The following is a 47,755-nucleotide window of genomic DNA, read 5'->3' as shown; positions in this document are numbered from 1 at the left end:
GGGTCGGGGAGGGCTCAGTTCGGGTTGAGGTCGGCGAGGAGGGTGGCTTGTTATTGAAACGCGGGTGCGCAGATGGGATACCGGAGGCGTGGAGGGGTTCACTCGCACCCGTTGCGCCTTCCTCGAGGTAGGCGTCGGACCTACGATGATCCCGACGGTCGGAGGATCCCCGTCCGGTTCAGGGCACTTGCTCGATTCGCCTTTCGGGGTCTGCCGGCCGGCGGAGGTCGACAAGGGGGACGATGCCATATCGGCTGGGGTGGTGTTTCACGTGGACAAGGCGCGTGTTAAGGGCCGGTCCCGCACGCAACCCTCAACTCGCGCTCATCCACGAACCCGGAAAACTTTGAAGGGTGGCGGCCCAAACAAAAAGGGGGGGGCCGGGCCCACAAGCCCCTGGGTACGCCGCCCCAACAGGGATAATCACTGCCAACCGCATCCGAACTTGTGTGTCACGTTGCTGTCACAAACTATTTGGCCCTGTCACAAGGTTTGTATGAGGATTTTCAGGCGCCGCATACAAGCGCAAATACACGACTCACTTCTGGATAATTGGGGATCCTCTCGTGAAAATAGCGCGTATACCTTCGGCGGAAAAGGCCAACGCTGGCTCCGCGTGTTTGCACCATGCCGACTCGGAACGGGTCAGCAATTGACTTTTCAAGCAAATAGGCCAGAGTCATCCCGACACAGGGCCGGCATTCTGGCGTCCGTAGCGAGCCTCTCGCTCCTTCAAATCGGTAACGCCGTCGCGGTCGGGTTGATTAGCTCGATGGGCGCCGCGAGTGCGACGGTTTTGCGAATCGGGATTGCCGCGATCCTGACTCTTCCAGTGATTTTCATGATGAAATCATCGAGTCGAGCGCCGGTCCGATTCATCCTCAAGTACGGGTTGGTGCTGGGGCTGATGCAGGTCACCTTCTACCGGGCGATATCCACCATTGATCTATCCCTGGCCGTCTCCATAGAGTTCACACTGCCTCTCGTTATCGGATGCATCCGGTCCCGCAACACCACGGCCCGGGTTGCTGCGGGGCTGGCGGTTGCCGGGCTCTTCATGATTCCGACCTATGGCGCGACGACTGCACTCGAAGGTCTGTTCTTTGCTGCGGCAACGGGACTGCTACTGACCGCATACATCCATGTCGGGACTTCCATTCCGCAGGCCAACCACCCGATGCTCACTCTTAGTAAGGGGCTATGGGTTGCCCTCCCCATTGCGCTGGCTGCCTTCATGGTGAACGCTCCGCCCGCTGTTCTATTCACTCCTGAATTGGCGCTCCATGCGCTCATTGTTTCCATATTGACCTTGCTGGCTCCGTTTGCGCTGGAGCTATTTGCAATGAAACGCCTTCGAGCTTTGGTATTCGCGCTCGTCGCTGCCCTTGACCCTGCGTTGGCTTCCACCGTAGGTGCCGTGGTTCTACATCAAAGCCTGGACTTTCGGCAGATGGCAGGTATCGCGATTCTCACGGTCTGCGCCGGCGTTGCCGTTTTTGCTGAATCATCAACTTCACAAGAGAAGGTCAGTGTGCAATGAAGACAGCACCCGCCATGGATATTGATCGACTTCTGGACGGCTTGGATTTGTCGGTTGAGGTTACCGGCGACACGCAAGCCCTGATCTCATGCGGATATTTCGATGCACCAACCGGGATCGATGATTTTTCGCGGAGTTCGATGATGGCAGGGCTCAGCCTTGGCACAGTCTTGGACGGCGCCAACACCGCGAACCTCACGGAATCGAAAAGGCCCGCCGCAGCATCTCTAGAGTGCTGAATTGCCGCCCGGGTGAGCTCTTCTTCACCTCCGGGGCGACGGAGTCCAACAACTGGGTAATCGCAACTGCAGCTGGGTCCAGCAGCAACCACATCATTACCTCTGTCATCGAGCACAAATCCGTCCTGGATGCCTGCCTCGCCTTTCAAAAGCGGGGCGGTGAAGTCACCTTTCTGCCCGTGGACGCACAAGGGATCGTCTCACCCAATGACATTGCCGACGCGATCAGGCCCAACACCAGCCTCGTGTCGATAATGCTGGCTAATAACGAGATCGGCACCATACAACCGGTCACGGACATCGCCGCCATCACTCGTGAGGCAGGGGTTCGGTTTCACTGCGACGCCACGCAAGCCATCGGCTATCTCGCTCCGGACTTCAAATCCCTGGGCCCAAACCTGATCAGCTTCTCAGGGCACAAAATTTACGGGCCCAAAGGCATCGGAGCCCTCTACATCGACAAGGAAACCCAGACGCTGCATGGGGGGTTCGAAAACATGTTGTTCGGCGGCGGCCAAGAGGGAGGGCGCCGGCCTGGGACGCAAAACATCACCGGCATCGTCGGATTCGCGGAAGCAATAAAAATTTCCAACGAGATCTCCGCCAGCGAAAAGCAAAGAGTTCTCGACCTGAGAAGCAGATTCTGGAACCAGTTGTCCAAGCGCATCCAAACGGTCACCGCCAACTCGCCGCTCGATGACGCTCTTCCGAATTGCCTGAATTTCAGGATTCCGGACATCGATTCGGTGGACCTGCTATCAGCCCTACCGAAAATAGCCATGTCGACTGGGTCCGCCTGCAACAGCAGCGACCAGAATCCCTCACATGTTCTCATGGCCATTGGCCTTGACGGCGCCATGGCCAGGTCCAGTATTCGCGTAGGATTCGGGCGCTTCACTACCACGGAGGAAATCGACGAGGCAGCAGGCATGATTGCGAAGGCTGTTCAGCGGCTCCAAAGTTCGTAGGCGCGAGCGTACTCAAGGCCGACACCGTCAAGATCTAGGAAGACGAGGCCGCGGACCGGGAACCTACCTCAGAGATCTGACAGTGGATATTAGCAGGCCGCACGCTAGGTCTGCCGGGTATTGCATGGGATACCGGGCAACCCGGCGCTGGGGCGTTGCTATGGCGACACACTAATGGCCTGCCGACGCGCTTCCTACCTCGCGACGCGGAAAATACCCTGCGACGCTGGAATACCCGTATCGCAGGGTATTTTCCGCGTCGCAGGGCAGCCGGGATCGGGGAGGGCTTAGCTCGGGTTGAGGTCGGCGAGAGCCGTCAGCGCACGCTCGGGATGTTCCGCGATGCGATTCAGGACGTACAACCACCATTCGCCACCGAAGATGACGTACTCACGGGTCCTGTACCCGTCCCTGTGGAGCCGATCGAGAAGTTCGGTCCCGAGTCCGAGGAGCATCTCGAATTCGATCGCGTCTGTCTTCAGTGCCTCGCCGTGCCTGGAGATGAGCGTGTTGACGAGCTCGTCGTCGTGGGTTGCGAGGGACAGGGAGTGGCCCGAGCGGATGAGCTGGCTCGCGAGGTCGAGGTAGGCAGCCGTCAGTTCGGCGCTGTTGCGAGGGTAGGCGACGGACTCGGGCTCGAGGAACGCGCCTTTGACCAAGCGAACGGTACCCGGGTGGAGAAGGACCCGCTCGAGGTCTCCGGGGGTGCGGTGCAGGCGGGCTTGGAGCGTGATGCCGACGCGGGGGATCTCTGCTGCGAGCTCGTCGTACAGGTCGAGGACCAAATCGGTCCGGTCGGAGCCTTCGGCCGAGATCATCAGTCCCGTTCCGTACGGTTCAGTTATCGCGGCGAGCTGGCGTACATGGTTGAGGGCCAGATCGCGGTCCACGAGTGCGCCGAGGTGGGAGAGGTCGAAAGAGATGGCGCCCGGCAGGCCGGACTTCCCGAGGGCAGCGCCCAGCTCAAGGAAGACCCCGGCTTCCGAGCGTGCGAGCTCGGCGTTGCGCACGCTCTCGCCGGCATACTCGATGCTGGCGGCATGCCCGCGCGCCACCGCCGCTGCGGCTACCTCGATGGCATCGGCGGTGGTGTCCCCGGCCGAGTATCGCGTTGCCACGCGCGAAGCCATTGTTGCCAAGGCTGGCGTGGACATGACGCGTTGCTTCAGGTCTTCATCCAAAGCCCACGCCCGGAGGGTATCGGCAGCACGCTCGAGATCAATCTTGGTAGTCACCCGACAAACTGTACCGGCGGAGTTTGTGGACGCCGGCGTCGGGTTCATGATGTGAAATCCGGATCGGCCCTCCGCCCTCGCTACTCCTCCGGGAAACACCACACGGAGATGCGTGCGCCGTCCGGATCCGCGGTGACGCGGAGCCGGAGTTCGCGGCCCATCAGGGCTTCATGCGCGTCCTCGCTTGCCAGCTGGTCCGCGAGTTTGCTGATGGCAACGGCCATCGCCCGGCCACAGTGCTGGGGCTCCCGGCTCGTGGCCACCGCCTCGGCGCTGGGCTGGCCGGGAACGGACACCCCTGCGGAATCCATCTCCCTCATGTCTATGGCGCTCATCCCGCCACCACCTTCCAGTTGTCGGCCGGTCTAGTCCCGGTCCTTGGCGTCGGCGCTCCGGGTGTGCGCCAGGATTTCCGCCAGCTCGGCAAGCCGATGTGCACGTGCCGATTCCGCCGGCGTGAACGGCTCGTCCGGTCGGGAGAACAGGAGCGGCCCGTGCCATGCGGTCGGAATCTTGAGGAGGGTTGTGGAGGGCCCGACGGCGGCGCCTGCCTCGGCGGCCGGCCCTTCGGGTTCAGGGGTGACGATTTTCGCCGACAGCAGTTCTGCTACCGCCAGCGGTAATTCGTCCGGGTTGTCGGCGATCCGGGCAGCCAGGCTCAGGGCCTTTGTCTGGCCGTCCGCCATGGCGAGTGCAGTGGTAGGCCACACGTGCGAATCCCGGCCACCGCCGTCGTCGAGCGCTGTCAGTAGCTCATGCTCGCCGAGGTGGCCCGGGGCAGACACCACGAATTCGTCCATGACGGCTCCATCCATGGGGTGGACATGGATGCTGAGGATGTTGATGTTCGTCCGGGCGAGCGAGTGGGTCATGCGTTGGAGGGAGCCTGGCTGGTCGCGGAGCACAGTCCTCGCCCGCCAAAGCGCCGGGGCCGAATGGAGCTTCCTGCGGTGGCGGAGGGCAGGTGCGTGGATCCAGCGCCGCAGGATCCTGGCCGCGGAGGGCTCGGCAACCCAAATCACCAGGACCGTTGCGGTCACGGTCAGGAGGAGCACCTTGGCCAGGTAAGGCAGTTGCGTTTCAACCACAATGGCGTGGACAAGAAGTTCGATGGGAAGCATCACCGCGATTTGGGCCACGGTGACCCTTGCCTTCGGAGCCTCGGGCATCTGCCCGCACACTTCGCAGGAGAGCTCAGCGGTAACGGAAGACCTCTTCTTCGGCTTCATGGCACTATCGTGCCCGAGCCCTGTTTCAGGCGGATTGCGCCTGCGTCACGATCTGGGGCGGTATTCATGGGGCCAGTTCGGCGCCGACCGGACGCGCCGAACTGGCCGTGATTCACGAAACCTAGCGGGCGTTCTCGTTGCTCTTGTTGGCAGCGGCGAGCTCGGTCAGGAGGTCGCGGATTTCAACAAGCAGGGCGGTATCAGCCGGCAGTGGCTCGTCCTCGGGCTCTTCGATGGAGGCGCGGCGCTTGGTCAGTTCGTTGATCTTGTTCATGGGCGCAACGAAGATGAAGTACACCACGGCGGCCGTGATCAGGAAAGTTACGAACGCGGTGATGACGGCGCCGAAGTTGACGAAGGTCTTCGCGTTGTCGGGCCAAATCGCGAAGCCGAGCCCCTGGGCGTTGACTCCGCCGGCGGCGGCGATGACCGGGTTGATGATGTTGGTGGTGAACGCTGCGACCAGGGCTGTGAACGCGGTGCCGATGACGACGGCGATGGACAACTCGATGATGTTGCCGCGAAGAACGAAGTCCTTGAAACCTTTGAGCATGGATTGACCTCCGGTGAATGGGTACAGGTGATGTGGCCGGAATAGCCCCGGCCCGGCTGGTAACAACCGACATGAGACTATCAATCGAAGACGTGCCGCCGTCTTACTTCGCTTCACGATCTACCATTCAACGGAAGGCGGTCCGGCTGCCTGGAGCCTCCCGGCGTAAGCTCTTAGCGGATGCCAGCGCCGCCGTCGTGGGCCCACGCCGCCAGGGTTCCCTGGCCGAGCTTGCGAGGCGAGGGTGGCGGTGGGGATTAGTTGAGCAGTTCGGCGCTCAAGAGAAGCAAAGAGGCAGGCAAGCCATTGAACGCCCTGGCAGAGATGTTCAGGATCGGTCCCGGCAACAAGGACCATCACCCGGCTGTGCGCTGCGCGGTGGGCGTCTTCCTGCCGTTGATCACCCTCGTGTTGTTCGGACGGCTGGACCTTGTGGTCTTCGCCAGCTTTGCGGCGTTCACGAATATCTACGGCCGTAACGAGCCCCACAGCCACCGTTTTCGAAGCCAGCTCCGTGCCGGTTCGTTGCTCCTCGGCATCATCCTGCTTGCCACCCTGACCGCCCGGGTTGGCCAGGGCTCGGACGCGTACCTGTGGATCCTCACGCTAGGCACCACATTGGTTGCCGCATTTTGCTCCGTGGTGACCGCGCTGTGGAGGCTTCGCCCGGCAGGTTCGCTCTTCCATATTTTCGCTTTCGCCGCGATCGCCTCCGTTCCCCAGCAGCCCCCGCTCTGGGAAGGGATGTTGGCGGCGGTTTTGACTGCCGTGTTGGCGTTGCTGATCGGAATGTCGGCGCGGGTAGTCCCGAGCCACCGGACACCATGGAAGCGACCGGCTGCGGACCGGTTGCTGCCCCAGGAAATCCGGGCAGCTTGGCTGGAAGGCCTGGGCTACTTCGTGGCTGCCGGGCTAGCCGGAACGCTTGCTACTTTGGTTGGGCAGTGGCTCGGATTCGGACACGGCTATTGGGCCATGGTGGCGGCAGTAGTTCCCCTGGTTGGGCGCAGTACCCGGCATCGGGTGCAACGGGGAATCCAGAGGATCGTGGGGACATTGCTCGGTTTGCTGGTGTTGGCCGGAATCCTCTGGCTCGGCCCGGCGCCATGGCAGATGGTGTTGGTGATTGCCGCATGCCAGTTCGGAGCAGAGCTCTTCATTACGCGCCAATATCTCGTGGCGCAGATATTCGTCACACCGCTCGCGCTCATTTCCACTTTGCTGGTTGCCAACGTTCCGCCCGCGCTCCTGCTGCGGGACCGCATTGTGGAGACCGTGATCGGGGCCGCCGTCGGCGTCGCGGTGGTATTGGCGCCTGCGGCATGGTCCCGGGTCAGGGAACTCACTTCCGGCTAGGCGTTTCCCAATTGGCGACCGTGTGGGACCTTATGTAAAGGGACTTATTGTTTCCACATGCCCCAATCAGCATATTCACCGGGAGAACGCGCCATGCTTCCTGCAGATAACACTTTGACCACCATCGACCGAATCCAGAACCTGATCCTGGAGAGTGCCGACTTCGAGGAATTCCTCAACGAGCTGGCGCGGTTTTCTGCCCACCAGATGGCGGGCGACGGCGATGACGCGCTCTGTGGGATCACGCTGCTGCGCGAGCGGAAGGCACTCACGATTGGTTGGAGCAGTGATGCGGCCCGCGAAGTGGACGAGATCCAGTATTCCTTGGCCCAGGGGCCATGTTTGACGGCTGCCGAAGAGGAAAGGGAAGTCCACGTCCCGGATCTTCTTGAAGAGAACCGCTGGGGTCCCGACTATGCGAGTGCCGTTGCGTCGCACGGACTGAGGTCGGTGTTGTCGTTGCCCTTCAATCTGGAGGGAGAGGCCAAAGCAGCGCTCAACCTGTACTCCGAGGCCCCGTACAAGTTCGACGAACGGGCTGCTGATCGGGCCCGCGGATATACCCGTGAGGTGTCGCAGGCCTTGCGTCTCGCTATCAGGTTCGCCCTCCATGCAGACAGCGCAAAGAATCTCCGGGCGGCCATGGAGTCCCGCACAGTGATCGATATCGCCGTTGGAATTGTCATGGCACAGAGCCGCTGCAGCCAGGAGGACGCTGTCCGGATCCTCACGGAGGCCTCGAGCAATCGCAACGTGAAATTGCGCGATATCGCCACGTCCTTGGTGGACTCCGTTGACGCAGCGGGCACCCTGACCCACTTCGAAGAGCCCGCCCAGGAGCCGGGCCGCAGCCGGGCCGGGTGAGGCGGGCCCGCTCGTCGGTCGACTCGCGGGGTGTACAACGAGGGTTCCGGAGGATAGGCTTCTTGAGGTTGAGCCGTCGGCCATAGACGCCTCTTTTGGAGTACCTATGGACCGTAGATTGCACGCCCTTGTAAAATTTGATGTTTCCACCGACGCTGTCGAGATCGACGTGCGGGGGAGCCTGAATCAGGACTCCCGCTCCGCGCTGGTTCACATTGTTCGCCGGATTCGCCGAATGGGCATCACCTCCCACATCAGAGTCGGCTTTTCGCACGCCGCGATTGTCGAATCGCAGGCACTAGCGGGACTCCGCAACGACCTCAATGCGATCGACGGCGGAGCCACCGAAGTTGGCCTGCCCACCGGATCCGGCGTTTCCCTGGAATTCACGGACAAGCCTGCCAGTCCCGGTTTCGGGGCCGCGGCGGGAACGAAATCGATTGAAATCACCGGCGAATTCGCAGCCTCAATCGACGCGGCGGGACTCCAACCGCTGGACAAATGCTCCGATGAAGAACTTCTTGCTGCCAGCGATTTCGCGTTTGGCCTGCTGGACCAGCCCGGTACATCCGCCTCGCCGGTAGTGCTGGCGCACTACGACGCGATCGGCTTGGAGATTTCGCGCCGGGAAACCAAGCATGCCCCTGCGGATCCCGCTGAACCGCAGTAAACTTGAGCCCACCATTGAATGGAATCCGTGGGAAATGGGGAAAGCGCAGTGGCCAACTCGGCATCCGGTGATTCCGTCGTGGACCGCATCGTCCGGATCATCGAAGCATTCCCCGAAGGATCCACGTCACTGCGTCTTTCCGAACTCGCGGAGACTGCCGGCTTGCCGCTCACGAGTGCCCATCGCCTGGTCCGGCAGCTCGCCGACCACGGTCTCCTGGATCTGGCTGCCGGCGGAGATGTCCGCCTGGGCCTGCGGTTATGGGAACTCGTCAACCGGAATTCACCCACCTTGGCCCTCCGGCAAGCGGCCCTGCCGTTCATGGAGGATATCCAGCAGGTCCTGAACCAGAACGTGAACCTTGCCGTGCTCGATGGTTGGGAAGCGTTGTTCGTGGAGCGGCTGTCCCGCCGGGGATCCGTGGCCAACCGCGCCCGCGTTGCCGGCCGGATGCCCGTTCACATTTCTTCGGCCGGGCTGGCGTTAATGGCCAGCCAGCCGCGGGAAAAGCAGGCCGAGTACCTCAAACAGTTCAGCGACCCGGCCGGAAAGGTGACGGCCGACGTCGTCCGTCACCTTTTGGCTGAAACCGCCCAGCAGGGGTACGCGCAGCTCGCGGGCGTCGTGGATCCGGACACTTGGGGAATCGCGGTGCCGGTCGCGGACGGCAAGCGGCGCACGGTGGCGGCGCTCGGCGTCGTGGTTCCCCTCGCCGAAATGCGCGTGCAGGCGTTGGTGCCGGTGCTGCAGACGGCGGCCCGCGGAATCAGGCGCCAGCTCGGGGAGCAGCGGAACACTTAAGGGCTTTCCGTTGAACGGAATTCGTCTAACGCCGACGATGCGGCGGGGGTCACACTGATCAGCAGAACCACCGCGGCCCTTAGGCGCGGTTCCGCAATGAAGCGAGGAACACCATGGCACGCAAGATCATTACCACCCAGGTGGCCATCATGGGCGCCGGCCCGGCCGGCCTCATGCTTTCCCACCTGCTGGCAAAATCGGGGATCGAGTCCACCGTCATCGAGGTCCGCAGCCATCAGGAGATCGCCGAAACGGTCCGTGCGGGCATCCTGGAACACGGCTCCGTGAACCTGCTCGTGGACAGCGGGGTTTCGGACCGCGTGCTGCGCGACGGCGACAGGCACGACGGGATCGAACTGCGCTTCAACGGCGAAAGCCACCGGATCGACTTCAAGGGGCTCGTGGGGGAATCAGTCTGGCTGTACCCGCAGACGGACGTTTTCCTCGACCTTGCAGCACGGCGCAAGGACGACGGCGGCGACGTCCGGTACAGCGTCACGGACACCACCGTCCATGACCTCGAAGGCAGGCCGAAAGTCTGGTTCACCGACGCCGAGGGCCAGGAATTCGAGATCCAGGCGGACTTCCTGGTGGGTGCCGATGGTTCCCGAAGCCACTGCCGCTTCCAGATCCCGGAGGCGAACCGCAAGTGGTACTTCCACGAATACCCCTTCGCCTGGTTCGGCATCCTCGCCCAGGCCCCGCGCAGCTCGGACGAACTGATCTACGCCAACTCCGCGAACGGCTTCGCCCTGATCAGCCAGCGCACCGAGAACGTGCAGCGCATGTACTTCCAGTGCGACCCCAAAGAAAACGTGGCCGACTGGGACGACGAGCGCATCTGGTCCGAATTCCGCAAACGCGTCAACGGGAACGGCTTTGAGCTCAAGGAGGGCCCGGTCCTGGAGAAGATGGTCCTGCCGTTCCGCAGCTTCGTCCACACTCCGATGCGCCACGGGAACCTGTTCCTGGCCGGCGACGCCGCCCACACCGTCCCCCCGACCGGTGCCAAGGGCCTCAATTTGGCACTGCACGACGTCAAAGTGCTCTTCGAAGGCCTGGAGTCCTTCTACTCGAACGGTTCCAACGGCCTGCTCGAGTCCTACAGCGACCGCGCCCTGGAACGCGTCTGGAAAGCCCAGCACTTCTCCTACTGGATGACGTCCATGTTGCACACCGTTCCCGGTTCGGACGATTTCGGCCGGGCCCGCCAGCTCGGCGAGCTCCACTCCGTGGTCTCGTCCCGGCACGCCCGTGCCTACCTTGCGGAGTCGTACACGGGGTGGCCGACGGGGAAGTAGCCGGCGACGCGCGGCTGGCTACTCGCGCGTCGTCACGTACCGGATGCCCCAGCTGGGCTCCCAGGCCTCCCCGGGTTCCAGCCAGCGCAGGCCTTCGCCACTGTTGAAGGCATCGGCGGGCGCAGTCATCGGTTCAACCGCGACGGCGGTCACCATACCGCCGTCGGTGGCGAAGTCCGTGGTGGTGAAGGCCTGGACGTAGCCGAAGGAGGCATCCATGAACATTTGGACTTGGCTGCCGTCGGGCGCTTCGAGGTAGTGCACCGAGCTTCCGTCGTCCTCGCGGTGGACATCGCTCCAGGCGTCGTCGAGGTCAACTGAACCAACCAGCTGGCCTGTGCGGAAGTCGTTCGTGGTTCCGGCGACGTCCGTGGTGATTCCGCTGGGGTTCAGGCGTTCGTCCACCTCGATGTGGGTAGCGGCGTTGATATAGAGCGTGAGTTCGTCCGTCGGCACGCTGCCCAGCCGGAGGAAAGGATGGGCGCCGAGCGCGACGGGCGCGGACCGGTGGCCCGTGTTTTCCAGGCGGTGGGTGACAAGCAGCCCGTCCTCCACGAGTTGATAACGGACCGACGTCGACAGCTCGAAGGGGTACCCAGCTTGCGGCGAGATGCCGGCGTCGAGCGTAATGCTGTCAGCGGTCCGGGCACTGACCCCGTATGGAGTGTGCGTCAGCAATCCATGCAAAGCATTGCCGTTGTCCGGCTCGGTGATGTCGAGTTGTTGGGTGACGCCGTCGTCGCTCCATGTGCCGCCAGCCACCCGGTTGGGCCACGGGACCAGGACCCAGCCCGCGCACCACGGCGGTTGGGCATCGGCGGGATAGTCCTGGACCAGGGCCACGCCGTCGACGGCGAGCTCCCGCAGGCTGGCGGCGATTTCCGTGACGACGGCGCGCTGGATGCGGCCGCCGATGCTGGCCGTGAGTTCGAAATGTTCGCCCATGGGCGAATTGTCAGTAGACATAGTCGACCTTACTAAGAGGAAGCGCAGCTAAGGCGCCGGCCGGATCCGCGAGGAACTGTGCGAAGGCCAGTTCCGCGGCTCCGATCATCATGAGATCCGAGCCGAGGGCGGCCCGGTAGATCTTTACCTGGCCAGCCGGTCCGTCCATCGCCTGGGATCGCAGCGAGCTGTCCAATGTCCCGGGAGACAGGGCGTGCAAGACGCCGAGAAAGCCATCCAGGACGATCGCTTCAGGGTTGAAAATGTTCACCGCATTCCGCAAGGCGATGCCAAGATACTCAAGCTGGCGTGCCACTTCGGCGCCCACCGCTTCGCTGCTGTTCCGGCGAAGCGCTTGCTCGAGTTCACCCGCATCCCCACCGCCGATCCCGGCCAGTTCAAAAAGCGAGGACTGCGAGACTTCGGTCTCGAGGCAGCCTGCGGCCCCGCAATGGCAAGGTTTGCCGGTCGAGCGGACAAAGGTATGTCCAAGTTCCCCGGCGTAGCCGGATGTCCCGCGAAGCAATTCCCCGTCAGCGATGATTCCGCCGCCGATGCCGCTGGCGCCACCGTTGAGGAAGATCAGGTTCCTTTGGCCCGCGCCGGCGCCGAAAAGGAGTTCACCCTCGGCGCCGAGCGATGCGTCGTTGGCCGCGTGGCAGGGGTATCCGGTAGCTTCGCCGAGCATTCGGGCTATGGGTTCATCGCGCCAGCCCAGATGCGGGGCGTGCCGGACCACGCCGTCGCCCCGGTTGACGAGCCCGGGCACTGCGATGCCCACGCCCATGACCTGGTACGACGTGTCGAGCTCCGACCGCATTCCCTCGATGACGGCCGCCGCGATGTTCACGGCTTCTTTGGCCGTCGGGATCCGCTCGGTGTCGAAACGGATCTTCTTCTGGACCTTCCCCCCGAGGCCCACAAGACCGATGGTGACAGCATCGATCTCCGGGTTGACCGCAAGGGCAGCTATGGACGGCCGGGGATGGACGATCGGGCTGGGCCTGCCCACCTGCGCTTCGCCGGAGGGCGCCGTCTCATACACCACTTCCAAGTTCACGAGTTGCCCTATCAACGCCCCTACCGTGGACCGGTTCAGGCCTGTCCGCTTGGTCAGCTGGGCACGACTGAGTACACCGTTGTGGTGGACAAGGGAGGTCAGCAGCGCCAGGTTGTTTCGCCGTGACGGATCGGGCTCGCTGGCGGTGACGGGATTTCGGGTGGGGGAGGGCATCATCGCGACAATATCAGCTCCCAAACACCGTTCGGTCCAGGAAGTCGTTGCGGAACTTTCCGGACGGATCGAGGCGTTCAGCCAGGGCGATGAAGTCGTTGAAGCGAGGGTACAAGGGCGCGACGGCGGCAGCACCGGCGTCGAACAGCTTGCCCCAGTGCGGCCTCGCCGCGAACGGAGCCAGTTCCGCCTCAAGCAGCGGCAGGATGGCTTCGACGGCCGGCTGGTCCTGGCGCCACGTGAAGTGCAAGCCGATGCCGTCGCGGCCGTAGTTGGCGCTCAGCCAGAGCTGGTCGGCGGCCACCGTGCGGATTTCGCCAACCAGCAGCAGGGGAGTCACGACGTCGGAGAGCCGGCGCATGGTGCGGAGGGCGTCCACGGCGTGTTCACGGGGGATGAGGTACTCGCTCTGCAACTCGTCGCCTTGGCTCGGTGTGAATTCCATCCTGAAATGGGCCAGCCGATCGGACCACGGCCCGGCCATGCCGAGCTGCTGCGTGCAGTTGCTGCCTGACACGCCGGGAAGTGGGTGCCGGGCTTCTGTTGCCGGGGTGCCGCCGAAGAAATCCGACGTTTCCGGGTCCGCATCGCAGCTGCGCCTCTTGAGCCACGCCTGGCCCACCGTCTCTCCGCTCCAATCGGTGAACAGGCTGACGCTATACGCGGAGGAGGTTATCTGGTCGAAGTTTTCCAGGACGAGGTCCCAGTTGAGGTTTTCGAACACGCGCTGGGCGACGTCAAAGGTTGGCTGGATGTCCAGGGTCAATTTGGTGACGATGCCGAGTGCGCCGAGTCCCACCACCATTCCGTCGAAATCCTCGTCGCCGCGGCCCACGCTGAGAATGCTGCCGTCCGCCGTGACCAGCTCAAGGCCCGCGACGGCGCTGGCAAGGTTGCCGTTGGCATCACCGGAGCCGTGCGTGGCGGTGGAGACAGCTCCTGCCACCGAAATGTGGGGGAGCGAGGCGAGGTTGTGAAGGGCGAAGCCTTGGCGCTGGAGTTCTGCCGCCAGGGTCCCGTACCGCGTGCCACCGCTCACGGTGACGGTCATGTTCGCCGCATCCACGCTGATGCCCGGATCCAGCTGGTCCAGCACCACGAGGGTACCGGCCGTGTCCGCAATGGAGTTGAAGGAATGCCTGGAGCCAAGCGCACGGACCTTCTGCCCGCCTGCCACGAGACCTTGCAGTTCCTCCACGCTGGCGGGATGCGCGAGTTGCGGTGCCTGGTAGCTGTAGTTTCCTGCCCAGTTGCGTTCCGCCACCAGCTGATCAGTCACGGTTGAATCCTTCGTTCGAGGGCTCGACGGCCTTATTTGATGTCCACAACAACATAACGGCTGGATGGCCCATGCGCCAGATATTTTCCGGACTTTTCCTTGAGGTGCTGAAAAAACTTTGTTGGCTTCACGTGGTTGACATCACAGGAATTCATAATATGTTGGATAGCGAAACAAACCCCTTTCGACTACCCGGAGCACTCAATGACGATTCAGCCCACCCGTGAAGACAAGTTCTCGTTCGGTCTTTGGACCGTCGGTTGGGAGGCGCAGGACCAGTTCGGTTCGGCCACCCGCCCTCCCCTGGACACCGTGGAAGCCGTCAACCGACTCAGCGATCTTGGCGCCTACGGCATCACTTTCCACGACAATGACCTGTTCCCCTTCGGCTGCTCGGCTGCCGATCGCCAGCGCGAAATCGACCGCTTGCAGGGTGCGCTCAAAGCCACGGGGATGATCGTTCCCATGGTCACCACCAACCTGTTCAGCCACCCCGTCTTCAAGGACGGCGGTTTCACGAGCAACGATCGCGGCGTCCGCCGCTTCGCCCTGCGCAAGGTGCTGGACAACATCGATCTCGCCGCAGAACTCGGCGCCGAAACGTTCGTCATGTGGGGCGGCCGCGAAGGCAGCGAATACGACGCCGCCAAGGACATCCGCGGCGCGCTGGAACGCTATCGCGAGGCCGTGAACCTGTTGGGCGACTACGTCACGGACAAGGGGTACAACATCCGCTTCGCGATTGAACCGAAGCCGAACGAACCCCGCGGCGACATCCTGCTCCCCACCCTGGGCCACGCCCTAGCCTTCATCGAAACCCTGGAACGCCCGGAGCTCGTGGGCATCAACCCCGAGACCGGCCACGAGCAGATGGCGGGCCTGAACTTCACGCACGGCATCGCCCAGGCCCTGTACCAGGGCAAGCTCTTCCACATCGACCTCAACGGCCAGCGCAGCATCAAGTTCGACCAGGACCTGGTGTTCGGCCACGGTGACCTGCAGAACGCTTTCTCCTTGGTTGACTTGCTCGAAAACGGCGGTCCCGACGGCGGCCCCGCCTACGACGGTCCGCGCCACTTCGACTACAAGCCCAGCCGCACCGAGGACATCGACGGCGTGTGGGACTCTGCGGCCGCGAACATGCAGACCTACCTGCTGCTCAAGGAGCGGGCCAAGGCATTCCGCGCCGACCCCGAGGTCCAGGAAGCCCTCCAGGCGTCCCGCGTGGCACAAATCAACGAACCCACCCTGAACCCGGGCGAAGGTTACGAGCAGTTGCGTGCGGACAAGTCCGCTTACGAGGACTTCGACGCCGATGCCTACTTCGGCGGCAAGGGCTTTGGGTTCGTGAAGCTCCAGCAGCTCTTCATCGAGCACCTCCTCGGAGCGCGCTGACCTCATGACACTGGTTGCCGGGGTTGATTCCTCTACCCAAAGCTGCAAAGTGGTGGTCTTGGACGCGGAAAGCGGTGCGCTCGTGCGTGCGGGCCGCGCGAGCCACCCGGATGGAGCGGAAGTCCATCCGGACGAGTGGTGGCGGGCGCTGTCCGAAGCGTTCGGCGACGCCGGCGGCCTGGCCGATGTCAGCGCACTGTCCGTAGGGGGCCAGCAGCACGGGATGGTGCTGCTGGACCTCGAGGGCAATGTGGTGCGGCCGGCGCTGCTGTGGAATGACACTCGCTCGGCCGGCTCGGCGGAAGATCTCACCGCCGAAGTGGGGGCGGAGGACTTCGCCCGGCGGACCGGCCTGGTTCCGGTGGCTTCGTTCACGATCACGAAAATCCGCTGGATTAGGGACCACGAACCCGAAAGCATGGCTCGGGTGGCCGCCGTCGCGCTCCCCCACGACTGGCTCACGTGGCGTCTCCGCGGTTACGGTCCGGCGGGCTCCAGCCCGCTGGGGCCGGACCTGGACGAACTCACCACTGACCGTTCGGACGCCAGCGGCACCGGCTATTGGAGCCCGCTGACCGGACGCTACGATCTGGACTTGTTCAAACTGGCGTTCGGCCAGGACGCCCGGGAAGCCTCGGGCGGGACGACGACGGCGGCGCCCGGCGTCGTCGTTCTTCCCCGGGTGCTAGGTCCGGGCGAAACCGCGGGCCGCGTGCACCCGGCGTGTTTCGGGGGCCCTGGCGCAAGCGAAGCGTTGGGCGGCGGGATCCTGCTCGGCGTCGGGGCGGGGGACAATGCCGCCGCCGCGCTTGGGCTCGGAGCCAAACCCGGCGACGTCGTCGTGTCCGTGGGCACCAGCGGCACCGTGTTCGCCGTCGACTCTTCACCCGGACATGATGCGAGCGGGACCGTGGCGGGCTTCGCCGATGCGAGCGGCGAGTATTTGCCCATCGCAGTGACCTTGAACGCCGCCCGCGTGCTCAGCTCGGTAGCCGCGGTGCTCGACGTCGACTTCGACGGGCTGTCCAGGCTCGCCCTTGAAGCCGAGCCTGGCTCAGGAGGCGTGGTGCTGGTGCCGTATTTCGAAGGGGAACGGACTCCCAACCTGCCGTACGCGAAGGCCAGCTTCCACGGCCTCAGCATTGCCTCCACCACCCGGCCGAATATCGCCCGGGCGGCCATCGAAGGCATGCTGTGCGGACTCGCCGGAGGGCTGGATGCGTTGCGTGACCAGGGTGTCCGTGCGGAACGGTTGCAGTTGATCGGGGGCGCGGTACAGAATCCTGCCGTGCAACGGATAGCGGCTCAGGTATTCGACCTGCCTGTCGTGATTCCGAGCCCGGGCGAATACGTTGCCCGCGGTGCAGCCGTGCAGGCGGCGTGGGCGCTCGCAGGCTACCGCCCGGATTGGCCCGTGGCCCTCGACGCCACACCCGAGCCGGACTTCCGGGATTCGATCGGGCAGAACTACAGGAAGGTCAGTGCCCGCGTTGACGCCGGCAACTGAATCGCTGCTCATCAGGACACCGCTTCTTGATTCCCTGAACCAGGATCCGGTGCCCGCATCGGGCAGTCCCGTCCGGTGGGGAGTCATTTCCACCGGACGGATCGCCTCCACGGTCGTCAGCGACCTCGCGCTCCTTCCCGACGCCGTTTTGCAGTCCGTCAGTTCCCGGACCCAGGAAAACGCGGACGCGTTTGCTTCCGAGCACGGCTTCCAGAGCGCCTACGGCGACGACGGCGGGCTTCCGGGGTACCAGCGGCTCCTCCAGGATCCCGCGGTGGACGTCGTGTATGTGGCAACCCCTCACACGAGTCATTTCTCGGCGGCGAAGGCGGCCCTCGAAGCGGGGAAGCACGTGTTGTGCGAGAAGCCGCTGACCATCAACGCCCGTGAAGCAGAGGTCCTGGTTCGGCTGGCCCGGGAGAAAAGCCTGTTCCTGATGGAAGCAGTGTGGACCCGGTTCCTGCCCAGCGTGCAACGGGCGGCGGAAATCATCGCATCCGGCGAACTCGGTGAGATCCGGTGGCTGCAAGCTGACCTCGGGTTTCCGGCGCCGTACAATCCAGAATCCCGGCTGTGGAGGCGCGACGACGGGGGAGGCGCCCTGATGGACGTTGGTGTCTATCCCCTGACATGGGCGCTGATCAGCCTAGGACGCCCGGAATCGTTGACGGCCACGGCGCATCTGACTGACGGCGGAGTGGATTCCGAGACCGCACTGACACTGTCCTATCCTTCCGGGGCGCAGGTCCAGGCCATGACCTCCTTGACCTCGGCCACCCCCCAAACGGCCACCGTATGCGGCACGAAGGGGATGCTCCGATCCAACGCACCGCTGTTCAATCCGACGGAGTTGACCATCATCTCCAGCTCCGGCGAGCAACGGCAGGAGAAATTCACCCCGGTCGGCCATGGCTACACCTACCAGTTGCGCGAAGTGATTCGTTGCCTGCAACTGGGCCTGCTTGAGAGCCCCACGATGCCGTTGGCGGATACCCTGACCACCATGTCCCTGCTGGATGAAGCACGCAGGCAAGCGGGAATCAGCTACCCGGGGGACTAGGGGCAGGGCAGCACCTCGGCAAGTGACCAGCGCAGCACGGCCCGGTCCATCTTTCGGGCGGTCTTGTCGAAGTCTGCAGAGGTGTTCAGGCTCCACTGGCTCAAATGCCAAGCTCTTTCCTCAGCTCACCGGCCGGGCGTGAGGGCCGACCGGCCTCAATCCAGGCCGTGACTGCGGCGATGTCCTGAGCCGTCTCGTACGCCTCCAGCGCCTCTGCATCGCCAACGCTGATCACGACGGCGGCCAAGCGGCCATTGCGGGTCACGCCGATGCGCTCTCCGCCGTAGCTCACCCGCCCCACCACGTCAGCCAGGTGGTTTCGGAGCTCCCGGGTGCTTACTTCACTGGTCACGGTTTCCATAGAAACCATGACACTCCCCGCAGTGTACCTAGTTACCATTGTGTACACATGTGGATCCCGCGCACACCAGAAGCCGTTGGATAACGGTTGTGCCGTTCCTTTGGGTCTCGAGGGTGCGTCCGGAGAACCTTGGTGTAGGCAAGGTAGCCGGAAGCGGAATCCTACTCCTCGGTGCCCGTCACTTCTGTCGACACGCGACCGCAGAGGCAAGTGCCACGAACCCCGCGGCGCGGCTTGGCCCGCTTAGGCTTCCAGCGGCAGCCTGCCGTCTTCTTCCGGAAGGTGGTTTGCGCCATGTCCCAGGGTGCTCTCGCGGAGGAGGAGGCGGGGCTTGAGCGTCAGGATGCGGTGTTCGTGGTCGGGATTCCGGATCTCGTCGAGGAGGAGATTTATTGCTTCCGCGCCCATCCTGTGCCCGTCCTGGGCGACCGTGGACATGGAGATCGCGACTTCGGTGGCGAAATGGTTGTTGTCGTAGCCGATGACGGCCACGTCTTCGGGCACGCGCAGGCCTCTTGCCATGAGCTCGTGGATGATCCCCGCAGCGATGCGGTCTGAGGGCGAAAGGATTCCGTCCGGCACGCGATCCGCGGGCCGACCCGTCACTTCTGCCGCGATCTTGCGCCCTTCATCGCTTTTGAGGCGACGGGAGGGGATGATCTCCAGGGTGACATTGCCTGCCTCCGCTACAGCCCGAAGGGCGCCGTTGCGTCGCTCCTTGACGGCGTGGAACTCCTCGGGACCGCCGGCGAACAACAGGCGGCGCCGGCCGAGTTCAATGAGGTGCCGCGCGGCCATATAGCCGCCGTGTTCCTCGTCCGAGAGGACCGCACAGCAGTCCTGGCGGCCGCCGGCGTAGTTGACCAGGACGATCCTGCGCCCGTGCCGGCGGACCCGGTCGACACCTTCGAGGCTTGCGTTCAGGGGCGTGAACAGGATGCCCGCCACCCGTGCCTCATCGAAGATGTCCAGGTACGACTCCTGGCGCTTGAAGTCGACGTCGCTGTTGGCCAGCAGGAGGGCATGGCCCGAGGCGCGGGCCTCGTCTTCGGCGCCTCTGGCAATGTCGACGAAGAGTGAGTTGTCGATATCGGTGAGGACTAGGCCGACCGTACTGCTACTGCCGGCCGCGAGCGAGCGGGCTGCACTGTTCGGGACGAAGCCCAACTGCTCCACTGCGGCGAGGACTTTCTGGAGCGAACGCGCCGACACCTTCTCCGGCTTATTCAACGCATGCGAGACGGTCCCAAGCGATACTCCGGCTAGGCGCGCAACGTCCTGCATGCTGGGGGCCCGGCCCCCGTCTGCGGTCTGGCTAGTCACGCGGTTCGTTCCTCGATCCTAAAGCGCTTCATTCGCGGCTTCAAGCAAGAATAGAAGGCCGCACGCACAGGGTCAAGCCGACAGTCCCCGGCGGAGCAGGGATTAAATCGTTTCAAAAGCTATTGACGCACATCACATCCACCCCCTAATCTGATTCCAGATGAAGCGCTTCAATTTTGGCAAAGTTTCTACTCGATGGAGAGATTCCCGTGATTCGATGGATCAGCACTCCGGTGCCGGCATTGCTTGGAGGGACGCGATGAGCCCGGCAGAGAGCCAATCGCTGGCCGTGGCCGAGGCTGCCTCGCCGGTTCCGCCCGTCAGCCGCCGTCCCCGGAAGTTCACCGCCCGGCGCATCGGTACGGTGCCGTGGTGGTTTGTGGTTCCCGCCCTCGCCTTCTTCCTGTTCATTGTCCTGTGGCCGAGCGTGCAAGGCGCCGCCTTCGCGTTCACCAACTGGGACGGGCTCTCGGCTACCAAGGACTTCGTGGGCCTGGCCCAGTTCGAGCGCCTTTTCAAAGACCCGGGCGGCGTTGGCGCCGTAGTCCACACGCTCCTGATCGCAGTGGCGATCACCGTGGTGCAGAACCTCATCGGCCTCTTGCTGGCCCTGGGCGTGCACACCAAGATCAAGAGCCGCAACATCCTCCGCGTGGCCCTTTTTACGCCGGCAGTGATTACCCCTGTGGCCACCGGCTACCTGTGGAAGTACCTCATGACCCCCGACGGGGCGATCAATCAGCTCCTGGGTTTCTTCGGTCTCGGCGCCCTGCAGCACGACTGGCTGGGGGATGCCGACATCGCCCTATGGTCCATCGTCGCGACCGTGGTCTGGCAATTTGCCGGCTACTCCATGGTGATTTTCCTGGCAGGCCTGCAGGGAGTCCCCGAGGATGTCCTTGAGGCATCAAGGATCGACGGAGCAGGCCCGTTCCGCCGGTTCTGGTACGTGGTCCGCCCCGAGCTGGCTCCGGCGATCACGATCAACCTGATGCTCTCAATCATCGGTGGCCTGAAACTGTTCGACCAGGTCTGGGTCATGACTTCCGGCGGCCCCGGAACCTCGACCGACACAATGTCCACCTTGATCTACAAGAACGCGTTCCAGTTCGGCGACTTCAGCTACGGCATCGCCATGGCCCTGGTCCTGACCGCCTTCGTCGCGATCCTCTCCACCGCTCAATACAAGCTCCTCGGCAAGCAGGGAGGCACCAAGTGAACCGCTACACCTGGCGGACGTTCATTCTCGAGGCCGTCATGGTCCTGGTCGGCGTCCTCTTCTTCCTCCCCGTCTACATCCTGGTCAACCTGGCCCTGAAGACGCCGGACGACCAGTCCTCCCCTTTGGCGCCGGTCACCAACATCACGTTCCAGAACTTCTCCGACGCGTGGAGCCAGGCCAACCTGGGCCAGGCCCTGCTGACCAGCGCCTTCGTCACCGTATTCAGCGTGCTGATCATCGTGGCCATCTCGGCACTGGCCGCCTACCCCCTGGCCCGCGTGACGAAGAGATGGTCGAAATGGCTGTTCTTCGTCTTCATGCTGGGGCTGCTCCTGCCCTTCCAGCTTGCCCTCATCCCGCTCTACACGACCATCCGGGACTTGGGCCTGCTCGGCAACCCGATATCGCTGGTCCTGTACTACGCCGGTTTGCAGGTCCCGTTCTCGGTCTTCCTCTACACCGGCTTCATCCGGGCGGTTCCCCTCGACTATGAGGAGGCCGCCGCGATCGACGGGGCCGGCCCGCTGCGGAGCTTCTTCTCGGTGATCTTCCCGTTAGTGCGTCCCATCACCGGCACGGTCATCATCCTGAACGTCCTCCACGTCTGGAACGACTTCCTGACCCCCTTGCTGTACCTAAGTGGCAGCAACCAGCAGACCGTGCCGGTCGCCCTGTTCTCGTTCGTCAGTCAGTACGTCTCGCAGTGGAACCTGGTCTTCGCCGGCCTGGTCATCACCATTGCACCGATCCTCATCGCCTACTTCGCGATGCAGAACACCATCATCAAGGGCTTCGCCAGCGGTCTCAAAGGCTAGGCCCCGCACGCGAGCTGCGTGGCGCCGTCGACCTCCATGCCCCTACTAACTTCCACACCAGTACCAACTTTCACGCCCGTAATAAGCAGCGCCCTGGCTGCAGTTCAAAGGAGAGCAACACAATGCACAAGAAGAGCCTTCTGGCCCTCTCGGTCGCCGTCGCCGCGGCCCTCGGCCTCACCGCCTGCAGCGGAGGCAGTTCCAGCGCCGGTGCCGGCGCAGGGGACGGAAAGACCCTGACCCTCGCAGCCACGACCAACGAAAAGCCCGCCCTCGACGCCGTCGTGGCGAAGTTCAAGGAGCAGAACCCGGGCGTGGACGTGAAGTACACGACGTCGGCGCTGGACCAGTACCAGACCACCACCCGCACCCAGCTCTCCTCGGGAACCGCCCCGGATGTCGTCTTCGTCTGGCCGGGGGACGGCAACCCGATGGCCACCCGCGTGGTCGGCAAAGCCGGTTTCCTGGAAGACCTCTCCAGCCAGTCCTGGGCGAACAGCTTCCCCGCCGGGATCAAGCCGGTGACCCAATACAACGGCAAGACCTACAGCGCCTCTGTCACGTTCTCGGGCATCGGCGCGGTCTACAACATGACCGCCATGACCCAGGCGGGCCTGACTCCGCCGACCACCTGGAGCGGACTGCTGCAGTTCTGCTCCGCCGCGAAGGCAAAGGGTAAGACGGCTTTCGAACTGGGTGCGCAGACCAACTGGGTCACCCAGCTCATCCCGTACGCCCTGACCCCCACCCTCGTCTACGGTCCGAACCCGAACTTCCCCCAGGACATGACCGATAAGAAGGCCACTTTCAGCGACTCGAAGTGGACCGACGCGCTCAACAAGTACGTCGAGATGCAGAAGGCCGGCTGCTTCCAGGCCAATCCCCTCGGCACTGACTACAACGCCAGCCTTGCCGCGGTCGCCAAGGGCGACGCGCTCAGCGTGGTCCAGGTGAACTCGGCTGTGGCCGCGATCAGCACCCAGGCGCCAAAGGGGACCGAGTTGAACATGCTTCCGGTGCCTGCCAGCGACAATGCTGCCGATACGCGCATGGCCGGCGCCGCAGGATCGACCTACGGGGTGAACGCGCACGCGAAAAACAAGGATCTCGCGATCAAGTTCGTCAACTTCCTCGAGAGCCCCGAGGGCATGAACCTCTACGCGCAGACCAACAAGGCCCTGCCGGCGGTCCCGAACGATGCGTTCACGGTTGACCCGGCCCTGAGCACGCTGCAGCAATACCAGAAGGGCGGCAAGACGGACGCGTTCATGGACCAGAACTGGCCCAACGCCCGAGTCCAGCAGACCCTCTTCCAGGTAGTGCAGGATCTCCTCGCTGGAAAGACGGACGCTCATGGGGCCCTTAAGCAAATGGACACGGCTTACACCTCTGGCTCCTAGCCGCTCCCGGCCCACCACGCGGGCCATAACCCGATCACCTTGCAGTGGCGGTCCTTAGGGCCGCCACTGCACCCACACGCGAGAACACTTGGGAAGAACCACATGACACTCCCGGCAACAGCCACAGCGACAAAAGAGACCACTGCTACCACCGCTCGTGTGGTCCGTCTGCAGGCCGAACACCGGACGGTTGCCCGCGGCATCGGCGAAGCACGCCCCCGCCTTTCATGGCAGACTCAAGCCCCGGCCGGATGGGAACAGCGCAAGTACGAGATCGCCGTCGAACGGGCCGGGAAGGCGCGAGTGACGGCCGAAGTCGTGTCTCCGGAGTCCGTCCTGGTCGAGTGGCCGTTCCCGGCGTTGGATTCCCGTGAGCGCGTCGAGGTGCGGGTACGGGTCTGGGGCAAGGATGAAACCCCGTCGCTGTGGAGCGAACCCTTCTCCATCGAGGCGGGCCTTCTCGTCCCCGGGGACTGGACGGCCCTGGCCATCACTCCGGACCTGAAGCACGACCGCGAGGAAGATAACCCGCCTGCCCTGCTCAGGCGATCCTTCACAACAGGTGCAAACATTGCTTCGGCCCGGCTCTACGTCACCGGGCAGGGCGTGTACGAGGTGGAAATCAACGGCCGGCGGGTCGGTGACGAAGTCCTTGCTCCGGGCTGGACGAGCTACGACCACCGCCTGCTCTACTCAACGTTCGACGTTACCGGCTTCCTCGTCGACGGCGAGAACGCGATCGGTGCCTGGCTGGCCGACGGCTGGTTCCGGGGACGCATCGGATTCCAGGGAGGCACCCGCAACACCTACGGGGACCGGACCTCCCTGCTCGCGCAGCTCGAAATCACCTACCACGACGGCCGGCGGGACGTCATCACCACCGACGACGGATGGCGAGCCTCCCACAGTCCCATCACCTTCGCTAGCTTCTACGACGGAGAACGCCACGACGCCCGTCTCGAGCAACCCGGCTGGTCGCAGCCCGGCTTTGATGACAGTGCGTGGTCCGGCGTGCTGACAGTCAGTCTGGCCAAGTCCACCCTTGAGGCCCCCGCAGGACCGCCCGTCCGCTGCACCGAGGAGCTCGCCCCGCAACGCGTCTGGACATCGCCCTCAGGCAAGACCCTGATCGACTTCGGCCAAAACCTCGTCGGCCGGCTCCGGCTGACAGTCCAGGGCGAGCCCGGGGACACCGTGACCATCCGCCACGCCGAAGTCCTCCAGGACGGCGAGCTCTACACGAGGCCGCTGCGCCTGGCCGCCTCCATCGACGAATACACGCTCGCGGACGATTCCGAGCATAACTGGGAGCCTCGGTTCGCCATGCACGGCTTCCGCTACGCCGAGATCACCGGAGCCGTCCACGCCGTCAAGCTCGACGCCCTTACTGCCCGGGTCCACCACACCGACATGGAACGCACCGGCTGGTTCGAATGCTCTGACCCGCTCATCAACCGCCTGCACGAGAACGTCCGGTGGAGCATGCGCGGGAACTTCGTCAGCATTCCCACGGACTGCCCCCAGCGTGACGAACGCCTCGGATGGACCGGAGACATCCAGGTCTTCGCCCCCACGGCGTCCTTCCTCTACGACTGCTCGGGGATGCTCAGCGGATGGCTCAAAGATGTCGCCGACGAGCAGCTTCCGGACGGGACAGTCCCTTGGTATGTCCCTTGGGTCCAGGCCGGCTCGTGGGACGAGACGATCCCCGGCGCCGTGTGGGGTGATGTCTCCGTGCTCACCCCCTGGACCCTGTACGAGCGCTTCGGAGACAAGGGCGTGCTCGCAGACCAGTATGCCAGCGCCAAAGCTTGGGTCGACCTCATGTCCGAACGGGCCGGCGAAACCCACCTCTGGGACGACGGCTTCCAGCTCGGCGACTGGCTTGACCCCGCAGCACCCCCGCACGACCCCGCCGACGCCCGCACCGACCGCTACCTCGTCGCCACCGCCTACTTCGGCTGGTCCGCACGCCACCTCTCCCGGATCGCCAGCGTCCTCGGCAATAGCGACGACGGGGCCCGGTACGCGGAAATGGCCGAAAAGGTCAAGCAGGCATTCGCCCAGCGCTACGTCCACGAGGACGGAACCATGACCAGCGACGCGCAGACCGCCTACGCACTCGCGCTCGCGTTCGACCTCCTGCCCACCGAAGGTCAGAAGAGCCGCGCGGCTGCGCGCCTCGCAGAGCTCGTCGCCGAATCCGGGAACCGCATCGCCACCGGATTCGCCGGCACCCCGGTCATCAGCGACGCCCTCACCCTCGGCGGCCACGTCGGGACGGCCTACGACCTGCTCAAGGAAGAAGAATGCCCCTCGTGGCTTTACGCCGTGAAACAGGGTGGAACCACCATCTGGGAACGGTGGGACTCGATGTTGCCCGACGGCACCATCAACCCAGGCGAGATGACTTCGTTCAACCACTACGCCCTCGGCGCCGTGGCTGACTGGATGCACCGCGTCATCGGCGGCCTTTCACCCCTCGAACCGGGCTACCGGAAGATCGGCATCCGGCCGCTGCCTGGCGGGGGGATCACCCACGCGACTTCTCGCCACCTGACCCCCTACGGGATGGCCGAAGTCGCATGGCGGCTCGAGAACGGGACCATGCACCTCGACGCCACCATACCGACAGGAACGACGGCGACAGTCGAGCTTCCCGGGGGCCTACCCAGCGAGCTGGGCCCGGGAAAGCATCGGCTGACGGCTCCGGTTAAGTGAGCACTCCCGCGCCGGGACCCCCGCTGTTCCGGAGCAGGACTGTTGACCGGCCGCACGGCCCGGTCCAAATAGCCAGCAACCTCCGATCCCTGAATGATGATGTAAGTCACGCAGTCAAAACAAGATCCTGGAGGAAACATGCCCGCCACGCCGTCGCCGGGAAGAGTGGGCGATGTCCGCAGGCAGAACCTTGCGCTCGTCCTCGCAGGCATCCAGGCGAACAGCGGGGCCACGCGTGCCCAGCTTGCCGCGGAAAGCGGTCTCACGAAAGCATCCCTTTCGAGCATCGTCACCGACTTGCTTGAATCAGGCCTAGTGCGGGAAACAAGTATCACCCGCGACGGCGAACGCGGACGGCCCGGAACCGGCCTTGTCCTCAATCCGGCCCGCGGTGCCTTGGCAGTGGAAATCAATGTGGATTACCTCGCGGTGGGAGTCCTTGATTTCACCGGGGAACTGACCTTCTACGAAACGGTCGAAAGGCATAACCGCGGAAGCCTGCCCTCCGACATCCTGCCGCTCCTCGTCGCCATGGCGCAGCGGGCGGCAACACAGGCGGCCGGCGACGGCGTCGAACTTCTTGGTGGGGAATTGACCGTGCCCGGCTTGGTGGATACGGAACGCAACGTGGTGCTGGCCGCGCCGAACCTGGGCTGGGCCGACGTCGGACTCTCCGAAGAGCTGCCCAGGCTCCTGCCCGCAGCCCCCTTCGGAGTGACCCTCTCCAACGAGGCCAATGGCGCCGCGCTCGCGGAACTCTGGTTTGGCCACGGCGACCGCTTCCCTGACTTCCTCTACATTTCCGGCGAAGTGGGCGTCGGTGGAGGGCTGGTCATAGATTCCCGGCTTTTCGCCGGCCCGCACGGCCATGCCGGTGAGATCGGGCATGTGGTGGTGCATCCCGACGGCCCGTTGTGCGCCTGCGGCGGTCACGGTTGCCTTGAGACGTTCGCGGGCCAAGACGCCATATATTCTGCAGCCGGAATACATCAGGATGTGGCTACAAAGCACATGGAATACCTGCTGAGCCGCCTTGCCGACGGAGATTGGAGCGCGGTTTCAGCGGTGGAACAGGCCGGGCACTACCTAGGAATCGCGATAGCCTCGACGGCGCGGGTGGCGAACATTTCCGCCGTCGTGCTCGGCGGTCATTTCGCCGTACTCGAGGAGTGGATCGCTCCTGCGCTGCGCCGGAGCTTGAACCACCACGCACCGGGACTGATCCCGGAAGGAAACCTGGCGTTCTCCGGACTGGGGCAGACGGGGGCCCTCAGGGGCGCCGCAGCAACCGCAGTCCGGAGAATATTGAGCCAGGCCTACGAACTGATTCCCTGAACTTCCGCGAGCGGGGCCGCCAAGGCGGTCAGTTCCACGAGGGCCGGCCGCGCAACCGTGCTTTCGATCGAGACCGCTGAGCCACTGTGGGCAGATGCCAGCACAGATTCCATGACCTCAAGCGCATGGAACGCCAGTTGGCCGCCAGCACGCGGTTCGACCCCGGCCGGGGTTGTGGCGAGGTCGGCGATGCCGAAGCCCCTGCCCGAATCGATGTAGCCGGCCGAGATCGGAAGGGTCTGCCAGGAGTCGGCGCCAAGCGTAAAGAGCTGGACGTCGCCGTCGAAGTGGTTCGGATCAGGAACAACAAGAGATCCCGCCGAACCGTGGATCTCGATGTTGGCCGACTTGGTCTTCACCGCGTCAAAGCTCATCACCAGCGTGGACAATGCTCCCGAGGCGTGGACCAGGACCCCGGTCACGTGCGAATCGATGGTCACCGGGATCACTTCGCCCTCGCGCGGTCCTGAACCGATGGTGCGCGTGTCCCGCGTGTGGCTTGCGGCTCCAATGACCGAGACCACCGGGCCCAGCAGCGTGACCAGCGCGCTCACGTAATAGGGGCCCATGTCCAGCAGGGGTCCGCCGCCGGGCTGGTAGTAGAAATCCGGGTTGGGATGCCAGCGCTCGTGTCCCGGGGTGACCATGGTCGCCGTGGCCGAGATCGGCGCGCCGATCAGTCCGTCGTCGATTGCCTTGCGGGCGGTCTGGATACCGGTGCCGAGCACCGTATCCGGCGCGCAGCCGACAACGACGCCGGCCTCCCGCGCCGCGTCGAGCACTTGCCGTGCCTCGGCGGTTGTCGCAGCGAGCGGCTTCTCACCATAGACACTCTTGCCGGCGGCGATGGCCCTCAATGCGATCGGCGCATGCGCGGCCGGAATGGTGAGGTTGAGTACGAGCTCGACGTCGTCCGCCGCCAGGAGCTCGTCGACGGTCACCGCGCGGACGCCGTCGTAAGAATCGGCGACTGCTTGCGCGCGTGCGGGATCGAGGTCCGCGACGGCCACCAGGTCAATGTCGTCCAGCCGGCGGAAGTTCTTGAGGTACTGGGCGATGATGGCGCCGCAGCCGATGATGCCTACTCTTAGCGGCTTGCCCACAGCATGCCCCTTTCGATGATGGTGCGGACGTTGCTGTCCTGGAGGATTTCCACGCGGTGGCCCGGGGTGCAGACGAAGATCCGTCCTTCGGCCCACTGCCGGGTCCAGATCGCAGGGGAGGTGACCTCCCGGTTCCATTGGTCCCATTCGCGGACCTTCTGGGTGGTGGTGGCGAGGACGTCGATGTAGTCGTCGGACAGGACCCAGTACTGCTCGGTGACCAGCTCGAAGTCGCCGATTCCCTGGGTGATGGGGTGGCTCGCGGCAGCCGGGAGCATGTTGACGCTGTACGGCACGTAGTTGTCCGACTGTTCGCCGATGCGTTCGTCGGGATGTTTGCCGGGGTGGCAGGCGAACTGGCCGCCGATCATGTGCAGGTAGTCCGAGTTGTTCCGGTAGGAATCGGCGATGCCGCCGTGCCAGCCGGCAAGTCCCGTGCCGTTTTCGACGGCGGTACGGAGCCCCTCGAATTCGTCCTTCTCGATGGTGGACATGGTCATGCATTGCACGATCAGGTCCACGCCGGACATATATGCCGAATCGGCATATACCTTCGGGGATTCCTCCACCCGGACGTCGTAGCCGTTCTCCTTGAGGAAGGGGATAAAGAGTTCTGTGGCTTCGAATGGCTGGTGGCCATCCCAGCCGCCACGGACCACCAGGGCAGTCTTCTTGTCAGTCATGGTTTCCTTTGCTGAGAAATACGGCCGGAGAGCCGAAAATGAAATGGTTAGCGGCTTGAGAAAGCCGCGTCGAAAGCGGCGACTGGCGGGGCGATGGCGGCGAGTTCCCGGACCATGGCCAAGGATTGCGGTGCTCCCACGAGTCGGTCCATGCCCGCGTCTTCCCACTCGACGCTGGTTGGCCCCTCGTAGCCGATGGCATTGAGGGCGCGGAAGATCGGCTCCCATTTCACGTCGCCATGGCCTGCGGTGACGAAGTCCCAGCCCCGGCGCGGATCCGCCCATGGCAAGTGGGAGCCGAGCCGGCCGTTGCGTCCGTTGAGCTGGCGGATGGATTCCTTAACGTGCACGTGGAAGATCTTCGGCGCGAAATCCTGGAGGAACATCACCGGATCCAGGTCCTGCCAGATGAAGTGGGATGGATCGAAGTTCAGCCCGAAGCTCTCGCGATGCCCCACGGCTTCCAGGGCACGTTTCGCGGTCCAGTAGTCGTAGGCGATCTCGGAGGGGTGGACTTCCAGGGCGAAGCGGACCCCGACTTCGTCGAACACGTCGAGGATCGGGTTCCAGCGGTCCGCGAAATCCTGGTAGCCACGCTCGATCATCGCCTCCGAGGCGGGCGGGAACATGGCCACTGCCTTCCAGATGGAGGAGCCCGTGAATCCCGTGACGGTCTTGACGCCGAGGCGTGCCGCGGCCCGTGCCGTGTCCTTCATGGCCTCGGCAGCGCGTTGGCGGACTCCTTCAGGATCGCCATTGCCCCAAACCTCGTCGGAGAGGATGTCCCGGTGGCGCTCATCGATGGGGTCGTCGCACACGGCTTGGCCGGTGAGATGGTTGGCGATCGCAAAGACCTTGAGGCCGTTCTTCTCAAGGATGTCGAGGCGTTCCTGGACATAGCTGTCGTCCACGGAGGCCCGGTGGGGGTCCAGGTGGTCGCCCCAGCAGGCGATTTCGAGCCCGTCGAAGCCCCATTCGCCCGCGAGCCGGGCGACCTCTTCGAAGGGCAGATCGGCCCATTGGCCGGTGAACAGTGTGATGGGTCTTGTCATCGGGATTCCCTCCTAGACTTCCTGCCAGCGGCTGGACTCTGCGGCGCTGCCTTCCACGGCAGCCAGCACCTTTTGCACCTGCAGGGCATCAGCGAACGACGGCGAGGGCTGCTCGCCTGCGCCGATCGCGGTCACGAGGTCCACCACTTGGTGCGTGAAGCCGTGCTCGTATCCGAGGCCATGCCCGGTGGGCCACCAGTTGCCGACGTAGGGGTGTTCGGGCTCCGTCACGAAGATCCGGCGGAATCCGGCGTCGGGGGATTCCGCGGCGTCGTAGAAGGACAGGACGTTCATCTCTTCGAAGTCGAACGCGAGGGAGGCCTTGGTCCCGTTGACTTCCAGTCGCATGGCGTTCTTGCGTCCCAGCGCGAACCGCGTGGCCTCGAAGACCCCGACGGCGCCCGCGGAAGTAGCGCCGCCGTCGAGCCCGTCGCCAGAAAAGCGGGCGGTGAAAATGGCGGCGTCGTCGACCGTGACCGCGCCGCGCGGCGCATCCGCGCCGACGTCGCCATGGCCGCCCAACCCGACGAGGTCACCGGCCAGCGGACGTTCGTGGACGAAGGTTTCCAGGAGTGCGGAAACGCCCGTGATCTGCTGCCCGGTGACCCACTGCGCAGCGTCGATGCTGTGCGCTCCGATGTCGCCCAAGGAGCCCGATCCGGACTTGGACTTGTCCAGCCGCCAGGTCATGGGCGCGTTTTCGTCGCTAAGCCAGTCCTGCAGGTACTGCGCCCGCACGTGCCGGATGGTTCCCAAACGGCCCTCTTCGACCATCCGCTTGGCCAGCGCCAAAGCAGGGGTGCGGCGGTAGCTGAAGCCGCACATCGAGAACACTCCGCGTTCTGCCGCGGCCTGGGCGGCTTCGGTCATGCGCTCCGCCTCCGCCACGGAATTGGCGAGGGGTTTCTCGCAGAGCACGTGCTTACCCGCTTCGAGGGCTGCGATCGCGATCTCGGCGTGCGTATTGCCCGGGGTGCAGATGTCGATCAGGTCGATGTCGTCCCGCTCGAGGAGCCGGCGCCAATCAGTCTCCACCGATCCCCAGCCGAGCTTGCCCGCGGCGGCGCGGACGCCGTCGTCGTTCCGGCCGCACAGTGCGGTGAGCTGGGGGTCAAGCGGGAGATCGAAGAACCGCGGCGCTGTCCGCCAAGCGTGGGAGTGGGCGGCGCCCATGAATGCGTAGCCGACCATGCCGACCCGCAAGGGCTTTGCGGTAGTCATTGTGTTTCCTTTCGTGCTTTCAAAGAGCGTTGGCTATTTGCTGAATCCTGCGGTCAACCCGCTGAGCAGCTGGCGGCGGGCCACCACATAGATGACCAGCAGCGGCAAGGTGGCGAGCACCACGGAAGCCAACACGGCGGGAATGTTCACGCTGAATTCGCCCTGGAACGTCCACAAGGACAGCGGAAGCACACGGGTGGACGGGCTCTGGGTCAGGATCAGCGGGAACAGGAAGCCGTTCCAGACGCCGAGCGCGTTGTAGATGCCCACGGTCACGACGGCGGGGCGCGTCATGGGCAGCGCGAGCCGCCACATCATGGCCCAGTCCGAGCAACCATCGAGCCGCATGGACTCGAACAACTCGTTGGGTACATCGCGCATGAAGTTGCTCAGGATGAGGACGGAAATGGGAATCGCGAACGCAATGGAGGGCAAGATCAGCGCCAACAAGGTGTCATAGAGATGCGCTTTGGTGATCATCCAATAGATGGGAATGATCGTGGCGTGCAAGGGAATCGCCAGGCCCAGGAGGAACGTGTTGTTCGTCCACGTCAGGAACCGGCCCTTCCCCCGGACGATCGCGTAGGCGGCCATGAACGAGACCAGGAGTGCAGGTACGACACTGCCCACTGTGACGATCAGGCTGTTGAAGAAGTACATGGCGAAGTCGTTGTCCAGGACCAGCTTGTAGTTGTCCAGGGTCGGCTCGGTGGGCGGCATCATCGGGTTCGAGGTGAAGAACCCGGCCTGGTTCTTCAGGCTGGTCACCACCACGTAGTAGATGGGAACGATGATGATCGCCAGCCAAAGCCAGCCGCCCAGGCCGCCCAGGTAGTTGGGGCGGAGCCGGCCGGGGCCCTTGGCGCCTTTTGCTCGCTGGCCATGTTTGTGGCCTTGCTTGTTGCTTGGCGCGTTGGGCCTTGCCGGCGGTGCGGGAATCTGGGTTGTGGAAGCCATCAGGCACCTTCCAATTGGCTTGCGTTGCGGTTCTTGCCACCGAGTCTTTGCAGGAGCAGGGCCAGTGCAAGGCCGATCACCACGAGGATGACGCCGAGGGCGCTCGCCGCTCCCATGTCGTTGGCCTTGAAGCCGGTCAGGTACATGTGCAGCGGTAGCAGCCGCGTGGAATAGCCGGGGCCTCCGCCGGTGAGGACGAAGACGAGATCGAAGTAGGCCAGTGAGCCGACCACCATAAGGGTCGAGGACGTGATGATGGTGTATTTCAACTGGGGCAAGGTAATGGCGAAGAACTGCTGGACGCGCCCCGCGCCGTCGATTTGGGCCGCTTCATACAGCGACGCCGGGATCTGGCGCACGCCGCCTTGGTAGATGAGTGTGTGGAACGGGACAAACTGCCAGGCGATGACGAAGACGACGACGAACAGCACCAGATCTGAGTTGCCGAGCCAGTCCTGGGCGAGGAATGGAAGGCCCAAGCCCGGACCGAGTCCGAAGTTCGGGTCCAAGAGGGCCTTGTATGCGATCGCGACGGCCGCGGAGGACAGCAGCAGCGGCACGAAGTAGAGGACTGCGAGGGCCGCGCGGTATTTCTGGGACGCGGACGTGAAAACTCCGAGGAGCAAGCTGATGGGGGCTTGCACGATGAACGAGAAAAACATGATCTTGGCCGTGACCCACAGCGCATTGCCGGTGACGGGATCGGTCAGGACCGTGGTCCAGCTCGACAAGCCGTCCAGTTTGATTTCGCCCAGCCCGTCCCATTTGGTGAAGCTGAGGAAGAGCACGCCGAAGAGAGGGATGATGGCGAAGAGGAGGAAGAAGACAAGGGCTGGTGCGGCCAGCCACCCCGACGGGCCCTTTTCAAGGACCCGCCGGGAAGAACCGGTTGAGGTAGACACTGGTTACTTTCCGATCGTGGCGTTCATGGTTGAGACGAACTGATCGGGGCTGATCTTCTTCAGGAAGATCTGGTCCAGGTTCGCCAACATGGCGTCTCCCTGGGCGGGGCTGAGGGCCTGGTCCCAGGAGAGGGTGAAGCTCGGTGCGTTCTTGGCCATGCCGTACACGTAGCTCAGGAAATCCTTGTCCGGTGATGCGGCCAGCTTGCTTTCGATGCCCGTGGTCACGGGAACCGCTCCGGAGTCGATCAAGGACTGGGTGTCGGCGTCGGTGAACATTCCGCTCTTGACGTAGTCGAGCGCCGCCTTCTTCTGGCTGTCAGTGGCCTTGGAAGAGATCGACCAGAAGTTGGAAGGGTTGCCCACGACGTTGGCAGGATCGCCCTTGCCACCGGACACGGTGGGGAAGGTGACGTAGCCCAGCTTGCCGTTCTTGACGAAGTCCGCGGCGTCCTTCTTCATGCTCTGGTAGATCCAGCCACCCTGCAGGATCATGGCGGCCTTGCCGGTGTAAAGGAGGGCCTGGTCCGCGTTGCTGTCGGCGGCAATGGAGGAGAATCCGTTGGCGAATCCGCCGGCGTCCACCAGGTCCTGGATCTTGCTGAGGGCTGCCTTGACGGCGGGGTCGGACCAGGCGCCGGGCTTGTTGGCAGCGATGTTAGCGAAGACCTCGGGTCCGCCGATGCGCTCCACCAGGTATTCGAGCCACATCAGGTCAGGCCACTTGGACTGGCCGCCCAGGGAGAAGGGAGCGATGCCTGCAGCCTTGAACTTCGGCACCAGGGCCATGAGTTCATCCCAGGTCTTGGGGGCCTGGGCGCCGATCTTATCGAAGACTTCCTTGTTGTAGTACAGGACGACGGGCTGCACGTTGTTGTTGGGCAGGGCATACGTCTTGCCGTCGATCACGCCGTTCTTGAGCACGGACGGCAGGTAGCGGCTCTTGACATCCGGGTTTGACGATACGAAGTCCGACAGGTCGGCCACCTGGCCGGCGTCGACATAGGACTTCAGCACGCCACCGCCCCAACCGTAAATGAAGGTGGGTCCTTGGCCGGCGCCGACGGCGGTGCGCACTTTGGTCTTGTACGCGTCGTTCGCGAAGAAGTCGAGCTTGACGGCCTCGTCCGGGTGGGCTTTGTTCCATGCATCGATGGACTTCTGGAGTACGGGCTGGTTACCGCCCGTGAGGCCCCACATGGTGGCCGAATCGGCGTTTCCTGCCGAACTTGCCGGTCCACTTGATCCGCAGGCTGCGAGGGAGATCGATACGGCCGCGGCAGTGACGGCGATCGCTGCCGTGCGCAACGTGAGTTTTACCATTTGCAATTCCATTCGTCCTCCGGGCTCGACGCTGATTGCCCGGTTATTGGTTTCGGGAGTCCGGCCTTCGGGGAGGGAGGCTGCACTGCCGCTGAATATGCTTGATCCGAATCTTCGAAATATTTCGACAATCTTTTCGGTCCGTTAGGCAAATTTAGCTGTGGTCTGGGTCACCGTCAAGGCGATTCGGGCATAAAGTTCAACTCTTTTACGAAATGGCGATTGACTCTGCTTGCCTCGCCGCCCACACTTGTGTCAGCGAAATATTTCGAAAGAGTTGAGGATCCATGGCCAGCAGTGAAAGTTCCGCCAAGGTGACATTGGCCGCCATTGCCCGGGAAGCGGGCGTCTCGATGCCGACCGTCTCGAAGGTGGTCAATGGGCGCGAGGATGTTGCAGCTGACACGCGCGCCAAAGTTCTGACCGCCTTGGAGCGGACGGGATACAAGTCGCCGCTTCAGCGAAAGAACACCGCCGGCCGCCGGCCCGTGGTGGAGGTTGTGTTCGATACCTTGAATTCGGCGTATGGGGTGGAAGTGCTCAACGGTGTGCTGGAGCACGCGGCCGCCTCCGACGTCGAAGTCCTGCTCAACATCACCGGCCAGCAGTCGGCGTCGAAGCTGAGCCTCGAGCAGCGGGCGCAGCGGATCGTCGACGAAGGCCGCAGCGGCATGATCGTGGTGACCTCGGCGTTCAGTTCGGCCCAGCTGGATCCATTTCGACGGCGGCAGATACCCATCGTGGTCATCGACCCGCTCAACCCGCCGCCGGGTGACGTGGTCAGCGTCGGTGCCAGCAACTGGGCCGGGGGCAAGGCCGCCACGGCGCACCTGTTGGATCTAGGGCACCGCCGGATCGCCTACCTGGGTGGCCCGGAAGGCGCCGAGTGCAACCAGGCCCGTCTCCACGGCTACATGGCGGCGCTGATGGCGAATGGTGTGCCCGTCGAGGAGCGTTACATCCTGTCAGGGCCCTTCCGCTCCGAGAACGGGGTGGCGGGAATGAAAACCCTGCTTCAACTCGAAGAGCGCCCAACGGCCATCTTTGCCGCAAGCGACAGCATCGCCCTGGGTGTGCTCGCCGAGGCGCGGCGGCAAAAGATCCGCATCCCGGAGGACATCAGCGTGGTGGGATTCGACGGAACCTACCAAGCAGAGGAATCGGTGCCGCCGCTGACGTCCGTATCCCAGCCGCTGCAGGAGATGGGCCGTGCCGCCCTGCGCTTCGTGCTCCGCCAAATGCGCGGTGACGCATTGGACTCGCGGCGCGTGGAACTCGCCACGCACCTTGTGGTCCGCGAATCCACCGCCCCGCCGGCGTAGGCCTAGTCCGGACCCCCGCTCACTTTTGGGGGTGTTTTCGCCGACGCTAGCTCACATCTTCGAGCCCGACGACGGGGCGGTGGTCTTCCCTCAGCTTGGTGTTCCGCGCGTCAGGGTCTAATTTGGGCCGATTGATCTGTCAGAAGTCGTAGCGGAATGTGCTCGTTGCAATCCCGGTTCCACTCAGGCCATACGTCAAGGTGTGGACACCCTGGTTCACGACGGTGACGTTGAGCCGGAAGGTCAGTTCGCCGGGTTGTGCCGAATTTGTGGTGCAACTGATGCCGGAAGGATCCAGTGGCTTCGCCGAGCAACTCCAGCCCGAGGGGGCAGTAACGGATCCGCTTGAAATTGTGCCGGGCGCGTTGATCGAGAAGTCGGCTGTGGCATTCCCGATTCCTCGGGACAGGGTGAAGACGGTCTCGAGCGTCGCCGTCGTGGGGTCCGCACCCGTGTCTGTCCGACTCGCTGTACCGCTGATCTTCCCGCGATTTGCCGTCGGCGTCGGCGTGGGAGCCGGGGTCCGCACGGGAACGGCAATGGGTAATGGTGTGCTGGCTGGCGCGGGCCCTCGTGCCGGCGCCGGTGTCGCAAAGAAGGATTCGGTGATCACAGGCGTCGCCGCTTCGTCCGGCAGCGCAGGAAGCGGCGGGAGCGCTTCGGAGGCAACAGGGGTGGGGGACTGGTCTCGGGACGGCGCCGGCGTCGGCCGGGCAGACCCGGTTGTTTGTATCTGCGCATCCTGATATCCCTGCGGCGCCGGCTGGCCACCCAGGACCTGGACAAAACCGACCCCTGCCACGACCAGCCCTACTGCGAGGCCAGCGAGGATAGACATCAATAGAGGCTGTGAGATCCGGGTCATCCCGGATGCCACCGACGCTGAAGGAAACTGCCCTGCAATGCCCAGCCCCGAGGCGCCGCTTCCCCATGCTGCCAGCGGGACGCCTGTCATCAATGGCAGGAGCACGGCCTGCATGGTTGCCTGCACGTCCCTGAGCTCCAGCAGCACGGCCGTGCACTTGGCGCACTCGTCAAGGTGATCCCGGACCTTTGCCTCGGCGTGTTTGGACAAGCCCCCGCGAACATAGGATCCGAGCTGGGGTACGACTTTCGTGCAGGTGCCTTGCGGAGTCTCGCTGACGTGCATCTGCAAATACTGTTTGCGCAATCCTTCCCTCGCGCGCACGCCCAGTGCGGAGACAGCGTTGGGCGAGAGCCCGAGGATCGGAGCGACGACGGCGGGCTTCATCCGTTCCACGTCCAGGTACCACAGGGCCGATTGCCATCGTTCCGGCAGTGATCGGAAGGCACGGGCCACGGTATGGGATTCGAAAGCCTGGACGACCGGATCCCCGGGTGTCATTTTGTGGTCAAGAACAGCCTCGTCGGCGGTCGGCAGGGCGCGGCGGGCATTCCGGTTCCTATGATGGGAAAGCCTGGTCACCGTGGACAACAGGTACCCACGGAAGAATTGCTCAGGCCCCTTGCCCTCGACAAGGCTCTGCAGGACCGACCGGAATGCTTCGGCGACGACGTCGTCGGCATCGCTGAGGTTGTCAACGTTCCTGCGGGCAACGGTAGAAGCGATGGAAACATGGCGAGCGTACAGCCCGTCATACGCATCCAGGTTTCCACCGCGGACCATGGCGATTATTTCACTGTCGCTAACAGCGTCGGCCATTGAAGAGGTAGTACTAGGCGCCATTACCGGCTTCCCTGCGAGCATAAATATTTCCGACCATATAGACACAGTGGGCGGACCCGGAATTTATGACGCAGGTTTGGAATCTTTTCTCGCGAAAAGGGTGATCAGCCATTTGTTCCTCAGTGGTTCGGCCCGGTGGCGCCCGCGGACGGGCACTTGGTCGACGACGTCGTTCTCGGAAGGCTCCATCGGTTCGGGGATCGCGTCTATTGACGAAGCAAATCGCCGCGTGCCGGTTGCCGCGTCCTGAGCTGCGCAACGAGGCTCTGGTCCCGCCACCGGGTCAGAAGCAGCCACATGCCATCCGCGACGGGCACCGCAGCCGCTGTTTGGATCTTCATGCCTACTGTGTGGCGCGTGCAGACGATTCATGTCGCAAGTGCGGAGAAGTATTTGCGTGCCGTGCGGGTGGCCTCAGTGGTGGACGCCGTCCCGCTTGAATCTCCCAGGAACCTCGACGTAGTAGATGGACCTCCCGGTGGGAAAGGAGAAGCGGTGCCCTGCGTGTCGGATTGGCTGATAGTCGTGGCCGAATGGGTCATGCACCGTGACTCGTTCGAGGTGATCCTCGCGTGTGAGGAGGCCGTTGACTTCTTGGAGCGTCGCAGGATGGGTTACTTCGCCATCCACCTCCAACACCCACGGCGCATCCGTGGTCCTGCCGGATTGTTCGAGGTAAAGCATTTCAAACAATCCGGCAAGGAGGGCTTCCAACGTTTCCGGGGAGAACCGTTGTAAGGGGTGGGTCTGCATATTCCGACGTTGGTTGGTTGTCCACGCTTGGCGGAGCCAGTTGAATTCGACAGTGCCCAACGAAGGGCCCAGGCGCAGGTGCCTGTCCTTATCCATGGTCAGGCGGTAGTCGTTTCCGGCTCGGTCAAGGATGCATGCTGCTTCGTCAACGTATTCCAAGTTGTCGAGCATGGCGGCCTCGGACGGATAGTACGAGAAATCACCGACGTCGTCGACCACAACATAGTCGATCGGGCTGCTGCCGGGAACCGTGGTGTCGGGTGCCGTTCCGTGGGTAAAGCCAGAGCGCTTCATGCTTACGTCAGCTCCTGCGGAGGACCAGTCCACAGCCCGGGTGGCCGTGAATTCTTCACTCGATCAGATCACCGAAAGGACCCGCCACCGGTGGTCTTTACGGTTTCCATATGCGGCAGGGCGGAGATTTAGCACTCTCTTAACGGTCAAGGCTCGAGCAAATGGGGCAGGCATGGCAGACTTCGGCCATGAGTATCGAGCACTGGTGGCCGAAGCTGAAGCCGTCCACCCAAGAATGGCTGATCGAGAACAATGGCGACGCAGTGTCCCCCGAGGTGCTTGCCGAGATCGCCCAAGTTGGAGGTGTTGTTACTTCCGATGCCTGGTGGGTTGGTGAGAACGGGCCTTCGGGGTTCTATTTCTCGGACGAGGCTGTCGACTGGATCGAAGCGGTAGCGAACGGCGAGGTGCCTGAGCGGCCCTGACGGCATCGCCGTCAGGCACCTTGTAGCCGCGCTTAGCCCACGTGGACCCACGGGCGGCGGCTGACATCGGGTTCGGCTTCACGCAGCACTTCCCGGGTGACTGGAGCGATCTCTCCCTCGCCCAGGAACAGGAAGCGAAGGAGATTGATGACCGGGTTGCCTTCGGTCCAGCGGAAGTAGATGTGCGGCATGAGGCCGGTCACGTCGCGGATGTGCAGCAGCACCGAGGCGATGGTGTTGGGGACCACCGGGCCGTGGACTTCGAGGATCTGGTGTCCGTGCCGAACCACGCCGTGGACTTCGAGCGCGGTTTCGAAGTCGGAGGAATCGTCCACAATCACTTCCAGGAAGAGCGCCTGGTAATCCACCGGAATGTGGCTGACCTCGATCGCTGAGGTGAGTTTGTCCCGGTAGGCCTCCGCGGTGAGGCGGAGGGGTTCGTGGGCGATGAGCGCAATCGGGCCACTTAGGTTGGTGGACATGAATTCCAGCGCCTGGCGGTCCAGGTGGACGTGGGTCGCGTGCAATTCAAACGAGCGCCGGATCCGGGAAAGCAGGGAGATCACGATAATCCCCACGATAAAGATCGCGGCGATCCGGATGCCTTCGGGACGTTCGAAGATGTTGGCAATTGTCGTATAGATGAAGACAAGGGCGATGACGCCGAATCCGACGGTGCGCTTGCGCTGCCTCAAACGGCGGGCGGAGAGGGTCACCGCCACGGCGGCCGACGTCATCAGCACCAACACCCCGGTGGCGTACGCGCCACCCTGGGCGTCGACGTCGGCGTTGAACAGGAAGGTGATCAGGAACCCGATGAGGGTGAATACCAACACGAGGGGGCGCACTGCCCGGGCCCATCCCGGTGCCATTCCATATCGCGGCAGGTACCGCGGGACCAGGTTCAGCAGCCCCGCCATGGCGGAGGCGCCTGCGAACCACAGGATGGCGATGGTGCTTAGGTCGTAGACAGTGCCGAACCCCACGCCGAGATATTGGTGCGCAAGGAATGCCAGGGCCCGTCCATTGGCCTGGCCGCCGGTTTGGAATTCCTGGTCCGGAATCAACACAACGGTGGTGAAGCTGGTGGCGATCAGGAACGAACTCATGATGACCGCGGCCGTGGTCAGGAGACGGCGGGTTCCCTTGATCCGTCCGGCAGGGTTTTCCTCCGTGTCCGAGGCACGTCCGCGGATCTGGGGCATCACGGCGACTCCCGTCTCGAAACCGGACAGGCCCAAGGCGAGTTTGGGGAAAACGAGTAGCGCGATGCCGATCACCATGAACGGGTTTCCGTGCGAAGTGGAAAGTGCATGCCACCAGTCACCCACTGCGACCGGATGTGCGAACACTTCCACAAACGTTGAGAACACGACCACGACGTTGAGGCCCAGATAGACGATGACCAGAACCACCGCCACGCCGATGGCTTCCTTGAACCCGCGCAGGAATACTGCGGCCAGCAGGGCCAGAAGGAACAAAGTGACCAGGATGTTCTGTCCCTGCAGCCAGCCCGGGGCGAGTGGATTCTGGATTGCGTGGGCCGTGGCGTCCGCGGCCGAGAGGGTCATGGTGATCATGAAGTCCGTTGCCGCGAACCCGAGGAGAACGAGGACGAGGAGCTTTCCTCCCCATCGTGGCAAGAGGCGCTCAAGCATGGCGATTGATCCCTCGCCACGGTGGCTTTCACCCGCGACGCGGTGGTACACAGGCAGGGCACCCAGCAGCGTGACGGCCACCAGGACGATGGTGGCCAACGGCGAAATCACTCCGGCGGCCAAGGCTGCGATGGCCGGCTGGTAGCCGAGGGTGGAGAAATAGTCGACGCCGGTGAGGCACATGACCTGCCACCACGAATGCTTCTTCAGATGGGGATCGCCCACCGCACCAGGTCCTTGGTGCGATCCTTTGGAGTCTTGCAGTCCGAACAGCAACCATGTCCGAAGGGAGGCCATGCCTCCGGGCCGTGGGGCCGAAGGATCAGCCGGGGGCCTGCTCAAGGTAGTCATGGTGTCCTTTCCGCGCGACGCGCAGGCACCGCGATCATTGCTGAACATAACACCGGCCACAGGTGTTTTCGTTGGTTGAAGCCGATCTTGATGAATCCTTAACGTCGATTTCCCGGAATCCACTTTGCGCCTGTTAAGAAGCCGTCAAGATTCGGCCCTGCGGTGTTAAGGAACCATCAGGAACCGATTTTCGCCGTCTGCCGGGGAGTTGACTGGCATCAGCCCCGCAAACGGGGCGCGGATGAAAGGACGTTCCAATGGCCGACGTGGCTGTTGTGGGGATCTTCGTGGTGTCCATGGGGATCGTGATGTGGATTGCCCACCTTCTGGGCAAAATCGTCGACGGCGATGGGCCGGTGAGCGGGCAATGAGCGCGGACGCCGTGATGTGGTTGGTCCTGTTCATTTCAGGCCTGTGTCTGTTCGGCTACTTGTTGGCCGTGTTGATCCACCCGGAAAAGTGGTGATGCGGGATGGTTTTCAGCGTTGCCTCCTTCCTCACCCAGGTGGTTGTCCTGCTCTTGCTGTTGGTCTTGGTGCACAGGCCCCTGGGCATCTACCTTGCCCTCGTGTTTGACGGCAAGAAGTCATCACGGGCGGAGAGGCTGTTCTACCGCCTCGCGGGAGTGGATGCCGGCGCCGAACAGAGCTGGTCGATCTACCTGCGCAGTGTCCTGGTCTTCTCTGCAGTGTCCATCCTGGTGGTGTTCTTGCTCCAGCGGCTCCAAGGCGTCCTGCCAGGGAACAATTCCCTGGCCGGCGTGGATCCCTGGACGGCCATGAACACGGCCATCTCCTTCGCGACGAACACCAATTGGCAGACTTACGTCCCCGAGACCACCATGGGCATCTTCGTACAGATGTGCCTGCTGGCCGTGCAGAACTTTCTCTCTGCCGCAGTCGGAATCGTGGTGGTGATTGCCCTGATCCGCGGCATCGCTCGCACCCGGACTGACAGGCTGGGGAATTTCTGGGTGGACCTTGCCCGCACCTCGTTCCGTGTACTGCTTCCGATGGCTGCGCTCGCGGCCATCGTGATGGTGATTGGCGGTGTGGTGCAGAACTTTTGGTCCACCGACGTCGTCAACCAAGCAACAGGCGTCACCCAGACCATCCCCGGCGGGCCGGTGGCCTCCCAGGAGGCCATCAAGATCCTCGGCACCAACGGCGGCGGCTATTTCAACGCCAATTCCTCGCACCCGTTTGAGAACCCGAACGTCTTCATCAGCATGTTCGAGGTCTTCTTGATCCTGCTCATTCCTTCTGCCTTGCCGTACGCCTATGGCCGCATGGTGGGGGACCAGCGGCAGGGGCACACAGTAGTCGGTGTCATGGGCATGCTCTGGCTGGCGTCCACCTTGCTGATGGGCTGGGCCGTTGCCGGCGCTGCGGGAACGGCAACGGCGGCAGCCGGCGGTTTGGGCGAGGGCTTTGAACAGCGTTTTGGCGCGGCGCAGAGCTCCATCTTTGCCACGGCCACCACCCTGACTTCAACGGGAGCGATCAACGTGGCCCACGATTCGCTTCCGCCCTTGGCCGGCGGCGTGGCCATGATCAACATGATGCTCGGCGAGGTGGCCCCGGGCGGCACGGGGTCGGGGCTCTATGGCCTGCTCATGCTCGCGATCGTCTCCGTGTTCATCGCCGGGCTCATGGTGGGCCGCACTCCGGAATTCCTGGGCAAGAAGATCGGGCCACGCGAGATGAAGCTCACGGCCATGTACATCCTGGTGACGCCCGTCATCGTGCTGGCCACGGCCGGAATCACCGTCCTTCTCCCGGACGCCGTGGCCAACGCCCCTGCCACCGGACCGCACCAATTCAGCGAAGTGCTGTACGCCTTCACCTCCGGAGCCAACAACAACGGCTCCGCGTTCGCCGGTATCACCACCTCCGGCCCCTACCTGTCCACCATGATGGGAATCGCCATGCTGCTTGGCCGCTATCTCCCCATCGTGCTGGTGTTGGCCCTGGCAGGATCCCTGGCAAAACAGCCCCGGATCCCGGCATTCGCCGGAACAGTGCCCACCCATGGCTGGCTCTTCGGTTCGCTCTTGCTCGCCGTCACGGTGATCATGACGGCGTTGAGCTACTTCCCTGCCCTCGCCCTGGGCCCCCTCGCAGAAGGACTCCTCAAATGACCCCGTCCACAACGGACACCGCCGCCCGGACCTACGCAGACGGAAATCCCCTGGGAACTCCGGGAGAGCACAAGCACCACACCAAGGCACCGGCAAAGCTGGACCTTGCTAGTGTCCGGACTGCGCTGCCGGTTGCAGTACGGAAACTGGGGCCACGCCAGATGATCCACTCTCCCGTGATGTTCACCGTGCTGGTAGGGGCGGCTCTCTGCACGGCCATCTGCATCCTCAAGCCAGCAGTGTTCGGCATATCGGTGACAATCTGGCTTTGGCTGACGGTGCTCTTCGGAACCCTCTCGGAAGCCATCGCCGAGGGCCGCGGCAAGGCCCAGGCAGACAGTCTCCGGGCCAGCAGGAAAGGTGTCGTTGCCCGGCTTCGGCTGGAGGACGGCACCCTCAAGGAAGTGCCGGGAACGGAACTGCGGAAGAACGACGTCGTCATGTGCGAAGCAGGGGACGTCATCCCCTCCGATGGCGAGATCATCGAGGGCCTGGCGAGCGTGGACGAATCCACCATCACGGGTGAATCGGCGCCCGTGATCCGTGAATCCGGTGGCGACCGCTCCTCCGTGACCGGCGGCACCAAGGTCCTTTCGGACCGCATCGCCGTTCGCATTACGGCTGAGGCGGGCGAAACGTTTATTGACCGGATGATCAAGCTTGTGGAAGGCGCTGTTCGGCAAAAGACGCCCAACGAAATCGCCCTCCACGTCCTCCTTGTCTCGCTCACCATCGTGTTCCTTGCGGTCACCATGAGCTTGGCGCCGTTCGCTTCCCTGCCGGGGGCAACGCCCTCGCCGATCGTGCTGGTGGCGCTGCTGGTCTGCCTGATCCCGACGACGATCGGCGCGCTCGTGCCGGCTATCGGCATCGCTGGCATGGACCGCTTGGTGCAGCACAATGTCCTGGCCACTTCCGGCCGCGCCGTGGAGACCGCGGGAGACATCACCACCCTCCTGCTCGACAAGACCGGCACCATCACCTACGGCAACCGCCGCGCGGTCAACTTCTTCCCCGCCCACGACGTCGAGCGGACCGAACTCATCGAGGCTGCCCGGCTATCCAGCCTTGCCGACGAGACGCCGGAGGGACGCTCGATCGTGGATCTCGCAGCGGAAAAGGGCGTCGGCGGCCCGGACCTTGCCGCTCTCCTGAAGGGAACGGAAGAGTTCGCAATTGTCGAGTTCAGCGCGAGCACGCGGATGAGCGGCCTGGACCTCGACGGGCGGAAGATCCGCAAGGGCGCCGCTACCGCCGTCGCGAAGTTCGTGGCGGACGCCGGTGGCCAGACGCCCGCCGAAGTGGACCGCAAGGTGCGGGAAATCTCAGCCCAGGGCGGCACCCCGCTGTTGGTGGCCGGCGTCGGGCACGACGGCGGAGCCCGGGTCCTCGGCACGATCCACCTCGCCGACGTGGTCAAGCCGGGCATGCATGCCCGCTTTGCCGAACTACGCCGGATGGGCATCCGGACGGTGATGATCACGGGTGACAACCCCATCACGGCCAAGGCAATCGCTGCAGAGGCAGGCGTCGACGATTTCGTCGCCGAGGCCACTCCGGAGGACAAACTCGCTGTCATCAAGGAAGAACAGGCGCACGGCCGGCTGGTGGCCATGACGGGCGACGGCACCAACGATGCCCCCGCGCTGGCAGCGGCGGATGTCGGCGTCGCCATGAATTCGGGTACTCCGGCTGCCAAGGAAGCTGCCAACATGGTGGATCTGGACTCGGATCCCACCAAACTCATCAACATCGTGGGCATCGGCAAACAGTTGCTCATCACCCGCGGCGCCTTGACCACGTTCTCGGTCGCCAACGACGTGGCGAAGTACTTCGCAATCGTGCCAGCCCTGTTCACAGGCGCCTTTCCCGGACTCGGGCTCTTGAACATCATGGGCCTGGCCTCGCCGTCCTCGGCCATCCTCTCCGCGGTGATCTTCAACGCGTTGATCATCATTGCCCTGGTGCCGCTCGCCTTGCGGGGGGTCAAGTACCGCGCTGTCTCGGCAAACCAGGCACTGGCCCGGAACCTGGCCATTTATGGCCTCGGCGGTCTTGTGGCTCCCTTCATCGGGATCAAGCTCATCGACCTGCTCATTTCCCTCATCCCCGGCATCGGCTAGGAGACAACCATGAACACCCTTCCCGGCTATTTTCGGCAAGCAGGAACGGCACTTCGGTTCTTGCTCCTGGCCACCGTGGTCCTTGGATTGATCTACCCATTGGCGATTTTCGGTATCGGCCAGGCCGTTGCGCCTTTCCAGGCCAATGGCTCCATCGTGAAAGACGCGGCAGGTAAGCCCGCCGCTTCTGCCCTGATCGCGCAAGTCTCTGCCAACGACGCCGGCACCCAGAACCCGCTGTGGTTCCACGCCCGCCCCTCGGCGGCCAAGTGGGACCCGGGGGCATCCACTGCCAGCAACCTGGGACCCAACGATCCCAAACTGCTCGACGCCGTCAAAGCCAACCGTGCCGCCGTTGCCGCTGCGGAAGGTGTCAAGGAGTCCGACGTCCCCGCGGACGCCGTGACGGCGAGCGGTTCAGGGCTGGACCCGCAGATCTCGGTTGCCTACGCCCGCCTCCAAGTGCCCAGGGTGGCAAAGGCGCACGGACTGAGTCCCGAGACGGTGCAGGCCATGGTTGACCGCCGAACCGTCACCGGACTTGAGGCCTTCCTTGGGCAGCCGTCCGTCAACGTCACCGAGCTGAACCTGGACGTGGCGGCAGTTGCAGCCAAATAAAGGAAACCAATTAAAGGAAACCGGCCATGTGAAGTGGCTGGCCGTCCCGCGTCAGGGAGCTTGCAGTAGCGAGGTGAGTTTGTCCTGGGACTGTTCGACCGGCGGTGCTTGGACAGGGACGGCCAGCGTGATCCTCGTGATGACGTTCTTCGAAGCTGATTCAAGGACGTACTCGGTACTCGAGGACAACTGGTTCCGCGCGTACCAAGCCCGTTCGCCTGCGCCGTCGACGGACTTGGGGGACATCATGAGCCGAGGCAGTTCCACTTTGCCCAAGGCAGCCGTGTCCGGGTACACGGTTGTGGAAATGGTCAGGGCGTTGCCCGGATCCGGATCCTGTCCGTTGGGCACACCCACCAAGCTGAAAGTGCAACTCGTTTCTTTTACGCCTTGGGTTTCCGTGACTGATTGCACACCCTGCTGGATCTGCGCGGCAATGGCTCCAAGCTTTTGCCGGATCTCGTCTGTGCCAGGCACTTTGCAGGCCTGCGCGTCGGGGGTCCCGATGATCCTGCTGTCCATGGCCGTGGTGCCCGGGGAGGCCGTGGCATCGGTTTTTGGAGAGGCCGGGGCGCTGGCTGGTGCCGGGCTCGCCGCTGAGCCACTTGGCTCCGGGCCGCCCTGGCAAGCAGTCAGCAAGAGCCCGGCCAGGGCAACGGACAGTGGCACCGCCCAGGTGCGGACGCTCCTACCAGAAGATTTCATAGCCTACTCCCATCACAATCCGGTCCCCGGCCTGGGCGGTGTGCATGAACTGCAGCAAGTCCGGATCGTTGAACGCGAGGCAACCCCAGGTGGGTTTGTTGTTGCCGTGCATGAAGATCGCGAATCCGGCGTTCATGATGATTGGCGAGTCCGGTGGCCGGTTGTAATTGATGACCACTCCCTGACGATAATCGTGCGTTGGCCGGGTCGCGAAGTACCACATGTTCTCGTCCGGGAAGATGTCCGAGCTGGATTCGAAGTACTGATTGTAGTTCGCATTGAGCCTGCCGCCCCAGCGCGAGAACTGGTTCAGCGTCCGGTAGGACAGGGCCGTTCCCGGGTTGCCGAGGCCGAACGCTTCGGTCACCGTGAACGAACCAGTGGGCGAGAACGCCTGCCAAGTGGGGCCGGTTGCCACGCCGGGACCGGCGAACCCCGACTCCCCGGCGGAGCCGATCGCGCCCCACTCCTTCACGTACTGCCCGTCACCGGGCCTGCGGACGCAGGTGATCATCGATACCTGGGTTGCCCGCATCGATACCTGGGTTGCCCGGTACGCGTCCGCTACCGCCAGGGACACCCTTTGCGCCCCGTTAGTCGGGTACTTCACGGCGCCGGAGTTCAAAGCGGGGCAGTACCCTGCGGTGGAGATCGTGTACCTGACACCTCCACCGTTGATCCACTGAAGCTGTCCGAACTGGAAGCTCTGGCTGCAGTTCCCGGCCCCGTCGCAGGCTTCGCCCGTGACGGGGTACCCGATGACGCCGTCCTGGGAATGGCGGGAGTCGTAGAAACTGCCAAGGCCGCCCCAAACCGGCTGGGTTCCGGCGCCTATCGCAAAGTAGATCTTTCCCCGCGTGAACTGTTGCGAGCAGCCGCCGAACCGCAGGCCGCACTGCTCGTCACCGTGCGGGGCTCCGAGGTAGCCGCTGAGGCCGCCCAGGGACTGGTAGCGGCCACTGATGGCGCCCACAACGGAGAACGTCCCGTATCCCGGGACGAAGTAGATGGATCCGCGTTGGAACTGCTGGGAGCATACCCCTCCAGACAGTCCGCATTGCTCG

41 protein-coding genes and 2 pseudogenes are annotated in these 47,755 nt (G+C 63.7%); 22 read left to right on the top strand and 21 right to left on the bottom strand.

What is annotated here, in order from left to right:
- The first annotated feature begins 772 nt into the window (after window positions 1–772).
- The 3 genes and pseudogenes from AC3WJM_RS07130 to AC3WJM_RS07120 all read left to right on the top strand — a co-directional run.
- Window positions 773–1,540 carry an EamA family transporter gene (locus tag AC3WJM_RS07130; protein WP_492271489.1) on the top strand — a complete coding sequence of 256 codons (768 nt, stop codon included), beginning with the start codon at window positions 773–775 and terminating at the stop codon, window positions 1,538–1,540.
- On the top strand, window positions 1,537–1,779 hold the full coding sequence (locus AC3WJM_RS07125; RefSeq protein WP_332602813.1) for a hypothetical protein: 243 nt from the start codon (window positions 1,537–1,539) through the stop codon (window positions 1,777–1,779). Before AC3WJM_RS07130 ends, AC3WJM_RS07125 begins: the two co-directional genes overlap by 4 nt.
- Window positions 1,740–2,747 (top strand): annotated as a pseudogene (locus AC3WJM_RS07120) (cysteine desulfurase family protein); the annotation flags it as partial. The gene AC3WJM_RS07125 and the pseudogene AC3WJM_RS07120, both read left to right, overlap by 40 nt.
- A 287-nt stretch (window positions 2,748–3,034) precedes the next feature.
- Here the strand turns inward: AC3WJM_RS07120 and AC3WJM_RS07115 are convergent.
- From AC3WJM_RS07115 to mscL, 4 genes are all read right to left on the bottom strand, one after another.
- A complete protein-coding gene (locus tag AC3WJM_RS07115; protein WP_492271488.1) occupies window positions 3,035–3,982 on the bottom strand; it encodes a proline dehydrogenase family protein in 948 nt (315 codons plus the stop codon).
- Window positions 3,983–4,062: 80 nt separating this feature from the next.
- Window positions 4,063–4,317, bottom strand: coding sequence for a hypothetical protein (locus tag AC3WJM_RS07110; RefSeq protein WP_492271487.1), 255 nt, complete (start codon window positions 4,315–4,317; stop codon window positions 4,063–4,065).
- Between the two features lie 30 nt (window positions 4,318–4,347).
- Window positions 4,348–5,211 (bottom strand): ACT domain-containing protein, encoded by an 864-nt coding sequence (locus tag AC3WJM_RS07105; protein WP_059388783.1) that lies wholly within the window; start codon window positions 5,209–5,211, stop codon window positions 4,348–4,350.
- 121 nt (window positions 5,212–5,332) lie between these two features.
- A complete protein-coding gene (gene mscL / locus AC3WJM_RS07100) occupies window positions 5,333–5,764 on the bottom strand; it encodes a large conductance mechanosensitive channel protein MscL (protein ID WP_059388782.1) in 432 nt (143 codons plus the stop codon).
- Between the two features lie 306 nt (window positions 5,765–6,070).
- Here mscL and AC3WJM_RS07095 point away from each other — a divergent pair, with 306 nt between their 5' ends.
- The 5 genes from AC3WJM_RS07095 (at window position 6,071) to AC3WJM_RS07075 (ending at window position 10,756) form a co-directional block, all read left to right on the top strand.
- A complete protein-coding gene (locus AC3WJM_RS07095; protein ID WP_253257332.1) occupies window positions 6,071–7,120 on the top strand; it encodes an FUSC family protein in 1,050 nt (349 codons plus the stop codon).
- Window positions 7,121–7,213: 93 nt separating this feature from the next.
- Window positions 7,214–7,984 (top strand): GAF and ANTAR domain-containing protein, encoded by a 771-nt coding sequence (locus AC3WJM_RS07090; RefSeq protein ID WP_284988978.1) that lies wholly within the window; start codon window positions 7,214–7,216, stop codon window positions 7,982–7,984.
- Window positions 7,985–8,090: 106 nt separating this feature from the next.
- Window positions 8,091–8,654 (top strand): hypothetical protein, encoded by a 564-nt coding sequence (locus tag AC3WJM_RS07085; RefSeq protein ID WP_059388779.1) that lies wholly within the window; start codon window positions 8,091–8,093, stop codon window positions 8,652–8,654.
- A 48-nt stretch (window positions 8,655–8,702) separates the two neighbouring features.
- Window positions 8,703–9,455: an IclR family transcriptional regulator gene (locus tag AC3WJM_RS07080; RefSeq protein ID WP_492271493.1), complete on the top strand. Its 753-nt coding sequence runs from the start codon at window positions 8,703–8,705 to the stop codon at window positions 9,453–9,455.
- Window positions 9,456–9,568: 113 nt separating this feature from the next.
- The gene (locus tag AC3WJM_RS07075; protein ID WP_492271486.1) at window positions 9,569–10,756 is read left to right on the top strand and encodes a 4-hydroxybenzoate 3-monooxygenase; all 1,188 of its coding nucleotides are present in this window, start codon (window positions 9,569–9,571) and stop codon (window positions 10,754–10,756) included.
- Between the two features lie 18 nt (window positions 10,757–10,774).
- On the opposite strand, the gene AC3WJM_RS07070 is transcribed toward AC3WJM_RS07075, so the two are convergent.
- From AC3WJM_RS07070 to AC3WJM_RS07060, 3 genes are read right to left on the bottom strand one after another with little or no spacing between them, the layout of a single operon-like run.
- Complete coding sequence (locus tag AC3WJM_RS07070) at window positions 10,775–11,722, bottom strand: aldose 1-epimerase family protein (RefSeq protein WP_492271485.1); 948 nt, start codon at window positions 11,720–11,722, stop codon at window positions 10,775–10,777.
- Window positions 11,712–12,959: an ROK family protein gene (locus tag AC3WJM_RS07065; RefSeq protein ID WP_253257307.1), complete on the bottom strand. Its 1,248-nt coding sequence runs from the start codon at window positions 12,957–12,959 to the stop codon at window positions 11,712–11,714. Before AC3WJM_RS07065 ends, AC3WJM_RS07070 begins: the two co-directional genes overlap by 11 nt.
- The gene (locus tag AC3WJM_RS07060; RefSeq protein ID WP_492271484.1) at window positions 12,949–14,214 is read right to left on the bottom strand and encodes an FAD-binding protein; all 1,266 of its coding nucleotides are present in this window, start codon (window positions 14,212–14,214) and stop codon (window positions 12,949–12,951) included. Before AC3WJM_RS07060 ends, AC3WJM_RS07065 begins: the two co-directional genes overlap by 11 nt.
- Window positions 14,215–14,418: 204 nt before the next feature.
- On the opposite strand from AC3WJM_RS07060, the gene xylA reads away from it, so the two are divergent.
- Genes xylA through AC3WJM_RS07045 form a run of 3 tightly spaced genes read left to right on the top strand, consistent with a single transcriptional unit; the run spans window position 14,419 to window position 18,176 of the window.
- Window positions 14,419–15,609: a xylose isomerase gene (xylA, locus tag AC3WJM_RS07055; RefSeq protein ID WP_492271483.1), complete on the top strand. Its 1,191-nt coding sequence runs from the start codon at window positions 14,419–14,421 to the stop codon at window positions 15,607–15,609.
- Window positions 15,610–15,613: 4 nt separating this feature from the next.
- Window positions 15,614–17,116, top strand: coding sequence for a xylulokinase (xylB, locus tag AC3WJM_RS07050; RefSeq protein WP_492271482.1), 1,503 nt, complete (start codon window positions 15,614–15,616; stop codon window positions 17,114–17,116).
- On the top strand, window positions 17,100–18,176 hold the full coding sequence (locus tag AC3WJM_RS07045; protein WP_492271492.1) for a Gfo/Idh/MocA family protein: 1,077 nt from the start codon (window positions 17,100–17,102) through the stop codon (window positions 18,174–18,176). Before xylB ends, AC3WJM_RS07045 begins: the two co-directional genes overlap by 17 nt.
- 100 nt (window positions 18,177–18,276) lie before the next feature.
- On the opposite strand, the gene AC3WJM_RS07040 is transcribed toward AC3WJM_RS07045, so the two are convergent.
- Window positions 18,277–18,537, bottom strand: a complete 261-nt coding sequence (locus AC3WJM_RS07040) for a type II toxin-antitoxin system Phd/YefM family antitoxin (protein WP_492271491.1) — start codon at window positions 18,535–18,537, stop codon at window positions 18,277–18,279.
- Window positions 18,538–18,780: 243 nt separating this feature from the next.
- Window positions 18,781–19,860 carry a LacI family DNA-binding transcriptional regulator gene (locus tag AC3WJM_RS07035; RefSeq protein ID WP_492271481.1) on the bottom strand — a complete coding sequence of 360 codons (1,080 nt, stop codon included), beginning with the start codon at window positions 19,858–19,860 and terminating at the stop codon, window positions 18,781–18,783.
- A 259-nt stretch (window positions 19,861–20,119) separates the two neighbouring features.
- Between AC3WJM_RS07035 and AC3WJM_RS07030 the strand changes: the two genes are divergently transcribed.
- From AC3WJM_RS07030 to AC3WJM_RS07010, 5 genes are all read left to right on the top strand, one after another.
- Window positions 20,120–21,079: a carbohydrate ABC transporter permease gene (locus AC3WJM_RS07030; RefSeq protein ID WP_492271480.1), complete on the top strand. Its 960-nt coding sequence runs from the start codon at window positions 20,120–20,122 to the stop codon at window positions 21,077–21,079.
- A complete protein-coding gene (locus AC3WJM_RS07025) occupies window positions 21,076–21,897 on the top strand; it encodes a carbohydrate ABC transporter permease (RefSeq protein ID WP_284751535.1) in 822 nt (273 codons plus the stop codon). The genes AC3WJM_RS07030 and AC3WJM_RS07025 overlap by 4 nt, the downstream gene beginning before the upstream one ends.
- A gap of 122 nt (window positions 21,898–22,019) precedes the next feature.
- Complete coding sequence (locus tag AC3WJM_RS07020; RefSeq protein WP_492271479.1) at window positions 22,020–23,297, top strand: ABC transporter substrate-binding protein; 1,278 nt, start codon at window positions 22,020–22,022, stop codon at window positions 23,295–23,297.
- Between the two features lie 102 nt (window positions 23,298–23,399).
- On the top strand, window positions 23,400–26,018 hold the full coding sequence (locus AC3WJM_RS07015) for a glycoside hydrolase family 78 protein (RefSeq protein ID WP_492271478.1): 2,619 nt from the start codon (window positions 23,400–23,402) through the stop codon (window positions 26,016–26,018).
- A 138-nt stretch (window positions 26,019–26,156) separates the two neighbouring features.
- Window positions 26,157–27,353: an ROK family transcriptional regulator gene (locus tag AC3WJM_RS07010; RefSeq protein ID WP_492271477.1), complete on the top strand. Its 1,197-nt coding sequence runs from the start codon at window positions 26,157–26,159 to the stop codon at window positions 27,351–27,353.
- On the opposite strand, the gene AC3WJM_RS07005 is transcribed toward AC3WJM_RS07010, so the two are convergent.
- The 7 genes from AC3WJM_RS07005 to AC3WJM_RS06975 are packed head-to-tail and all read right to left on the bottom strand — an operon-like array spanning window position 27,335 to window position 34,594.
- Window positions 27,335–28,456, bottom strand: a complete 1,122-nt coding sequence (locus tag AC3WJM_RS07005) for a Gfo/Idh/MocA family protein (RefSeq protein ID WP_492271476.1) — start codon at window positions 28,454–28,456, stop codon at window positions 27,335–27,337. The two genes, AC3WJM_RS07010 and AC3WJM_RS07005, sit on opposite strands and share 19 nt — an antisense overlap.
- Entirely contained in the window at window positions 28,441–29,139 is a 699-nt protein-coding gene (locus tag AC3WJM_RS07000) for a ThuA domain-containing protein (RefSeq protein ID WP_492271475.1), read from the bottom strand. Before AC3WJM_RS07000 ends, AC3WJM_RS07005 begins: the two co-directional genes overlap by 16 nt.
- Window positions 29,140–29,186: 47 nt before the next feature.
- On the bottom strand, window positions 29,187–30,191 hold the full coding sequence (locus tag AC3WJM_RS06995; protein WP_284988914.1) for a sugar phosphate isomerase/epimerase family protein: 1,005 nt from the start codon (window positions 30,189–30,191) through the stop codon (window positions 29,187–29,189).
- Between the two features lie 12 nt (window positions 30,192–30,203).
- Window positions 30,204–31,412 carry a Gfo/Idh/MocA family protein gene (locus tag AC3WJM_RS06990; RefSeq protein ID WP_492271474.1) on the bottom strand — a complete coding sequence of 403 codons (1,209 nt, stop codon included), beginning with the start codon at window positions 31,410–31,412 and terminating at the stop codon, window positions 30,204–30,206.
- A gap of 33 nt (window positions 31,413–31,445) precedes the next feature.
- Window positions 31,446–32,369, bottom strand: coding sequence for a carbohydrate ABC transporter permease (locus AC3WJM_RS06985; protein WP_059388770.1), 924 nt, complete (start codon window positions 32,367–32,369; stop codon window positions 31,446–31,448).
- Complete coding sequence (locus AC3WJM_RS06980) at window positions 32,369–33,271, bottom strand: carbohydrate ABC transporter permease (protein WP_059388769.1); 903 nt, start codon at window positions 33,269–33,271, stop codon at window positions 32,369–32,371. Before AC3WJM_RS06980 ends, AC3WJM_RS06985 begins: the two co-directional genes overlap by 1 nt.
- 3 nt (window positions 33,272–33,274) lie before the next feature.
- The gene (locus AC3WJM_RS06975) at window positions 33,275–34,594 is read right to left on the bottom strand and encodes an extracellular solute-binding protein (protein WP_059388771.1); all 1,320 of its coding nucleotides are present in this window, start codon (window positions 34,592–34,594) and stop codon (window positions 33,275–33,277) included.
- 287 nt (window positions 34,595–34,881) lie between these two features.
- Between AC3WJM_RS06975 and AC3WJM_RS06970 the strand changes: the two genes are divergently transcribed.
- Entirely contained in the window at window positions 34,882–35,916 is a 1,035-nt protein-coding gene (locus AC3WJM_RS06970; RefSeq protein WP_284988916.1) for a LacI family DNA-binding transcriptional regulator, read from the top strand.
- 139 nt (window positions 35,917–36,055) lie between these two features.
- On the opposite strand, the gene AC3WJM_RS06965 is transcribed toward AC3WJM_RS06970, so the two are convergent.
- A complete protein-coding gene (locus AC3WJM_RS06965; protein ID WP_492271473.1) occupies window positions 36,056–37,624 on the bottom strand; it encodes a zf-HC2 domain-containing protein in 1,569 nt (522 codons plus the stop codon).
- Window positions 37,625–38,038: 414 nt separating this feature from the next.
- Window positions 38,039–38,671, bottom strand: a complete 633-nt coding sequence (locus AC3WJM_RS06960) for a hypothetical protein (protein WP_492271472.1) — start codon at window positions 38,669–38,671, stop codon at window positions 38,039–38,041.
- Between the two features lie 161 nt (window positions 38,672–38,832).
- Here AC3WJM_RS06960 and AC3WJM_RS06955 point away from each other — a divergent pair, with 161 nt between their 5' ends.
- Window positions 38,833–39,096, top strand: a complete 264-nt coding sequence (locus tag AC3WJM_RS06955; RefSeq protein WP_253257304.1) for a hypothetical protein — start codon at window positions 38,833–38,835, stop codon at window positions 39,094–39,096.
- A gap of 32 nt (window positions 39,097–39,128) precedes the next feature.
- On the opposite strand, the gene AC3WJM_RS06950 is transcribed toward AC3WJM_RS06955, so the two are convergent.
- Window positions 39,129–41,105, bottom strand: coding sequence for an APC family permease (locus tag AC3WJM_RS06950; protein ID WP_059388766.1), 1,977 nt, complete (start codon window positions 41,103–41,105; stop codon window positions 39,129–39,131).
- A 367-nt stretch (window positions 41,106–41,472) separates the two neighbouring features.
- Between AC3WJM_RS06950 and AC3WJM_RS06945 the strand changes: the two genes are divergently transcribed.
- The 4 genes from AC3WJM_RS06945 to kdpC are packed head-to-tail and all read left to right on the top strand — an operon-like array spanning window position 41,473 to window position 45,986.
- A complete protein-coding gene (locus tag AC3WJM_RS06945; protein WP_113990652.1) occupies window positions 41,473–41,571 on the top strand; it encodes a potassium-transporting ATPase subunit F in 99 nt (32 codons plus the stop codon).
- 6 nt (window positions 41,572–41,577) lie between these two features.
- Window positions 41,578–43,245 (top strand): potassium-transporting ATPase subunit KdpA, encoded by a 1,668-nt coding sequence (gene kdpA / locus AC3WJM_RS06940; protein WP_492271471.1) that lies wholly within the window; start codon window positions 41,578–41,580, stop codon window positions 43,243–43,245.
- The gene (gene kdpB, locus AC3WJM_RS06935; protein ID WP_492271470.1) at window positions 43,242–45,368 is read left to right on the top strand and encodes a potassium-transporting ATPase subunit KdpB; all 2,127 of its coding nucleotides are present in this window, start codon (window positions 43,242–43,244) and stop codon (window positions 45,366–45,368) included. The genes kdpA and kdpB overlap by 4 nt, the downstream gene beginning before the upstream one ends.
- A gap of 9 nt (window positions 45,369–45,377) precedes the next feature.
- A complete protein-coding gene (kdpC, locus tag AC3WJM_RS06930) occupies window positions 45,378–45,986 on the top strand; it encodes a K(+)-transporting ATPase subunit C (RefSeq protein ID WP_059388763.1) in 609 nt (202 codons plus the stop codon).
- Between the two features lie 51 nt (window positions 45,987–46,037).
- On the opposite strand, the gene AC3WJM_RS06925 is transcribed toward kdpC, so the two are convergent.
- Both AC3WJM_RS06925 and AC3WJM_RS06920 read right to left on the bottom strand, forming a co-directional pair.
- Window positions 46,038–46,691, bottom strand: coding sequence for a hypothetical protein (locus AC3WJM_RS06925; RefSeq protein WP_492271469.1), 654 nt, complete (start codon window positions 46,689–46,691; stop codon window positions 46,038–46,040).
- Window positions 46,675–47,755, bottom strand: a pseudogene (locus AC3WJM_RS06920) (hypothetical protein); the annotation flags it as partial. The pseudogene AC3WJM_RS06920 and the gene AC3WJM_RS06925, both read right to left, overlap by 17 nt.

The sequence above is a fragment of the Arthrobacter sp. FW306-1B-G06A genome (assembly GCF_058781765.1).
Note: the sequence above shows the minus strand (reverse complement) of the source record. Positions and strands in the feature narration are given on the sequence as shown.

Coding starts and splice junctions, on each gene's coding strand:
- AC3WJM_RS07130 (WP_492271489.1), top strand. CDS start 773: ATGGGCGCCGCGAGTGCGACGGTTTTGCGAATCGGGATTGCCGCGATC.
- AC3WJM_RS07125 (WP_332602813.1), top strand. CDS start 1,537: ATGAAGACAGCACCCGCCATGGATATTGATCGACTTCTGGACGGCTTG.
- AC3WJM_RS07110 (WP_492271487.1), bottom strand. CDS start 4,317: ATGAGCGCCATAGACATGAGGGAGATGGATTCCGCAGGGGTGTCCGTT.
- AC3WJM_RS07105 (WP_059388783.1), bottom strand. CDS start 5,211: ATGAAGCCGAAGAAGAGGTCTTCCGTTACCGCTGAGCTCTCCTGCGAA.
- mscL (WP_059388782.1), bottom strand. CDS start 5,764: ATGCTCAAAGGTTTCAAGGACTTCGTTCTTCGCGGCAACATCATCGAG.
- AC3WJM_RS07090 (WP_284988978.1), top strand. CDS start 7,214: ATGCTTCCTGCAGATAACACTTTGACCACCATCGACCGAATCCAGAAC.
- AC3WJM_RS07085 (WP_059388779.1), top strand. CDS start 8,091: ATGGACCGTAGATTGCACGCCCTTGTAAAATTTGATGTTTCCACCGAC.
- AC3WJM_RS07075 (WP_492271486.1), top strand. CDS start 9,569: ATGGCACGCAAGATCATTACCACCCAGGTGGCCATCATGGGCGCCGGC.
- AC3WJM_RS07070 (WP_492271485.1), bottom strand. CDS start 11,722: ATGTCTACTGACAATTCGCCCATGGGCGAACATTTCGAACTCACGGCC.
- xylA (WP_492271483.1), top strand. CDS start 14,419: ATGACGATTCAGCCCACCCGTGAAGACAAGTTCTCGTTCGGTCTTTGG.
- xylB (WP_492271482.1), top strand. CDS start 15,614: ATGACACTGGTTGCCGGGGTTGATTCCTCTACCCAAAGCTGCAAAGTG.
- AC3WJM_RS07040 (WP_492271491.1), bottom strand. CDS start 18,537: ATGGAAACCGTGACCAGTGAAGTAAGCACCCGGGAGCTCCGAAACCAC.
- AC3WJM_RS07030 (WP_492271480.1), top strand. CDS start 20,120: ATGAGCCCGGCAGAGAGCCAATCGCTGGCCGTGGCCGAGGCTGCCTCG.
- AC3WJM_RS07020 (WP_492271479.1), top strand. CDS start 22,020: ATGCACAAGAAGAGCCTTCTGGCCCTCTCGGTCGCCGTCGCCGCGGCC.
- AC3WJM_RS07015 (WP_492271478.1), top strand. CDS start 23,400: ATGACACTCCCGGCAACAGCCACAGCGACAAAAGAGACCACTGCTACC.
- AC3WJM_RS07010 (WP_492271477.1), top strand. CDS start 26,157: ATGCCCGCCACGCCGTCGCCGGGAAGAGTGGGCGATGTCCGCAGGCAG.
- AC3WJM_RS07000 (WP_492271475.1), bottom strand. CDS start 29,139: ATGACTGACAAGAAGACTGCCCTGGTGGTCCGTGGCGGCTGGGATGGC.
- AC3WJM_RS06995 (WP_284988914.1), bottom strand. CDS start 30,191: ATGACAAGACCCATCACACTGTTCACCGGCCAATGGGCCGATCTGCCC.
- AC3WJM_RS06990 (WP_492271474.1), bottom strand. CDS start 31,412: ATGACTACCGCAAAGCCCTTGCGGGTCGGCATGGTCGGCTACGCATTC.
- AC3WJM_RS06985 (WP_059388770.1), bottom strand. CDS start 32,369: ATGGCTTCCACAACCCAGATTCCCGCACCGCCGGCAAGGCCCAACGCG.
- AC3WJM_RS06975 (WP_059388771.1), bottom strand. CDS start 34,594: ATGGTAAAACTCACGTTGCGCACGGCAGCGATCGCCGTCACTGCCGCG.
- AC3WJM_RS06970 (WP_284988916.1), top strand. CDS start 34,882: ATGGCCAGCAGTGAAAGTTCCGCCAAGGTGACATTGGCCGCCATTGCC.
- AC3WJM_RS06965 (WP_492271473.1), bottom strand. CDS start 37,624: ATGGCGCCTAGTACTACCTCTTCAATGGCCGACGCTGTTAGCGACAGT.
- AC3WJM_RS06960 (WP_492271472.1), bottom strand. CDS start 38,671: ATGAAGCGCTCTGGCTTTACCCACGGAACGGCACCCGACACCACGGTT.
- AC3WJM_RS06955 (WP_253257304.1), top strand. CDS start 38,833: ATGGGGCAGGCATGGCAGACTTCGGCCATGAGTATCGAGCACTGGTGG.
- AC3WJM_RS06950 (WP_059388766.1), bottom strand. CDS start 41,105: ATGACTACCTTGAGCAGGCCCCCGGCTGATCCTTCGGCCCCACGGCCC.
- AC3WJM_RS06945 (WP_113990652.1), top strand. CDS start 41,473: ATGAGCGCGGACGCCGTGATGTGGTTGGTCCTGTTCATTTCAGGCCTG.
- kdpA (WP_492271471.1), top strand. CDS start 41,578: ATGGTTTTCAGCGTTGCCTCCTTCCTCACCCAGGTGGTTGTCCTGCTC.
- kdpB (WP_492271470.1), top strand. CDS start 43,242: ATGACCCCGTCCACAACGGACACCGCCGCCCGGACCTACGCAGACGGA.
- kdpC (WP_059388763.1), top strand. CDS start 45,378: ATGAACACCCTTCCCGGCTATTTTCGGCAAGCAGGAACGGCACTTCGG.
- AC3WJM_RS06925 (WP_492271469.1), bottom strand. CDS start 46,691: ATGAAATCTTCTGGTAGGAGCGTCCGCACCTGGGCGGTGCCACTGTCC.